The following is a 44,734-nucleotide window of genomic DNA, read 5'->3' as shown; positions in this document are numbered from 1 at the left end:
GTGTTTACCCGGTTTTGTTCGTGGATGCCATCAACGTCAAGATCAGGGACGGGCAGGTCGCGAACCGTCCGGTCTATGTCGTGATGGCGGTGACGGTGGACGGGACCCGCGACATCCTCGGCATCTGGGCCGGCGACGGCGGAGAGGGCGCCAAGTACTGGCTGCACGTGTTCACCGAGCTGAAGAACCGCGGCCTGGACGACGTGCTGATGCTGGTCTGCGACGGGCTGAAGGGTTTTCCCGAGGCGGTGGAGACCGTCTGGCCTCGCACGATCGTCCAGACGTGTGTGGTTCACCTGCTGCGGAACTCGTTCCGATATGCGGCCCGCCAGGACTGGGACAAGGTCGCCAAGGCTCTCAAGCCCGTCTACACCGCGCCCAGCGAGGACGCGGCGACGGAGCGGTTCCTCGAGTTCCAGGAGACGTGGGGCCGAAAGTATCCGGCGATCGTGAAGCTGTGGTCGGACGCCTGGGCCGAGTTCGTGCCCTTCCTCTCCTTCGACGTCGAGATCCGCAAGGTCATCTGCAGCACGAACGCGATCGAGAGCGTCAACGCCCGCATCCGCAGGGCCGTCCGGGCCCGCGGGCACTTCCCCAACGAGGCCGCCGCCCTCAAGTGCATCTACATGGCGCTGATGAGCCTGGACCCGACCGGCAAGGGCCGCAAGAGGTGGACCATGCGCTGGAAAGCACCCCTGAACGCGTTCCAGATCGCCTTCGATGGCCGCCTCACCCCGAGCAACAACTGACCATCAACAACCAAGATCAGCCGTTAAATTGACACACCCCAACATGGACCGGGTGATGGGCGGACGCGCCGTGCCGGAAGACATCATGGTCGTCCGAGGCACTGGCTACGACCACCTCCTCGAAAGGGTGGACATGTTGTCCGACCTTGAGGGCACGATCGTCAAGGACGATGGGTTCACCTCCACGTCGCTCGGTAAGACCGCAGCTTTCGACTACCAGCCGATGATCATGCACCTACGGGTGCCGCAGGGCACACCCGCGCTCTGGATCGACCACATCTCCGTGAACAAGGGAGAGCGGGAACTGTTGCTTGCTCGCGGTTCGGACGTCAAGGTGACGCGCGTCTTCCAGGACACGGCCGGCAAGTGGCACCTCTACGGAGAGGTTTTGCCGAGGCTGCCGTAGCAGACGGCCCTTGGCAGGCGCGGGAGAGGGCCGTCATCGCACATCAGGCGGACATAGAGAAACATGGACTTCATGAGCAACGAACAACCATTGCCCTCGCGTTTCGAGGAAGACTGGCAATTCAAGCACGTGGCGGGCCCAGCGAAGTACAACCGTCATACCGATGGGCCGGTCACGTACCTCAGTGTCGCCGACCGCACCGGCACCGTCATCGGGTACGTGTGGGCCAACGACAGGGACGGTGCGGCCGGCTTTGTGGTGCCGCCGGGACTTCCGCCCAACGCTGTCAACGCCGGTGCCAGGTGGGGGCGGGCTCTGCGCGACGGCAAGGCCCGGGAGCTTACTCCCACGGCCCTGCTCGCCGAGCTGGCACGAGGCATGAACGACAGTGAGCAGAGCCACGTCGTTCCGGGCTCCCTCGCCGAGGCCCCGACGCTTGCCGCACTCAGAGAGAGGGCCTCGGGTGGCTGACCCCCGGTCGGCCAATCCGCGCTTCGCAGAAGATTTGCAGTTCAGGGAGAAGCCGGGTGGTCCGGCGCGCTACCAGGACTGGACCGAGAACCCGGTGCAGTACTTCACCGTCGTCGACAAGGAGAACGGCTCGATCCTCGGGCATCTCTGGGCCGGTGACGAAGACGCCGCCGCATATGAACCACGGGAGTCGGGTGGCCCTCGCGCGGTGAACGAGGGCGGCTTCTGGATCCGGCGGCTGCGCGATGCCAAGAAGCGGTGCCTTCTGCCGTCCCAGGCCTTGGCCGAGTTGTACGGCACCCCAGAGACTGCTGGCAAGGGTCGCCCCCTCCCAGGCTCCCTCGCCGACGCCCCGAACGCCGCCGCGGTCGAGGCCCTCGCCAAGGGTGCCTAGCGAACAGTCGGCCGACCCGTGTCCGAACGAGGAACTACGGCTTGTGGAGGTAGTGGCCGACCGGGCCTGAGCAGCATGATCAACCCCGTGCGCTACATCACCGTCACCGCTCCCGACGGAGAAGTGATCGGCTACGCCTGGTGCGATGCCGATGACGTCGAGTGGATGTACCGGAAGGCGAGCAGCAGCAGCGCCAACGAGGCCGGGATGGAGTGGTACGGCAGGATCCGTGAGGCTCGGGAGCGTGGCCTCACTCCCCTCGGCGTCCTCAATCTGCTCAGCCGGGAGCCCGGCGGCGGGCCGGTCAGCGACGCTCCCGACAAAGCCGCCGTCGAAGCGCTCGCCTTCACCGTCACCCCGGCCGACCGTCGGCGCCTGCTCGCCCAACTCGACCGTGACGACACGGAAGCGTGGCAGGAACTCGCCGACGCTTTCGACGCGCTCACGGACGAGGACCGGGACGTGAAGTGGGGTGGCGGGAACAGGCTGCCGAGCGGTGCCACCCATGTGGCGTTCCCGCTCTACAGCGAGCGGATGCGGCGGGCTGTTGCCGCACTGGACGGTATCGGCGTCGTCACCCCCGAGTACCGGTGGATGGGCAACCCGATGCCCGAACTGCCGGAGGACGGCCGACTGCATCCCGCCGACGCCATGCGTGCCGCCGCGGCGATCGTGCGCGGGGAGCGGGTCTGCGACGGGATGATCGCCGAGGCCGCGGAGAGTGGGTTCCTCGACGCCATAGCCACCTCCCTCCGCGCCTGGTACGCCGACCCTTCCACCGACCGGCCCGCACCCGACGACGATCCGGCCGTCGAGCAACCCGCCACCGCCCCACAGCCGAAATCCCCCGACCCCGCCCCCTCCGTGTGCAAGTTCTGTGGAGGTTCCCCCGCCGCAGACGTCACGTTCCGAGCCCACCGAGGCCTGATCGTCTTCATGGGGTTCAAGAAGATGGCCGGCCCCATGTGCATGACCTGCGGGCTGGCGGTGTACCGGGCCCTGACCACTCACACGCTCTGCGTGGGCTGGTGGAGCCCGTTCTCCCTCCTCCTCTTCGCGCCGTTGACGCTGGTCCGCAACCTCGTCGCCGTGCGCAAGGTGAAGAAGCTCCCGGCACCCGGGCCTGGCCCCGACGGCCCGCGCTACGACCCCGGTGTCCCCATCCGCCGTCGGCCGCGCGCGTACGTGGCGCTCGTCCCGGTGCTGGGGGTGCTGGTCATGATCGTGACGGGGCTGGCAGGAGGGCCGTGACGATGGCCGGGAGGTGTCCGTACCCCGGCTGTACGCATGGCGCGTCCCTGTCTTATGTTGCGGAAACTGCGTTGCGGACACGAAACAGGGGGTATCGCATGCCGCAAGACCTGGGTCCGGCCGAGGTCGAGGCCGTCGCCCGTGCCGCGCACGCCGGGCAGACGGACAAGGCCGGACGGCCTTACGCCGAGCATCTGGCGGCCGTCGCCGAGGGGGTGCGAGCCAGGGGCGGGGGAGACGAGCTCATCGCCGCCGCGTGGCTGCACGACGCCGTGGAGGACGGGGTGCTGAGCGAGGAGTGGCTGGAAACGGCCGCACTGCCGCAGCGCACGAAGGACGTCGTGCGGGCCGTGACCAAGCGCGCGGGCGAGGAGCAGGAGGCGTACGCGCGCCGGATCCTGGCCACCCCGGGCGCCCGGCTGGTCAAGGCGGCCGACCTCGCGCACAACGCCGACCCCGGCCGTCTCGCCGTACTCGACGAGCACACCGCCCGGCGGCTCACGCACAAGTACGCCGCCATGCGGCAGCATCTCGGCCTCGCCCCGGGCGACTGACCCCTACGCACAAGCAGGACGACGACTGGACGACTGAATGGCACGGGACTACGACAGCCAACTGCTGGAGTCGGTGGCGGTGCGCCGGCGCCGGATGCGTGACGCGCTGCTGTTCGGCGCGCAGCGCGGGCGGCGGACGGCGGACGAGCGGTTCGGCAAGATGTTCGCGGGCATCGCGATCGCGGCCGTACTGTGCGCCGGATGCGTCGGCTGGTCCTTCCTCCAGTCCACCTTGGACGAGCAGAGGGCCGAGGAGAAGCAGCAGCAACAGCAACAGCAGCAGCTGTACGTCCCGACTCCCAGCGCCTCACCTAGCGGTGCCGGCGGCAAGGGCGCGGAGAAGCAGTGAGTACGGCATCCATGGCCGACGTGACCACGTCAGCGCACGCCGATGGCCGAAACGACGCGATGATAGGTTCCGGTGAGTGGTGAGCACAGCAACGGCGTTCCGGACCCAGCTCAGCAGGGTCACTCTGATCGGTGAGCGGCGACGCGCCGACCTCGTGCTGCCGTCGGACACTCCGATCGGCCAACTGCTCCCCGAGATCCTGCAGTTGCTCGACGACCGGGCCGCGTCCCGGCCGGCCACCCGGCAACTGCTCACCTCCGACGGCTCGGCGCTGCCGCACGACGCCACGCTGTCGTCGGCGGAGGTCCCCGACGGCGCCGTGCTGCGTCTCGTCCGGGCCCACGCCGCACCGCCGGCGCCGGTCGTGCACGACGTCACCGACCAGGTCGCCGACGACCTCGACCTGCGTGGCTGGCGTTGGCGTCCCGCCGTACGCCGTCCCGCCGCCGGTGTCGCCACCGTGGTGTTCGCCGTGATCGCGGCGCTGCTGGCCCGGCGCGAGTTCGCGCTGGAGTCCGTCGCCGCCGGGCTCGCGGTCGTCACCGCGGTGTTCCTGGTCGCCGGTGCGGCGGTCGCGAGGATCGGGCAGGGCAACCGGGGGCTGGCCACCGCCCTGCTGCTCGCGTCCGGCGCGCTCGGCGTGCTGACCGCGTGGACCGCCGCCGACGCCTACGACTGGTCCTGGACCGCCCGGCTGGCCGGTGTCGCCGCCGCACTCGCGCTCCCGCTCATGCTGCTCGCCTACTGTTCGCCGCTCGGCCGCGGCGGGCTGATCGGGGCCGGGGCGATCGTCGGCGTGACCGCGCTGTGGGAGGCCGTCGCCCTTGTGCAGGACCGGGGCGACAGGATCGGCGCCGTGATGGCCGTGGTCTCCCTCATCCTGCTCGGGCTGCTGCCGAGGCTGGCGTTGATGGCCTCGGGCCTCACCGGGCTCGACGACAAGCGCTCCTCGGGTACGTCGGTGAGCCGGCACGAGGTCGCCAACGCCCTCGCCGCCACCCATCGCGGGCTCGCCCTCGCCACCGTGGTCACCGCCGCGTCGGCGGCCGCGGGCGGCTGGCTGCTGACCACCGGGGAGGAGCCGACCGTCTGGACGGTGTCCCTCGCCTCCGTCACCGCCGTCGTGCTGCTGTCCCGGGCGCGGGCCTTCCCGCTGCTCGCGGAGGTCGTGGCGCTGCTCGGGGCGGCGGCGCTGCTCGTCGTACGTCTCGCGGTGCTGTGGCTGGACCAGGCGGAGGGTGCCGGCGCGCTGGTCCTCCTCGCCGCGGCTGCACTGCTGCCGCTGCTGGCCCTCGCGGTGGAGCCGCCGGAGCATATGCGGGTACGGCTGCGGCGGTTCGCCGACCTGATCGAGTCCCTCGGCGTGATCGGGCTGTTCCCGCTCGCCATCGGGGTGTTCGGCATCTACGGGCAACTGCTCAACAAGTTCTGAGGCTTCGAAGATCCAGGCGCCGCCGCACCGTCGTTCCGGGCGGACGACAAGGCGGCGGCGTAGCGGGAGAGAAGGGCGACATGCCGAGTGGGGACAACTGGCAGAACGACGTGCTGCGCGACCTGAGGGGCGGCACGGCCCGGCAGCGTGCCCCACAACCTGGCGCAGAGCCCCAACCGACGCCTCAGCAACCGGGCGCAGAGCCCCAACACCCCCAACACCCCCAACAGCCCCAACACCCCCAACAGCAGCCACCTCAACAACCCGGCCCCCAGCCCCAACAGCCTCCCCAGCAGCGGGAACAGCAGCCGGGCCCGCCCCCGCAGAACGTTCCGCCGCAGGGCCAGGCGCCTGCCTACGGCCACCAGCAGCAGGCCGCCCCCGCGCAGCCGCCGCAGCCGCCGCAGCCGCAGCCGCCGTACGGCCACCCACAGCAGGGATACGGTCGGCAGCAGCCGTACGGCGACCAGGCCGCCGCCCACCAGCAGCAGCCCTACGGCCACGGCCACCTTCAACAGCAGCCGTATCCCCAGCAACAGCCCGCACCCGCCCAGCCCCAGCAAGTCCCGCAAGCCCAAGCCCAAGCCCAAGCCCAGGCCCAGTCGCAGCAAGTCCCGCAGCCCCAACCCCAATCTCACCCCCACCCTCAATCCCACCCCCACCCCCACCCCCAAGCCCAACCCCACCCCCAAGCCCAACCCCAAGCCCCCGCCCCCCGCGCCCGCTCCCCCCGCCCCACCCCCGACTCCCGCCCGGTCGTGGACGAGAAGCTCGCCTCCGCCGGTCGGGGCCCGCGGCACGGGGAGCCGTTCAGCACCCGTGCCCTGCGTGCCGTACGCCGTGCCGTTTCCTCCTCGGCCGCGCGCGAGGTCGCCGAGATCACCGCGACCGCCGAGGTGCTGCAGCAACCGGTCACCACCGGCCGGCAGATCGCCGTCACCTCCATCCGCGGCGGCTCGGGCAAGACGACCGTCGCCGCCCTGCTCGGCACCACGTACGCCCACTACCGCCAGGATCCGACTCTCGTCGTCGAGGCCGATCCGGCGCTCGGCTCGCTGCCGTTGCGGCTCGGCGCGGAGAGGCTGCGCTGGACCACCGGCGACCTCGCCGACGTCGTACAGCCCCAGATGTCGCTCCTCGACGTGACCGGCTACCTGGTCCAACTTCCCGACAACGCGTGGCTGTTGCCCGGCAGCCAGGGGCAGGTCGGGGCGATGCTCGACACCAAGGCCTACGAGCGGGTGATGGTGTCGATGCGCCGCTACTTCGGGGTGACGGTCGTGGACTGCGAGACGATGCCCGCAGAGGTCGCCCGCACCGCGCTGTCCGCCGCGCAGGCCCGCGTTCTCACCGTGCCCGCCACGCTGGAGGGCATCGCCAGCACGCGGGCGGTCCTGCAGTGGATGCACGGGCTGCCCCGGGACATCACCAGCACGACCGTGGTCGTGCTCACCGAGACCGTGCCGCACACCGGTGTCGACGTCGACAAGGCCGCCGAGCAGTTGAAGGCGACCGGGGCGAGCGTGCGGACCCTGCCGTACGACCGGCATCTGGCGGCCGGGGGCGTCATCCGTACCGACCTGCTCGCGCGGGACACCAGCCAGGCGGCCACCCGGCTGGCCGCGGAGGTCTTCCAGCTCTCCCAGAAGAGCCGCTGAACCAGCCCCTGCACGAAGGGAACCTGAGGACAACCGAGGGCGAGGACGATGAGCACCCGACTGATACACCGGCCGGCCCGCACCACCCGGCCCCCGGCCTCCCCGGAGTCGCGCACCATCGAGGCGCCGCCCAACCTGCCCGACGGCAAGACGGGTTCCGTCGCGACCTCACTGCTGCCCGTCGCCGGTGTGATGTCGTCCGTCGTGATGATGACGGTCGTGCGTAACAGCCAGTTCGCCGCGCTGGGCGCGATCATCCTCGTCGTCACCATCGTCGGCTCGATGGTCCTGCTCTTCTCCCAGCGCGGGAAGGCCCAGCGCACCCGCCGTAACCAGCGCGAGGCCTATCTCTCCTACCTGGAGGACACCCGGGAGGAGCTGTCCAGGGAGGAGCGGCAGCGGCGCGAGAGCACGGAGGTGCTCAACCCGCCGCCGGACGCGCTCTACGACATCGTGCGCGACCCCGCGCGGCTGTGGGAGCGGCGCCGGACGGACGCCGACTTCCTGCGGGTCCGGGTCGGCACCGGCGAGATGCCGGTGCGTGACCTGAAGGTGGGCCAGCCGAGCTCCTCCGTGCTCACCCCGCCGGACGAGTTCATGCTGAACGAGGCGTCCGCGCTGGTGTCCCGCTTCCGCGTCGGCACCGAACTCCCGCTCACCGTCCCGCTCGACCGGGTCGGCAACATCAGCGTCATCGGCAGCCGCGAGGACACCCTCCGGGTCGCTCGCGCGCTGCTCGTGCAGACCGCCGCCACTCACGCGCCCGACGACGTGGCGATGGCGCTGGCCGCGCCCGGCGACCGGATCGCCGACTGGGAGTGGGCCAAGTGGCTGCCGCACCTGCTCGACACCGAGCAGTTCGACGGCCCCGTCGCCGCCCGCCGCATCGCGCCCTCGCTGCCCCAACTGGCCCGCCGGATCGGGCCCGAGCTGCGCCGCCGCGCCTCCTATGCGGCCGAGGTGCGCCGCGGTCTGTCCGGCAAGGACGCCCTCGCCATGACCTCCCGGCTGCTGGTCGTGGCGGACGGGCACGGCGGTGACGCGATCGACCTGCCCCGCCCCGATGACGCGGTCGGCCTGCGCGACATGAGCGTCACCGTGCTGCACCTGCTGGACCAGCGGATCCAGGAGCCCGGCAGCGTGGGCGTGCGGATCACCGTCGACGGCGAGCGGATCGTCATCGAGGACCTGCGCATGCCGGAGCCGATCAGCGCCCACGGCACCGTCGACGAGATCGGCATCCCGTTCGCCGAGGGCCTCGCCCGGATGCTCGCCCCGCTGCGGCTGTCCGCCGAGTCGATGGCCGACGCGCCGCTCTCCGGCCCCGTCGACTTCGCCGAACTGATGGGCGTGGACGACGTGGCCGACCTCGACCTGGACCGGATGTGGGCGCCGCGCGGCGAACGGGCCTTCCTGCGCGTGCCCATCGGCATCAGCGACTCCCATGAGCCCGTGCTGCTCGACCTGAAGGAGTCCTCCGAACTCGGCATGGGACCGCACGGCCTGTGCGTCGGCGCCACCGGCTCCGGCAAGTCGGAGCTGCTGCGCACCCTCGTCCTCGCCCTGGTCGCCACCCACCCGCCGGAGGACCTCTCCCTCGTCCTGGTCGACTACAAGGGCGGCGCCACCTTCGCCCCCTTCGCGGACCTCCCGCACGTCGCCGGTGTCATCACCAACCTGGAGAACCAGGCCGGCCTGGTCGAACGCGTCCACGCCTCGCTCGCCGGCGAGGTCAAGCGCCGCCAGCAGGTCCTCAAGAACGCGGGCAACGTCGCCGACATCGGCCACTACGCCGCCCTGCGTGCCGAGAAGCGCCCCGACCTGGAGCCGTTGCCGCACCTGTTCGTCGTCATCGACGAGTTCGGCGAACTGATCACCGCCAAGCCGGACTTCATCGACCTGTTCCTGTCCATCGGGCGCATCGGCCGCTCCATCGGCGTCCACCTGCTGCTGTCGTCGCAGCGCATCGAGGGCGGCAAGCTCAAGGGCCTGGACACCTACCTGTCGTACCGGCTCGGTCTGCGCACCTTCTCCGCCGACGAGTCCCGTACGGTCCTGGACACCACGGACGCCTTCCACCTGCCCCCGCTGCCCGGCTTCGGCTACCTCAAGGTCGACACCAGCCATTACGAGCGGTTCAAGGCCAGCTACGTCTCGGGCGCCTACAGCGGCCCCGTGCAGCTGCAGCGCGACGCCGAGGACACCGGGCCGCTGGCCCTGGAGTACGAGGCGTACAACACCCTCGGCGACGACGGGAACGCCGTGCCCGACGAGCCGCAGATGCGGCGCCGGGAGACCGGGCCCACCCAACTGGGCGTGCTCATCGGCCAGTTGGAGGGCGCCGGTGCCCGCCCGGTACGCCAGATCTGGCTGCCCCCGCTGCCCACCGCCATCTCCCTCGACAAGGTGGCCGGCCCCGTGGAGGTGGGCGCGCGCGGCATGCAGCTCTCCCGCCCGTCGCCCGACCACCGCCCCCCATCGAGCGCTGCGCGCGCCCCTGTCGATGGGGGCCCGCTCCAGGTGCCGCTGGGCATCCTCGACGACCCGGCCAAGCAGTGGCAGGGCCAGTGGTACCTGGACCTCACGCTGTCCGGCGGCCACGCGGCGGTCATCGGCGGCCCGCAGTCCGGCAAGACCACCCTGCTGCGCACCCTGGCCCTCTCGCTGGCCCTGACGCACACCCCGCAGGAGGCCGGCATCTACGGCCTCGACCTGGTCGGCGGCGGACTGCAGGCCCTGTCCGGGCTGCCGCACGTCGGCGGGGTCGCCGGACGCGCCGACCGCGAGCGCGTCGCCCGCACCATCGACTCCGTGCGCGCCATGCTCGACCAGCGCGAGGAACTCTTCCGCATCCACACCATCGACTCGCTGGAGCAGCTGCGCACCCTGCGCGCCGCCGGCCGGGTGCCCGAGCTGGCGTCCACCGAGATCGTGCTGCTCATCGACGGCTTCGGCGCCCTGCGCGACGACTTCGAGGAACTCGACGACGCGGTCACCGACATCCTCAAGCGCGGCGGCGGCTACGGCATCCACGTCGTCGCCGGCATGCTCCGCTGGAACGACGTACGCATCGCCACCCAGTCACAGTTCGGCACCCGCGTGGAGCTGCGTCTGAACGACCCGAGCGAGTCCAGCATCGACCGCAAGCTGGGCGAGACCCTCGCGCCGGAGGAGAAGGGCCGCGTCCTCACCGACGGCAAACTGTTCGCCCAGGTCGCCCTGGCCCGCACCGACGGTCTCGCCGACACCGCCGACCTCGGCGCGGTCCTGGAGCGCACCGCCCGCCGGCTCCGCGCCACCTGGACCGGCGAGGTCGCCCAGCCGGTGCGGGTGCTGCCGCACGTCCTGGAGCCGGAGCTGCTGCCCGGCCCGGCCGGCGAGCCGCGCCGCGTCCCGATCGGCCTCGACCAGACCAGGCTGGCGCCGGTCCTGCTCGACCTGTTCGAGCACGACCAGCACCTGATGATCATGGGCGACAGCGAATGCGGCAAGACCAACCTGCTCAAGGTGATCGCCCAGGGCCTGATCGAGCGCTACGGCGAGGAGGAACTCGTCTTCGGCGTCTTCGACCCGCGGCGCGGCCTGCGCGGCGCCATCCCGGAGGAGTTCCGGGGCGGCTACGCCTACAACTCCAAGCTGGCCGCCGGCCTCGCCGTGGGCATCGCCGGCGAGCTGGAGAAGCGGCTGCCCGACGAGAGCGCGGACACCGAGGCGCTGGAGCCGGGCAGCTTCTCCGGCCCGCGGATCGTGATCCTCGTCGACGACTACGACGTCCTGACCACCGCGGGACAGCAGCCGCTCGCGCCCTTTGTGCCGTACATTCCCTCGGCCGTCGACATCGGTCTGCACTTCGTCCTCACCCGCCGGGTCGCGGGTGCCGCCCGCGGCCTGTACGAGCCGTTGCTGCAGGGCCTGCGCGAATCCGGCTCCTCGGCGCTGGTGATGTCGGGGGACCGCAGCGAGGGCCGGCTCTTCCCCGGCGTGTACGCCAGTGCGCAGCCGCCCGGCCGCGGGGTGCTGGTGCGCAGGGGCGAACCGAACCGGCTGATCCAGACCATCTACGCGGGGACCAGGTGAATCCATGACGAAGGACGTCGTCACCCTCACGAAGAAGATGCCCGACCCCCTGAGCGTGCTCGCGGGGCTGCTCGCCGGAGGTCCGGACCGGCTCGTCGGTGCCGAGGGGGAAGGCGCGGTGGTCCAGCTCTGCGACGAGCGGGGCCGCCCCCTGGTCTCCGTCGAGGCACCCCTGCTCGTGCAGGTCGGGGGCGAGGCCGAGCGGCTGCTCGGAGCGAGTGCTCCGGAGGTGCCGTACTGGTGGACCGAGGCCCGCGCCACGACCGGCGTCAAGGAGGCCGAGCAGCTCGCCGGTACCTTCGCCGCCCGGCTCGCCACGCTGGTCGGCGGCACCGTCTGGCCGCCCGAGGCCGCCTGGTCGCTGGCCGTGGTCGACACGGACGGGATGAGCGTGGCGCCGGTGCCGGCCGCCGCCCAGCCGGCCGTGGACGTCCTCACCGACAAGGTCGCGGTCATCATCCAGGACCGCCCGGTCGTCGCGATGACCGCCTGGCTCGCCGACGCCTTCCGCGCGGCGGCGGACGCCGGGCTCGGCCTCCAGATCGTCACCCCCGCCGGCTCCCGGCTCTCCCCGGCCGTCCGCAACAGCCTGCCGGGCTGGCCTTCGCGCTGGGTGGTGCAGGACGAGCGGGACGGCTACTACGACGGCCTGTCCGGGGCCGTCCTGGAGTGGAACAACGGCCTCTTCGTCACGGTCGTGCCCCCGGACGCGTCCAGCGAGGACCCGCGCACGCCGGTGGCCGCCACCTTCAAGGAAGGCCTCGCCGCACAGGGCGACAACGGCGAACGCCAGCTGGCGATCTCCTTCCGCACCGTCCATCCGGCCGACGACCGCCTCGTCCTCGGCGGCGCCGTGGAAGCCGTATGGCGGGAGATCACCGGTGAACCGCCGGCCGGCTGGGGCACCGAGGAGCCCGCCAACCTCCCCTGGTCCCCGCGGCAGTTGACCGACGTGGCGTACGAGCGCTCGCCCGCGCCGACCTGGGGGGTGGTCGTCGGCACCCCGGAGCGCCCGGGTATCGCGACCGTGCGCATCAGCCGTACCGAGGGCGGTGTGGAGGAGGACGTGACCATGGCATTCGGCTACGGCCCCGGCGAGCAGCCCGCCGACGGACGCCGTACCGGCCGCCGCCGAGGCCCTCGCCACCCGGCACGACCTGCAGTCCATGCTCGTCCAGGTCCGCCGCGCCCGCCGCGACCTGTCCGTCCCGCCGCACTTCGAGGGCCCCGGCGTGCCGTACGCCTTCGTCCTGGGCGCCGAAGAGGTCCGCCAGATGCCCGGCGACCGGGCCCGCCGCACCCCCCTCGCCGAGCCCCCGCGCGAACTGGGCCCGAAGACCCGTCCCGCGCTGTACTACCCGCTGCCCGGCGACCCGTCGGACCTCTCGGCCTGGCAGGACTTCGAGCGCCTGATGCGTCACCTGAAGGGCAACTGACCCCAGAGGCGCGGGACGGAGCCGACACGCGGCTCCGCCGGGTGGGCGCGAACAACCGCGGACGGGTGGCCCGTACTCGCCGATGAGCTGTTCGTGGCACCCCGGCAGGCGTCGTCAGCCGACGGCCGCGGCTTTGTCGCGGTGGCGTTCGACCCTAGGGGCGCGGGAGGGAGCCGACACGCGGCTCCGCCGGGTGGGCGCGAACAACCGCGGACGGATGGCCCGTACCCGCCGACGGGCCGTCCGTCGTACCCCGGCAGGCGTCGTCAGCCCACGGCCGCAGCCTTCTCACGGTGGCGTTCCCGGGCCAGCTCGGCCGCGTCCCGCTTGAACGCCCACTCCATCTTCGGCTCCATGGCGAACCGGAAGACCCGTCGCACCGGTGCAGTGCAGAGCAGGGTCACGGCGGCCGCCGCGAGGACGGACACGAAGATCTCGCCGAGCGGCCGGTGCAGCCAGGCGTGGTCGAACCAGCCCTGGTAGTCACCGGCCTTGACCAGGAATCCGTGCAGCAGATAGCCGTACAGCGTGCCCGCGCCGAGCGCCGTGAACCACATGTGGCGGCGCGGCACCCAGGCGAAGAAGCAGGCGGTCAGCAGCATCGAGCAGCCGAACATCGTGAGCACCATCACCGGCCCGGCCCACCAGGGCGCACCCAGGTTCTGCGCGGCGTCACGGTGGTAGAACCACGCGGTGTTCATCCGCGGCACCGCCCACCAGCCGACCACCAGCGCCGCCGCGAACACCGGAACGGACGCGATCCGCACCGAACGCCGGCGCACCAGCTGGAAGTGCTCGGCCTTCATGCACAGCCCCAGCACGAAGTACGGCAGGAACTGCAACACCCGCTGCAGATCGAGGTCGTTGCCGATCTCCGGGCTCACCGACGCCAGCATGGCGATGCCGAGCGCGACCGGCAGCGGCCGGCGCACCAGCTTCCAGATCGGGGTGGTCAGCCGCCAGACGAACAGCGCGCACAGGAACCAGGTCAGATACCAGGGGTCGAGAAGACTGACCTCCTGGCCGGGATCGCCGGCGACGACACGCTTGAACAGCGGATAGGCCGCCTCGAAGAGAATGTACGGCACCGCCACACCGGTGATCAGCCGCTTCAGCCGGTCCGGGCGCATGTCGAAACTGCGGGAGAAAAAGCCGGAGATGACGATGAAGGCCGGCATGTGGAACGCGTACACGACCGAGTAAGCGGCTTCCAGGATCCGGCTGTCGCCCTTGAGCGGTTCCCAGGAGTGGCCGATCGCCACGAGCACGATCGCCAGATACTTGGCGTTGTCGAAGAAAGCGTCGCGCTGCTGTTTCTGCTGTCTCCGCGGTCCTCCCGCACTCGGCGCTCCCGGTGCCGGGGACTGATTCGGCGGGAGCGGCGCTCGGTTGTGACCGCTGGTGGAGGACGTGGCAGCGTGGAACATCTGAGGCACCCTAGCGTTTCCTGTGGGCCCTCGTAAAACCCGGACGTCATTCCCGCTTTCCCGGCGCGACCAGCCGTGTTACCCGGAAGTCGGCCTGGCGGACAGGGTGACGGTGAACACAGTGATCCGCTTCTCCGGGGCGCCGCAATGTCCGCTTCCGCTGCCTTTGCGTGCAGGAAATCGAATTCCCTGCGAACGCGTTGTGTGGACAACGAAACGAACCGGCCGAATTCCTTGCGGAGTTGACCGGTGAATTGTGTCGCAACCTGTGACAGAGGTGTGAGTTCGTACGGACGGATCCGGACTTGTCGGATAGGGGTGTGGCGGACGATACGTCACGGACCGCATACCGGGGCGCTGTTGGTGGCACGATGGTTCTGGCGGGGGTGCCGGGGCTGCACCCCAGGCCGGGAGAGTGCAACCGACCGAGGGTGTGATCAGCTGTGGCCATTTCACTGTCAGTGGTGCTGCTTTTGGGGATCGTTCTGGTGGTGATGATCCGGTCGGGGAGTATCAAGACGGGTCCCGCGCTCGTCGCGCTCCTCTTCGGCTTCTTCCTGGCCTCGACCGCCAGCGCCGACGACATTCAGAACTTCCTGGACGACGTAGCCGCGACCATCAGCGACATCCAGTTCTGACCGGCTGACCTCGGCACGGATCGCCGGGCAGGACCCGGCTTTCGGCGACATGGCTGGCCGACGCGGACGAACTCCGTCGGCCACGCCCTGTACGTCGCGTCCGGCGTCCGCTCCTTCTCCGACGCCGACGTACGCGACCCGAGACATGCAAAAAGGCCCGATTCCGCGGAACCGGGCCCTTACAGAGCGGGCGACGGGAATCGACCCCGGGCATGCGGGAGTACGCGTCGCTCTCTGCCCCGCTTCCTCCATGGTGGTGGCCGTCTTGCTCGCGCCAGGATGTGCGCGTTGGAGGATCGAGCCGAGGGCAGCACATGCTGGGGTCTTGGAGCGCTGCTGCAGGGGTGCGCGATCGTGAGCGTCTTCGGGTGTCCGTGGCTTCTGTGGGGCGTGCGCAAAGATCGTGAGTTTTGGCGAACGCGACGCCGCACCACTGCCGTTGTGGAAGAGCGGGTTTTCAAACCGGGCGTGTCCAAGCCGTCATCGGCCGTCGTCAAGTACACCACCGAAGTCGGCCGGACGCTCACCGGCAACGTGCTTCTCGACACCAGGGCTCCCTTGATCGAGACCGGTGACCGGTTGGACGTGTATTACTCGGCAACGAGCCCTTGGTGGATCACGAGCGGTTCGTCCCAGGCCGGGCGGGACAGCCCCGGTGGTACTCGGAGCTCTTGGTGTTGGCCGCGCCGGTGGCTTTCACCGTCTTGACCGTTGTCCTGGACTAGGTGTTTCGGGTCGCCGCGCCGGCCCAGGGGCGCGCGGGGGGTGCGGCGGACCGATCGGAGCCCCTGAAGCGATCAGGGCCAGGCGGAGGAATCATCCTCCGACCTGGCCCTGAGTCGTTCAGAGCGGGCGACGGGAATCGAACCCGCGTAGCTAGTTTGGAAGACTAGGGCTCTACCATTGAGCTACGCCCGCACGCAGGTGCCGCAGGTCGGATGGCCGCGGCACTGCAGGCATCGTAGCGGGTCCGGGGCCCTTGCCGCACACCCCGTAATTGCGGGAGCCGCACTGCCTGCGGGCATGTACCCTACGTGTCGCACCAGACGGGGTGTGGCGCAGCTTGGTAGCGCGTCCGCTTTGGGAGCGGAAGGCCGTGGGTTCAAATCCCGCCACCCCGACCACGTACTTCGATCGGCACCGATCACGTCGCATGATCGCCTTTTGGGGGGCTCGGCGGCTGCGGTTACTATGCAAGCTGCGCGCCCGTGTGCCTCAGCAGTGAAGAACACTGGAACCTCGGTGAAGAACACTGAAGCCCTCCGGGCGGCGAATCCGCCGGACCAGTCTGGCTCCGGCAGAAACCAAGAAGTCAGCCACAAGGAGACCGAACCGTGAAGAGCGCCGTGGAGACCCTGAACCCGACCCGGGTTCGGCTCACTGTCGAGGTGCCCTTCGAGGAGCTCAAGGACAGCCTCGACGCGGCGTACAAGAAGATCAACCAGCAGGTCACGGTGAAGGGCTTCCGCAAGGGCAAGATCCCGGCCCGCATCATCGACCAGCGGTTCGGCCGCGGTGCGGTTCTGGAGGAGGCCGTCAACGACGCGCTGCCGAAGTTCTACACCGACGCGGTCAACGAGGCCGAGATCGACGTCCTGGGCCAGCCCGAGGTCGACATCACGGAGCTGAAGGACGGCGAGACGCTGAACTTCACCGCCGAGGTCGACGTCCGCCCGGCCCTGGAGATCCCGGACTTCTCCGGCATCGAGGTCGAGGTCGACGCCGTCGAGGTGACGGACGACGACATCGAGCAGTCCGTCGAGCAGCTCCGTGAGCGCTTCGCCTCCACCTCCCCGGTCGAGCGGGCCGCCGAGGACGGCGACGTGGTCACCATCGACCTGGAGGCCAAGGTCGAGGGCGAGGTCCTTGAGGACGGCGTGGCGAGCGGTGTCTCCTACACCATCGGCTCCGGCGAGCTGCTCGACGGCATCGACGACGCCGTGAAGGGCCTTCAGGCCGGTGGCGAGGCCACCTTCACCTCCGAGCTCAAGGGCGGCTCCGCGGCCGGCAAGGAGGCCGAGGTCACCGTCAAGGTCTCCCAGGTCGCCGCGCGCGAACTCCCGGAGCTGGACGACGACTTCGCGCAGCTCGCCTCCGAGTTCGACACCCTCGACGAGCTCAAGGCCGACAGCCGCAAGCGCCTTGAGAACATGAAGCAGTACGACCAGGCCACGCAGGCCCAGGAGCGTGTCCTGGAGAAGCTGCTGGAGCTGGTCGAGGTGCCCGTCCCCGAGAAGCTGCTTGAGGACGAGATCAACACCCGTAAGCACAACCTGGAGCACCACCAGCTCGGCCAGATGGGCCTCGACCTCGCGAAGTACCTGGAGATCCAGGGCAAGACCGAGGAAGAGTTCGAGACCGAGACCCGCGAAGCAGCGATCAAGGGCATCAAGACCCAGTTCGTGCTCGACGCGCTCGTCAAGCAGGAGAAGCTCAACGTCAACCAGGAGGAGCTCACCGAGCACCTCATGCGCCGCGCCGCCTCCTCGGGCATGTCCCCCGACCAGTTCGCCCAGGCCGTCGTCGAGGGAGGCCAGGTTCCGCTCCTGGTCGGCGAGGTCGCCCGCGGCAAGGCCCTGGCCGTCGTGGTCGAGAAGGCCACGGTCAAGGACACCAACGGCGAGATCATCGACCTGGAGGACGAGGACGAGGACGAGGACGAGGCTGAGGCTGAGGCTGAGGCTGGGGCCGAGCAGGCCACGGAGACGGCCGAGGCTCCGGCCGAGGAGAAGACCGAGGGCTGAGCCGCACGGCACGCCTGACGGACGTAGGACGGGCCCCGAGACGCGCTGGCGCGCTGACTTCTCGGGGCCCGTCGCGCTTGCAGCCAAGGGGCGCGGGGCTGTGGCATATGCGGCTCCGCCGCGACGGGGGTCCTCCATGCTCGTCGACGCGCCCGAAGCCCCCACAGCGCTACGCCCCCGGCGAACAGCCCTCACTCCGGGATTCCCCGGAGGGACCAGCGCGTTAGGGTCCATGAATACGAGGGGAGTGGAGTTCCCGACCCGGCTCCAGCCCCGCAGGGATACGTGAAGACGGCCCGGCGCCGTCGTAAGACGAGCAGGTGGATACGTGACGAATCTGATGCCTACCGCCGCCGGCGAGCCTTCCATCGGTGGCCTCGGCGACCAGGTCTACAACCGGCTGCTCAACGAGCGGATCATCTTCCTCGGCCAGCCGGTGGACGACGATATCGCCAACAAGATCACCGCGCAGCTGCTGCTCCTTGCCGCGGATCCGGACAAGGACATCAATCTGTACATCAACAGCCCCGGCGGCTCGATCACGGCCGGCATGGCGATCTACGACACCATGCAGTTCATCAAGAACGACGTGGTGACGATCGCGATGGGCCTCGCCGCCTCCATGGGTCAGTTCCTCCTCAGCGCGGGTACACCGGGCAAGCGCTTCGCGCTGCCGAACGCGGAGATCCTGATCCACCAGCCGTCCGCGGGACTCGCGGGCTCGGCCTCCGACATCAAGATCCACGCCGAGCGGCTGCTGCACACCAAGAAGCGCATGGCCGAGCTGACGGCCTTCCACACCGGCCAGAGCATCGAGCAGATCACCCGTGACTCCGACCGGGACCGCTGGTTCGACGCCGACGAGGCCAAGGAGTACGGCCTCATCGACGATGTCATCACCCACGCCGCGAGCTTGCCGGGCGGCGGCGGCACCGGGGCCTGATGCCCCCGAGGGGTAAAGCCCCCGAGGGGCCCGTACAGCCCTTATGGGGCCCGTAGCGGCCCCGCACAGCAGCCCCAAGCCGACCGCCTCAGCCCTTCTAGGAGACAGACAGTGAACGACTTCCCCGGCAGCGGCCTGTACGACCGCGCACGCGCCGAGAGCACGGTGCCCGTCGCCGAGTCCCGGTACGTCATCCCCCGCTTCGTCGAGCGCACCTCGCAGGGCATCCGCGAGTACGACCCGTACGCGAAGCTCTTCGAGGAGCGCGTGATCTTCCTCGGCGTGCAGATCGACGACGCCTCCGCCAACGACGTCATGGCGCAGCTGCTGTGCCTGGAGTCGATGGACCCCGACCGGGACATCTCGGTCTACATCAACAGCCCCGGTGGTTCCTTCACGGCGCTGACGGCGATCTACGACACGATGCAGTTCGTGAAGCCGGACATCCAGACGGTCTGCATGGGCCAGGCGGCCTCCGCCGCGGCCGTTCTGCTGGCCGCCGGCACACCCGGCAAGCGCATGGCCCTGCCGAACGCGCGCGTGCTGATCCACCAGCCCTACAGCGAGACGGGCCGCGGTCAGGTCTCCGACCTGGAGATCGCCGCGAACGAAATCCTCCGGATGCGCTCGCAGCTGGAGGAGATGCTGGCCAAGCACTCCACCACGCCGATCGAGAAGATCCGCGAGGACATCGAGCGCGACAAGATCCTCACGGCCGAGGACGCGCTGTCGTACGGCCTGATCGATCAGATCATCTCGACCCGGAAGATGAACAACGAAGCCGTCCGCTGACGCGGAAGGCTGTATCGTCTGCCGCTCCCTGGCACGGTTCGGCACTGTGCACGACAAAGTGCGCGTCGAAGTGAACCGTGCCAAGGGGGGCCCGAACGAGGGCCCCGGCAAGGTACCGTCGGACATAAGGCAGCACCAGGAGCCGCTGGATCCGAAAGGGTCCAGGCGTCTCCCAGGCGAAGGGGAAGCACACCGTGGCACGCATCGGTGACGGCGGCGATCTGCTCAAGTGCTCGTTCTGCGGCAAGAGCCAGAAGCAGGTCAAGAAGCTCATCGCAGGCCCCGGTGTGTACATCTGCGACGAGTGCATCGATCTCTGCAACGAGATCATCGAGGAAGAACTCGCGGAGACCAGCGAGGTCCGCTGGGAGGAACTCCCCAAGCCGCGCGAGATCTACGAGTTCCTCGAAGGCTATGTGGTCGGCCAGGAAGCCGCCAAGAAGGCGCTCTCAGTCGCGGTGTACAACCACTACAAGCGCGTCCAGGCCGGTGAGAACGGCGGCGCCCAAGGCCGCGACGACGCCATCGAGTTGGCGAAGTCCAACATCCTGCTGCTCGGCCCCACGGGCTCCGGCAAGACCCTGCTGGCCCAGACCCTCGCTCGCATGCTCAACGTCCCCTTCGCCATCGCCGACGCGACAGCGCTGACGGAGGCGGGATACGTCGGCGAGGACGTCGAGAACATCCTGCTGAAGCTCATCCAGGCGGCCGACTACGACGTCAAGAAGGCCGAGACCGGGATCATCTACATCGACGAGATCGACAAGGTGGCCCGAAAGAGCGAAAACCCGTCGATCACCCGCGATGTGAGCGGCGAGGGCGTCCAGCAGGCGCTGCTGAAGATCCTCGAAGGCACGACGGCCTCGGTGCCGCCCCAGGGCGGCCGTAAACACCCCCACCAGGAGTTCATCCAGATCGACACGACGAACGTCCTGTTCATCGTGGGCGGCGCCTTCGCCGGTCTGGAGAAGATCATCGAGTCCCGGGCGGGCGCGAAGGGCATCGGCTTCGGCGCGACGATCCGCTCGAAGCGGGAGCTGGAGGCCAAGGACCAGTTCGAGGACGTCATGCCGGAGGACCTGGTCAAGTTCGGCATGATCCCCGAGTTCATCGGCCGCCTCCCCGTCATCACGAGCGTCCACAACCTGGACCGCGAGGCCCTGCTCCAGATCCTCGTCGAGCCGCGCAACGCCCTGGTGAAGCAGTACCAGCGCCTCTTCGAACTCGACGGCGTGGAACTCGACTTCGAACGCGAGGCCCTCGAAGCCATCGCCGACCAGGCCATCCTCCGCCAGACCGGCGCCCGTGGCCTGCGCGCCATCATGGAGGAAGTCCTCCAGGGCGTGATGTACGAGATCCCCTCGCGCAAGGACGTCGCCCGCGTCGTCATCACCGCCGAGGTCGTCCACTCGAACGTGAACCCGACGCTGATCCCGCGGGACGCGCGGGGGCGGGGTTCGGGCGAGCAGAAGTCGGCGTAGCCGCCGCGCACGCACAAGGCAAGGGGCCCCGGTCAGCCGACCGGGGCCCCTTGGCGCTCGTCGACGGGCGCTCGCGGCGTCAGGCCTTCACGCGGATCTCGTCGCGGAGCTTGGCGGTGATGTCGGCGGCGACGTCCTTCGCCATGTCCTTGGTGGTGTCACCGGGGGAGACCATGGCCATGGTGCTGTAGTCCGCCCAGGCGCAGAACCAGTCGGTCTTCTGCTTCTGCGTGGCCGGGTCGGTGCCCTTGGCCGCCTGGCACTTCATCACCGCACCGTCGATGTCGACCTCTTCGGGCTCGCCGACCATCTCGGTCTCCGGGGCGGCGGTGCTGTCCGAGGACGAGGAGCCCTCCTGGGCCTCCTCCTTGATCAGTGCGAAGAACTCGTCCAGGGACGCCTCGGGATCGGCGATCTCACCGTAGGCGCCGATGTAGGTGATGCCCTTGGCCGTCGCGAGCTCACTGGGGTCGGGCGCGGTGGAGGGGTCGCTGGGGTCGTAGTCGCTCAGGTCCGCCGTCGAGTAGATCCCGGACACCGCGGTGCCGTTCTCGACGCCGCTCTTCGCCAGGTCCTCCGCCGTGTCCGTGCCGGAGCCCTCGGAGTCCTGGGTGAACAGCTTGTACTCGCTGAGCACCGTCTCCGGCGCCGTCAGCTTGTGCGCGCCGTCGTCCTCGATGCCGCCCGCGCCTCTGCTCCCGCCGATCGCGAAGTACGCGGCGACACCGATCGCCGCCACGACGGCCACGGAGCCGATGACGATGCCGATCCGCTTGCCGCCGCCACTGTTCGGAGCGGGCGGCTGGGGCATGCCGTAGGGGGCTTGGCCGTACGGAGCCTGGCCGTACGGAGCCTGGCCGTACGGGGGCTGTTGGCCGTAGGGAGGCTGTCCGCCGTAGGGCGGCTGCTGGCCGTAGGGAGGGGGCTGAGGGGTCTGGGGCGGGACTCCCTGAGGAGGCTGCTGGGGGTAGCCATAGCCGGGCTGGGGGGCCTGCGGCTGCTGGCCGTACGGACCTGGCTGGCCGTACGGTCCGGGCTGCTGGGGCTGCCCGTCGTACGGGCCCGGCTGGTTGTAGCTCATCTCTGGGTTCCCCTCCAGAATGCTTATGTGTTCCTGACATCCTGGCCGAGGCACAGGGAACTCATGGCGTCGGGGTGCGCAGTGTTACAGAACAAACGCGTTTCGGGACACGCCCGCGACACCCCTAAACTGAGCGGGTGACCGAGAACGCTCAGCAGCAGCCACCAGCGCCCGACACCGAACTGCCGACCCAGTACGCGCCGGCCGATGTAGAGGGGCCGCTGTACGAGCGCTGGGTAGATCGGGGTTACTTCGAGGCGGACGAGAAGAGCGACAAGCCGCCGTACACGATCGTCATCCCACCGCCGAACGTCACGGGCTCGCTGCACCTCGGGCATGCCTTCGAGCACACCCTCATCGACGCTCTCACCCGTCGCAAGCGCATGCAGGGTTACGAGACCCTGTGGCAGCCCGGTATGGACCACGCGGGCATCGCGACGCAGAACGTCGTCGAGCGCGAGCTGGGCAAGGAGGGCAAGTCCCGGCACGACCTCGGCCGTGAGGCTTTCGTCGAGCGGGTCTGGCAGTGGAAGGCCGAGTCCGGCGGGCAGATCAGCGGACAGATGCGGCGGCTCGGTGACGGTGTCGCCTGGTCGCGTGAGCGCTTCACCATGGACGAGGGCCTGTCCCAGGCCGTTCAGACCATCTTCAAGCGGCTCTACGACGACGAGTTGATCTACCGGGCCGAGCGCATCATCAACTGGTGCCCCCGGTGCCTGACCGCCATCTCCGACATCGAGGTCGAATACCAGGACGACGACGGCGAGTTGGTCTCCATGAAGTACGGGGAGGGGGACGACACGATCGTCGTCGCCACCACCCGCGCCGAGACCATGCTCGGCGACACGGCCGTCGCCGTTCACCCCGAGGACGAGCGGTACAAGCACCTGGTCGGCAAGCTCATCAAGCTACCGCTGACCGACCGTTCCATCCCGGTCGTCGCCGACGAGCATGTCGACCCCGAGTTCGGCACGGGCGCCGTCAAGGTCACCCCGGCCCACGACCCGAACGACTTCGAGATCGGCCAGCGGCACGACCTGCCCGCGGTCACGATCATGGACGAGCACGCCGTCATCACCGCCCACGGCCCCTTCCAGGGCTTGGACCGCCTGGAGGCACGCTCCGCCATCGTCGCCGCGCTGCGCGCCGAGGGCCGGATCGTCGCCGAGAAGCGGCCGTACGTCCACTCCGTCGGCCACTGCTCGCGCTGCAAGACCACGATCGAGCCGCGCCTGTCCATGCAGTGGTGGGTCAAGGTCGGCCCGCTCGCCAAGGCCGCCGGTGACGCGGTCCGCGACGGCCGCGTCAAGATCCACCCGCAGGAGATGGAGAAGCGGTACTTCGACTGGGTCGACAACCTCCACGACTGGTGTATTTCACGGCAGTTGTGGTGGGGCCACCGGATCCCGGTCTGGTACGGACCGAACGGTGAAGTCGTCTGCGTCGGCCCGGACGACGAGACCCCGACCGGCGAGGGCTGGCACCAGGACAGCGACGTCCTCGACACCTGGTTCTCCTCCGGCCTGTGGCCCTTCTCCACCCTCGGCTGGCCCGAACAGACCGAGTCGCTCGCGAAGTTCTACCCGAACTCCGTCCTCGTCACCGGTTACGACATCCTCTTCTTCTGGGTCGCCCGGATGATGATGTTCGGCCTGTACGCGATGGACGGCACCCCGCCGTTCCACACCATCGCCCTGCACGGAATGGTCCGCGACCAGTTCGGCAAGAAGATGTCGAAGTCCTTCGGCAACGCGGTCAACCCGCTGGACTGGATGGACGAGTACGGCAGCGACGCCCTCCGCTTCACGCTCGTCCGCGGTGCCAACCCCGGGATCGACGTCCCGATCGGCGAGGACTGGGTCCAGGCCTCCCGCAACTTCGCCAACAAGATCTGGAACGCGACGCGCTTCGCGCTGATGAACGGCGCGACGGTCGAGGGCCCGCTGCCGGACCCGTCGCAGATGTCGGCGCCGGACCGCTGGATCCTCTCCCGGCTGGGCGAGACCGTCGCGGAGGTCGACGGGTACTACGAGGACTTCCAGTTCGCCAAGTTGTCGGACGCCCTTTTCCACTTCGCGTGGGACGAGGTCTTCGACTGGTACGTGGAGCTGTCCAAGACGACGTTCGCGGCGGGCGGCGTGGCCGCGGAGGTCTCGAAGCGCGTCCTGGGTGAGGTCCTGGACGTCACACTGAGGCTGCTGCACCCGGTCGTTCCGTTCGTGACGGAGGCGCTGTGGACGAGGCTGACCGGCGGTGAGTCGGTGGTCGTCGCCGACTGGCCGGGCGACAGCGGCTTCAGGGACCCGGCGGCCGAGCGGGAGATCAGGGCGCTTCAGGAGGTCGTGGTCGAGGTCCGCCGCTTCCGTCACGAGCAGGGCGTCCAGACCGGCCAGCGGGTGCCGGCCCGTCTGAACCTGGCCGGCACCCCGCTCGGCCCGCACGAGCCGGCCATCCGCCAGCTGCTGCGCTTCCAGCCCGAGGGCGAGGGCTTCTCGGCGACGGCGACGCTGCCGGTCGCGGGGGCGGAGGTCGCGCTCGATCTCTCCGGCGCGATCGATGTGGCGGCGGAGCGGAAGCGGCTCGCGAAGGATCTGGCGGCGGCCGAGAAGGAGAAGGCCCAGGCGAACGCCAAGCTCGTCAATGAGGCGTTCCTGGTGAAGGCGCCGGATCATGTCGTGGAGAAGATCCGGGTGAGGCTTGCCAAGGCGGACGAGGACATCGCGCGGATCAAGACGCAGCTGGATCGTCTGCCGCCCGCGTAAGGGCTTCTACGTCGCTGTAGGCCTCCGGTGCTGTTGGGGACCGGGGGCCTACAGCACCTCAGGGGCGCGGGGAACTGCGCGACCAGCCACAAACAGCCCGCACCCGCCCGATGACACAAGGCACCCCACTCCGTAGGCATGCTGTCAGTCCCCGTCCGTAGACTGACCCCGTGAGTGACAGCGACCCCCTCGACTCCTTCGACGAGATCATCGCCACCGAGACCGACCGCGACCCCGACCTCGCGGTGATCGAGGCAGGCAGCCGCACCCTGCGCACCCAGGGCGGACAGCCGCAGGCCGGCGTGCCCACGCGCCCCCAGGACCCCGAGGTCGACAAGGCCCTCCGGGAGGTCGAGGCGGAGCTGGCGACCCGTTGGGGCGAGACCAAGCTGGAGCCCTCGGTCACCAGGATCGCCGCACTCATGGACGTCCTGGGCGAGCCGCAGCGCTCGTACCCCTCGATCCACATCACCGGCACCAACGGCAAGACCTCCACCGCCCGCATGGTCGAGGCCCTGCTCGGCGCCTTCGAGCTGCGCACCGGCCGGTACACGAGCCCGCATGTGCAGTCGATCACCGAGCGGATCAGCCTGGACGGTGCGCCGGTCGCCGCCGAGCGGTTCATCGAGACGTACCGGGACATCAAGCCGTACGTCGAGATGGTCGACGCCCAGCAGGAGTTCCGGCTGTCGTTCTTCGAGGTGCTGACGGGCATGGCGTACGCCGCCTTCGCGGACGCGCCCGTGGATGTGGCCGTGGTGGAGGTGGGGATGGGGGGCTCCTGGGACGCCACCAACGTGATCGACGGGGACGTCGCCGTCGTCACCCCCATCGACCTCGATCACACCGACCGGCTCGGTGAGACGCCCGCCGCGATCGCCGGTGAGAAGTCCGGGATCATCAAGCAGGACGCGACGGTCATCCTGGCGCAGCAGCCCGTCGAGGCGGCCCAGGTGATGCTGAAGAAGGCCGTCGAGGTCGACGCCACGGTGGCCCGCGAGGGGCTTGAGTTCGGGGTGGTCTCGCGGCAGGTCGCCGTCGGCGGGCAGCTGGTCACCCTGCGCGGGCTGGGCGGTGAGTACCCCGAGGTGTATCTGCCGCTGCACGGCCCCTACCAGGCGCACAACGCGGCCGTGGCGCTCGCCGCCGTCGAGGCGTTCTTCGGCGTGGGTGCCCGGCGTCCCGACCCGCTCGACATCGACCACGTCCGCAAGGCGTTCGCCTCCGTCGCCTCTCCGGGGCGGGTCGAGGTGGTACGCCGTTCCCCGACCGTCGTCCTGGACGCCGCCCACAACCCGGCGGGCGCCCGCGCCACCGCGGAGGCGATCGGGGAGGCATTCGACTTCAGCAGGCTGATCGGCGTGGTCGGGGCCAGCGGGGACAAGAACGTACGGGGGCTGCTTGAGGCCTTCGAGCCGATCTTCGCCGAGGTCGTCGTCACGCAGAACTCCAGCCATCGCGCCATGGACGCCGACGAACTGGCCGCGATCGCCGTCGAGGTCTTCGGGGAGGAGCGCGTGCAGGTCGAGCCGCGGCTGCCGGACGCTTTGGAGGCCGCGATCACGCTGGCCGAGGAGGAGGGCGAGTTCGCGGGCGGCGGTGTGCTCGTCACCGGTTCCGTCATCACCGTCGGCGAGGCCCGGCTGCTGCTGGGGAAGGGCTGAATCCAGGCATGCGTACGCTCTGTTCCTCGACGTTGATCGGCGAGCTGTTCATCATCGGCTTCGCCGGTCTGGTCGCGATGAAGGACGACGACCTGTCCATGTCCACGGTGTGGACGGTCAGCGGCATCGCGATGTTCCTGTGCCTGGTGCTGTGCGGCCTGGTGACCCGGCCCGGCGGCGTCGCCCTCGGCTGGGCCCTGCAGATCGCCCTCGTCGCCTCCGGTCTCATCGTGCCGTCCATGTTCTTCCTGGGTGCGATCTTCGCGGCCCTGTGGTGGGCGTCGGTGCACTACGGACAGAAGATCGACGAGGCGAAGGCCAGATTCGCGGCCGGCCAGGCGGATCAGCCTGACGCTGCGTAACCAGCACCCAGTCAGGCCCTGTAGCCTCATCACCACCCCGCACCACCTTTGATTCAAAGGAGCTCGCTCGTGACCCAGCGCACCCTCGTCCTCCTCAAGCCCGACGCCGTACGTCGTGGCCTGACCGGCGAGATCATCAGCCGTATCGAGCGCAAGGCGGGCTGGCGGATCACCGCGCTGGAGCTGCGCACCCTGGACGAGGAGACCCTGGAGCAGCACTACGGCGAGCACAAGGGCAAGCCCTTCTACGAGCCGCTGGTGGAGTTCATGGCCTCCGGCCCGGTCGTGGCCTTGATCGTCGAGGGTGAGCGGGTCATCGAGGGGCTGCGTGCCCTGGCCGGTCCCACCGACCCGATCGCCGCCGCGCCCGGTTCGATCCGCGGTGACTACGGCGTGATCGTCCGGGAGAACCTGATCCACGCCTCCGACTCCGAGGAGTCCGCCGAGCGTGAGGTGAAGATCTTCTTTCCGGGCCGCGCCTGACCGTAGGCCCGCGCGTCACCGAGCCTTCATTTGATGGGCCGTCAGGTCCCTCGTGTCACCCTGTTTGACCTGGGACGGCCGGTTATTTTCGGCCGTCCTCCGGCATATGCGTGCCGATCGGGGGAACGAGAGCCCCCGATGGACCGTCTGAGGCAGCGAGGCGGCTCATCATCTGCTGACAATGGCGAAGACCCTCGCGCAGTGTTCGGGAAGGCACGTCTACGATGGAAGCCTTCACGTCACAGCACCCACTTCGCCAACCTGAAAAGCCCTCAAAAGCTCTGTGGGAAGGCCAGACGAATCCTGATGGGGAACTCAATGTCGTTCATCGGCCGTGACATGGCTGTCGACCTCGGGACCGCCAACACGCTGGTGTACGTCAGGGGTCGCGGGATCGTACTCAACGAGCCGTCCGTGGTCGCGATCAACACCAATACCGGTGGCATTCTCGCGGTCGGTGCCGAAGCGAAGAAGATGATCGGGCGCACGCCCGGCAACATCGTTGCCGTACGTCCGCTGAAGGACGGCGTGATCGCCGACTTCGAGATCACCGAGCGGATGCTCCGCTACTTCATCCTGAAGATCCACAAGCGGCGGTATCTGGCTCGTCCGCGGGTCGTCGTCTGCGTGCCCTCCGGCATCACGGGCGTCGAGCGCCGTGCCGTCATCGAGGCGTCGTCCCAGGCCGGCGCCCGCCAGGTGCACATCATCGAGGAGCCCATGGCCGCGGCGATCGGCTCCGGCCTGCCGGTCCACGAGGCCACGGGCAACATGGTGGTGGACATCGGCGGCGGCACCACGGAGGTCGCGGTCATCTCCCTCGGCGGCATCGTCACCGCCCAGTCCATCCGCGTCGCCGGTGACGAACTGGACAACGCGATCATCCAGCACATCAAGAAGGAGTACTCGCTTCTGCTGGGTGAGCGGACGGCCGAGCAGATCAAGATCACGATCGGTTCCGCGTACGACCTCGACGCCGACGAACACACGGAAATCCGCGGCCGGGACCTCGTCTCCGGGCTGCCCAAGACCGTCGTCATCTCGGCCGCCGAAGTGCGCAAGGCGATCGAGGAGCCGGTCAACGCCATCGTCGACGCCGTGAAGACGACCCTCGACAAATGCCCGCCGGAGCTGTCCGGCGACATCATGGACCGCGGAATCGTTCTGACCGGCGGGGGTGCGCTGCTGCGCGGCCTCGACGAGCGGCTGCGCCGGGAGACCGGGATGCCGATCCATATCGCCGAGGATCCGCTGGACAGCGTGGCGCTCGGTTCCGGCAAGTGTGTCGAGGAGTTCGAGGCGTTGCAGCAGGTGCTCGACGCCCAGCCCCGCCGATGACGTAACTCTTCGATTCCGCCGTACGAGACGATCTCTTCTTGTACGGCGGATCGTTGATATAGAGACATAAGCTCACCCATAAACGCTGCTGTTCAACACCTGCACATTCCTAGAGGGAAGGCACGGCCGCCGCACGTGAGGGACACGAAAGAGAGCCGGCTGCTCCTGGTGCTGCTGATCGCCATCGCGTTCGCACTGATCACGGTGGACATCCGCGGCGGGGAGGATTCACCGGTCGACGGCGCCCGCCAGGCGGCGGCTACCGTGTTCGGCCCGATCGAGGACGGCGTGGCGGGCGCGGTCGATCCGGTCGGCAACGCGATCTCCGCGGTCCGTGACTCCGGCGACCGGCACGACCGGCTCGCCGAGCTGGAGAGGGAGAACGCGGCCCTCAAGGCGGAACTCGGCAGCGACGACCGCAACCGCAGCCGACTGGCCCAGCTCAACCAGCTGCTGAACGTCGCGGGCGAGGGCCAGTACGGCATCAAGGGCGCCGAGGTCATCGCCATAGGAGCGGCCCAGGGCTTCTCCTGGACCATCACCATCAACGCCGGCGCCAGCGACGGCATCAAGCGCGACATGACCGTCCTCAACGGCGACGGCCTGGTCGGGCGGGTGACGACCGTCGGCCCCAACACCGCGACCGTCCTGCTCGCCAACGACCCCGACTTCACCGTCGGCACCCGGATGGAGGCCAGCGACGAGCTGGGCTTCGCCTCCGGGCAGGGCGACCGTCCGCTGCGCGTCGAACTGCTCAACGGCAAGGCCGAGGTGAAGGAGGGCGACCGGCTGGTCACCTTCGGCTCGCAGGCCGACAGGCCGTTCGTGCCCGGCGTGCCGGTCGGCGTGGTCTCCCGCGTCGACCCCTCCGGCGGCGACCTGACCCGCACGCTGTCCGTCACGCCGTATGTCAGCTTCACCAAGCTCGACATCGTCGGCGTCGTCGTCGAGGCCCCGAAGCAGGATCCGCGCGACACGGTGCTGCCGGACAAGCCGGAGCCCACCCCCACGCCTACCGTGACGGTGACGGTCACGCCGTCCGCCGAAGCGCCCCTCGACGGCCAGTCAGAGCAAGAGCAGTAGGAGCTGAGTCCCTTATGCGCGTCAACCGGATCCTGCTCTCCTCCTCGCTGGTCGTCGTCGCCCTGGTGCTCCAGGTGAGCGTCCTGGCCCGCCTCCAACTCCCGGGCGCCGTCCCCGACCTGCTGCTGCTCACCGTCCTGGGCCTGGCCCTGGTGTACGGCCATGTCGGCGGCGCCCTCGTCGGCTTCGGCGCCGGTCTCCTCGCCGACCTCGCCCCGCCCGCCGACCACGCCGCCGGCCGCTACGCCCTGGTGCTGTGTGTCATCGGCTATCTCGCCGGGCTCGTCAAACCGGAGAACGGCCGGCTGAAGTCGGCCACCGGACCCATGGTCGTGGTCGTCGCCGCCGCGATCGGCTCCACCCTGCTGTACGCCGGAGTCGGCGCCCTCGTCGGCGACACCGCCGCCCGCCATGTCGGCCTCGGTAACCTGCTGTTCACGGCCGCCCTGTACGACCTGCTGCTCGCCCCGTTCGTCGTCCCCGGGATCATGGCGCTGGCCCGGCGCGCGGAGAACGACCCGCTCGCCGAGACCAACTCGGCCGCCAAGTCCGCCGACATCTCCGGCGGCTGGCTCTCCTCCGGCACCGGTCTGCGGATCGGCGGCCAGCGAGGCGGCCTCAAGGTGCGGGCGGCCCGGGCGCGGACCGCCCGTGCCGGACGCATCAAGGGGGTCAAGCGGCTGTGATCCGACGCGAGTTGGCGCCGACGCACACAGGTCCGTCGTATATGAACACCTCGTACACGCACTGAGAGGGGGAGGCAGCAGCAGTGACCAATATCCCGGAGACCGGACGGACGCCACGTGTGCAGATCCGGCTCGTCGTCATCCAGATCCTCGTCCTCTCCCTGCTCGGCACCCTCGGCGGACGCCTGTGGTACCTGCAGATCCGCGAGGGCGACGCCTACGCCAGGGAGGCGTCCGGCAACCATGTCCAGCAGGTCGTCGAGCCCGCCGTACGCGGCTCGATCCTGGACGCGCGCGGCGTCCCGATCGCGGACAACGAGACCCGGCTCGTGGTGTCCGCCTCGCGCACCGAGCTGCTGAAGATGGCGGACGACGGCGAGGCCGTCCTCACCAAGCTCGCGGGCGTGCTGGGCATGAAGCCCAAGGAGGTCATGGACAAGGTCCGGCTGTGCGACGCCCAGACGCCGCAGCCCTGCTGGAACGGCTCGCCGTACCAGCCGATCCCCGTCACCGACGAGGCCACGCCCCGCCAGGCGCTGCAGATCCGCGAGCGTGCCGAGGACTTCCCCGGCATCACCGCCGAGCCGCAGGCCGTACGCCGGTACACCAGCCCCGGCGGCGCCAACACCGCGCAGGTCCTCGGCTATCTCTCCCCGGTCACCGACGAGGAGATCACCAAGGCGCAGGACACCGACTCGCCCTATCTCCGCTCCGACCAGGTCGGCCGCTCGGGCCTGGAGCGCGAGTACGACAAGCAGCTGCGCGGCAAGGCCGGCGTCACCCGCTACGAGGTCGACAACCTCGGCCGGGTCATCGGCGAGGCCGAGGCCGACCCGGCCCAGCCCGGCGACAACCTCGTGACCAGCATAGACGCCCGCGTGCAGCGGGTCGCCGAGTACGAGCTGAACGAGGCGATGAAGGCCGCCCGCAAGCAGTACGACGACAACACCGGCGAGAACTACAAGGCGGACTCCGGTTCCGTCGTCGTGATGGAGGCCAAGACCGGCCGCGTCGTCGCCATGGCGTCCAACCCGACGTACGACCCGAACGCCTGGGTCGGCGGTATCTCCGCCGGCGACTACGCCCAGCTCACCGGCAAGGACTCCAACTACCCGCTGCTGAACAGGGCGATACAGGGTCAGTCCGCGCCCGGCTCGATCTTCAAGGTGGTCTCCACGGCCGCCGCGGTCGAGGCGGGTTACCCGTTCAACGGCAACTACGACTGCTCCAGTTCCTACTCGGTCGGCGGCCAGGTCTTCCAGAACTTCGAGTCGCAGAGCTACGGCCCGATCGACCTGGGCCGGGCCCTGGAGGTCTCCTGCGACACCGTCTTCTACCGGCTCGCGCACAGCGAGTGGCAGAAGGACGGCGGCATCAACCCCGAGAAGGGCGAGCCGAACGACTACTTCTACCAGGCCGCCCACGACTTCGGCCTCGGCGCCGAGACCGGCATCGACCTGCCCAACGAGGTCACCGGCCGGGTCCCCGACCGCGAGTGGAAGCAGTCGTACTGGGAGGCCAACAAGGACGCCTGGTGCAAGACGGGGAAGAAGGACGGCAGTTACGTCGAGAAGATCGCGTACGAGAACTGCCTGGAGGGCAACAAGATGCGCGCCGGTGACGAGATCAACTACTCCATCGGCCAGGGCGACACCCTCGTGACCCCCATCCAGATGGCCACCGTCTACGGGGCCATCGCCAACGGCGGCACCCTGTACGACCCGACCGTCGGCAAGGCGATCGTCAGCGCCGACGGCAAGAACGTCTCCGAGATCGAGCCCACCTCGCACGGCAAGCTGCCGGTCAGCAAGAAGACCCTCGCCGAGATGGACGAGGCCCTGGCCGGCGTCGCCACCCGCGGTACCGCCGCCTGGCGGTTCGCACAGGACGGCTGGCCGCAGGAGGAGATCCCGATGCACGCCAAGACCGGTACCGCCGAGGTCTACGGCAAGCAGACGACCTCGTGGTTCGCGACGTACACCGAGGACTACACGGTCGTCATGAACATCTCGCAGGGTGGTACGGGTTCCGGCGCCTCGGGCCCGGCCGTGCGCAACATCTACGACGCGCTGTACGGCGTCTCCGACGACGGCGAGATCAACCCGGAGAACGCCCTGCTGCCCACGCCGCAGAAGAGCCTGCCGAAGATCAAGACGGACGGCTCCATCACCGCGCCCAAGGTCAAGGGGGACCCGGCCAAGGAGCAGCGGGCCAGCCAGCAGGGGGAGGCCGAGTCGGAGCCGACCCAGCAGCCGGCGGCGGTGCAGACGCCGGCGGCGGTGCAGACGCCGGCGACGGGCAACCGTGACACCCGCAGGGCCCGCAGGGGGAGCAGCCGTCGCAGGAGGCGTACATGACCGGCAACAGCTTCTCCGTCTCCGGGTACGGGCCCCAGCGGGCGGGCTGGACCCGGCTGTTCGCCCGTGACTCCCTCGCGCGGCGGCTCGACTGGCCGATACTGCTGTCCGCCATCGCGCTGTCCCTGATCGGCTCGGCCCTCGTCTACTCGGCGACCCGCAACCGCACCGAGCTCAACGAGGGCGACCCGTACTACTTCCTGATCCGGCATCTGCTCAACACCGGCATCGGCTTCGGCCTGATGATCGGCACGGTCTGGCTCGGCCACCGCACCCTGCGCACGGCCGTGCCGATCCTGTACGGCCTCTCGGTGTTCCTGGTGCTGCTGGTGCTCACCCCGCTCGGCGCGACCATCAACGGCGCGCATGCCTGGATCATCATCGGCGGCGGCTTCTCACTCCAGCCCTCGGAGTTCGTGAAGGTCACGATCATCCTGGGCATGGCGATGCTGCTGGCGGCACGGGTGGACGCGGGCGACAAGCAGTACCCGGACCATCGCACGGTCCTGCAGGCGCTCGGCCTGGCCACGGTGCCGATACTGGTCGTGCTGCTCATGCCCGACCTCGGCTCGGTCATGGTCATGGTGATCATCGTGCTGGGCGTGCTGCTCGCCTCCGGCGCCTCCAACCGCTGGATCTTCGGGCTGATCGGTGTCGGCGTCGCGGGCGCGATCGCGGTCTGGCAGCTGGGCGTACTCGACGAGTACCAGATCAACCGCTTCGCCGCCTTCGCCAACCCGGAGCTGGACCCGGCGGGTGTCGGCTACAACACCAACCAGGCCCGTATCGCGATCGGTTCGGGCGGACTGACGGGCTCGGGCCTGTTCCACGGCTCGCAGACCACCGGCCAGTTCGTGCCGGAGCAGCAGACCGACTTCGTGTTCACGGTGGCGGGGGAGGAGCTGGGCTTCGTCGGCGGCGGCCTGATCATCCTGCTGCTGGGCGTGGTGCTGTGGCGGGCCTGCCGGATCGCCCGTGAGACGACCGAGCTGTACGGCACGGTCGTCGCCGCCGGGATCATCGCCTGGTTCGCCTTCCAGTCCTTCGAGAACATCGGGATGACGCTCGGGATCATGCCGGTGGCGGGGCTGCCGCTGCCGTTTGTGTCGTACGGCGGTTCGTCCATGTTCGCGGTGTGGGTGGCGGTGGGACTGTTGCAGTCGATTCGGGTGCAACGGCCCATGTCCGCGTGAGTCGTCAACCTTCCGGAATCCTGACGTTCATTCGTGATTCACCTCCTGTGGGCCCTGTCCTGTCATCTCGACTGGCACTAGATTCATTGCATGGCGGACACGAAGCGCGAGATCGAGCGTAAGTACGAGTCCGACGAGAGCGGTCTGCCCGACCTCACCGGCGTCGCCGGCGTCGCCGCCGTCATCGACAAGGGCCTCGCCGAACTCGATGCCACCTACTACGACACGGCCGACACGCGCCTCGCGGCGGCCTCGATCACCCTGCGCCGCAGGACCGGCGGCTCGGACGCCGGCTGGCATCTGAAGTTCCCGGTCGGCCCCGGCGTCCGTGACGAGATCCAGGCCCCCCTCTCCGGCACCCTGCCGCGCGCCTTGGCCGGGCTCGTCCGCTCCCGCGTCCGGGAGACCGAGCTGATCCCCGTCGTCCGGCTGTGCTCCGCGCGGGACGTACGCCACCTCGTGGACGCCGACGGCAGGCTGCTCGCCGAGGTCAGCGTCGACGCCGTGCGCGCCGAGCGGCTCACCGAGGGCGGCGGCAGCGCCCAGTGGACCGAGATCGAGGTGGAACTCGCCGACGGCGGCGACCCGGCGTTCCTCGACAAGGTGGAGAAACGACTCCGCAAGGCGGGCGTACGGCCCTCCGCGTCGGCCTCCAAGCTGGCGCGGGCCATGCGGGAGACGGCGCCCAGGAAGAAGCGGCGCGAGGAGAAGCGGCGCGAGGAGAAGCGGGCCTCCACCCCCGAGACCGCCGGCGACCATGTGCTGGCCTATCTGCGGGCCCAGCGGGACGCGATCGTCGAGCTGGACCCGGCCGTCCGGCGGGACGTGTACGACTCCGTGCACCGCATGCGCGTCGCCACCCGCCGGATGCGCGGCGCCTTCAGGACGTACGGCAGGGTCCTCGACCGCACCGTCACCGACCCGGTCGGCGACGAGCTGAAGTGGCTCGCGGGCGAGCTGGGCGTCGACCGCGACCAGGAGGTGCTGACCGAGCGCCTGACCGCCGCGCTGGACGAACTGCCGAGGACGCTCACGTCCGGGCCCGTCCGCACCCGCCTGCGCACGTGGTCGCACGCCCGGCGCGGCGGCTCCCGGCGGCGGCTGATCGCCGTACTGGACGGGAAGCGGTATCTCGCGCTGCTGGACACCCTGGATGCGCTGATCGCCGACCCGCCCCTGCTGGAAGCCGCCGGGGGCAAGCCGGAGAAGGTGATCGGGAAGGCCGTACGCAAGGACTTCTCGAAGGTGTCCGCACTGGTCGAGGAGGCCCTCGGTCTGCCGTCGGGCCATGACCGCGACGTCCCGCTGCACGAGGCGCGGAAGAAGGCGAAGCGGACCCGCTACTCGGCCGAGTCCGCGGTCTTGGCCCTCGGCGATCCGGCGTCCGCCCTGCTGAAGTCGATGAAGTCCCTGCAGAACCTGCTCGGCGACCACCAGGACAGCGTGATGACCCGGGAGGCGCTGCGGGAACTGGCGCGGCAGGCGCACGCGGCGGGGGAGAGCGCCTTCACCTACGGCCTGCTGTACGGACGCGAGGAGCAGCGGGCCGCGGCGGACGAGGCGGAGCTGCCGGGGCTGTGGGAGGCAGTAACCGAACGCGCGGCGGGTCGTTTGATCTGATGCACGGTTTCCCCGCCGACGCGGGGGTGATCCCGGCCTGAAGGCGGCGACCGGTTTCGAAGAGGTAGGTTGCTCCCCGCCGACGCGGGGGTTGAGAACACCGTGCGAGGGGTGGCCCGAAGCGCGTTACTCTTGTGGGTCACCCCTGTCAGCTCATGAAGGTAATCCCGCGATGTCTGTCGAGTCGGTCTTCCCGCAGCTCGAAGCCTTGCTCCCGCATGTGCAGAAGCCGATCCAGTACGTGGGCGGCGAGCTCAATTCCACGGTCAAAGCCTGGGACAGCTGTGACGTCCGTTGGGCGCTCATGTACCCGGACGCCTATGAGGTCGGACTGCCCAACCAGGGCGTCATGATCCTCTACGAGGTACTGAACGAACAGGACGCCGTCCTCGCCGAGCGCACCTACAGCGTGTGGCCGGACCTGGAGGCGCTGATGCGGGAGCACGGCGTGCCGCAGTTCACGGTGGACAGCCACCGCCCTGTGCGCGCTTTCGACGTGTTCGGCCTGAGCTTCTCCACCGAGCTCGGCTACACCAACATGCTCACGGCGCTGGACCTCGCGGGCATCCCGCTGGAGTCCAAGGGCCGGACGATCGACGACCCGATTGTGCTGGCCGGCGGCCACGCGGCGTTCAACCCGGAGCCGATCGCCGACTTCATCGACGCGGCCGTGATCGGCGACGGCGAGCAGGCCGTCCTCGACATGACGAAGATCATCCGCGAGTGGAAGGCGGAGGGCCGCCCCGGCGGCCGCGAGGAGGTCCTCTTCCGCCTCGCGAAGACCGGCGCGGTCTACATCCCGGCCTTCTACGACGTCGAGTATCTTCCCGACGGCCGTATCGCGCGCGTGGTGCCCAACAAGTCGGGTGTCCCGTGGCGCGTGTCGAAGCACACCGTCATGGACCTCGACGAGTGGCCGTACCCCAAGCAGCCGCTGGTCCCGCTCGCGGAGACCGTCCACGAGCGCATGTCCGTCGAGATCTTCCGCGGCTGCACCCGCGGCTGCCGCTTCTGCCAGGCCGGCATGATCACCCGCCCGGTGCGCGAACGCTCGATCACCGGCATCGGCGAGATGGTGGACCGCGGGCTCAAAGCCACGGGCTTCGAGGAGGTAGGCCTTTTGTCCCTCTCCTCGGCGGACCACAGCGAGATCGGCGACATCGCCAAGGGCCTCGCCGACCGCTACGAGGAAGACAAGATCGGCCTCTCCCTCCCCTCCACCCGCGTGGACGCCTTCAACGTCGACCTGGCGAACGAGCTCACGCGCAACGGCCGCAGGTCCGGTCTGACCTTCGCGCCCGAAGGCGGCTCGGAGCGCATGCGCAAGGTCATCAACAAGATGGTCTCGGAAGAGGACCTGATCCGGACGGTCGCCACCGCCTACGGCAACGGCTGGCGCCAGGTGAAGCTGTACTTCATGTGCGGCCTGCCGACGGAGACGGACGACGACGTCCTGCAGATCGCCGACATGGCGATGAACGTGATCGCCAAGGGCCGCGAGGTGTCGAAGTCGAACGACATCCGCTGCACGGTCTCGATCGGCGGCTTCGTCCCCAAGCCCCACACCCCCTTCCAGTGGGCGCCGCAGCTGAGCGCCGAGGAGACGGACGCCCGTCTCGAAAAGCTCCGCGACAAGATCCGCGGCGACAAGAAGTACGGCCGCTCCATCGGCTTCCGCTACCACGACGGCAAGCCGGGCATCGTGGAGGGCCTGCTGTCCCGGGGCGACCGTCGCCTGGGTGCCGTCATCCGCGCGGTCTACGAAGACGGCGGCCGCTTCGACGGCTGGCGCGAACACTTCTCCTACGACCGCTGGATGCAGTCCGCCGCCAAGGCGCTGGCCCCCTTCGGCGTCGACGTCGACTGGTACACGACGCGCGAGCGCACCTACGAGGAGGTCCTGCCCTGGGACCACCTGGATTCGGGGTTGGACAAGGACTGGCTCTGGGAGGACTGGCAGGACGCCCTCGACGAGACGGAGGTCGAGGACTGCCGGTGGACGCCCTGCTTTGACTGTGGGGTGTGCCCGCAAATGGACACTTCCATCCAAATCGGTCCTACGGGTAAGAAGTTGCTGCCGCTGGCGGTCAAGAACGCCGGGGTCGGTGGGCACGCTCACTGAGGTTCAGGGGGCAGGAGGGGGCCGAGGGGGCCCAGGTCCAGGTTGAGGTCCTCCATGGTGAGGTCGTAGCGGCGGCAGAGTTCGGTCATGCGGTCGTGGAGGATCATCAGGGTCAGGCCCAGCCGCTCCTCCTGTGCTTCGGTGAGGCCGCCCTGGTCGACACGGTGCAGGGCCTGGCGTTCCATCAGCTGGCGCAGCAGCTCGACGATGGTCAGGACGAGCTTGACGAGGTCGCGCTCCACCGTTTCCGGGTCCGTGCGGAGGCGGTGCGCGACGGTGTCGCGGTCTTCGTGGTCCTGGGCGCCGAGCGGCGGGGGCAGTTCGTCCGGGCGGGCCGGGAGGAGGGCGAAGGCCCGGGTGGCCGCGTCGGCCACTTCCCTCATGCGGTCCGCCTCCGGGCGGTCAGCCGGGCTGGTCATGCCGATCGGTGCCTTCGACGAGCGCCGCCGCGGGCAGGGCCGCCCACTGCTGTTCCTGTACGGAGACGATCACGGCGCGCAGCGAGATCCTTACCAGGTCGATGTCCGCGATCGACAGCACGATGTCGCCGGTGATCACGACGCCGCCGGTGAGCAGCCGGTCGAGCAGGTCGATCAGTGCGATCTGGCGCTCGGCGAGCGGCGGGTCCTGGTACGCGGTCACCGCTGCCGCACCTCCTCCGGTGCCGGGGCCTCGGATTCCGGTCTCGCCGTGAACGAGTACGGGACCCACGGGCCGGTGACCTCCACCCGTACGCCCGGGAGTCCGTCGGCGGCGTGGAGGGCGCGTTCGCGGAATGCGTCGGCGTGACGGCTGGGGACGAGGTAGGCGTCGTTGGCGATGTTCTCCCCGGTTCCGCCGGCCAGGCGGCCCTGTTGGGGGCGGTGCCGGGCACGTTCCACGGCGAGGTCCCGGGTCTGTTCCTCGATACGCCGGACGGCCTCGACGGCGGACGACCGGGCGTCCTCGCGCGCGTGGCGCTGCTGCCCGCGTTGCCGCAGGTAGGCGCGGCCGGGGGCGAGTTCGTCCGTCGTGGTGGGTGAGCTGGCGGGCGACGGGGACGACTCGGCGTACACCTTCACTCCCCACTCCACATGGCCGGCGAGCCGGTCCAGCAGTGTGGTGAAGTTCTGCTCTCCCTCGCGGAGCATGTCGCGCACGCGGTCGTCGTCGAGGTAGACCGTCGCCAGGCGCAGCGGGAGCACCGTGGTGTGCGTGCCGAGGGTCTCAACGACGAGGTGGTGGGCCCGGGCGACGGTCTCCAGCCAGTCCAGGTCCTCCAGATGAGCTTTGAGGGCGGCCTCGGAGAAGTCCGTACGGGGGACCGAGCTGACCGCCGCGGCGACGGAACCGTGGTGCACCAGCCGGACGGCCGCGTCCGCGACGCCGTGAACGCCGGTGAGCGCGTCAGCCGCCGCCGCGGCGACGGAGGCGTCCGCCGGCGGTGAAGCGACGGGCCGCAGCACGGCGTAGGCGTAGCTGAGCCGGGCGTCCACGGCTTCCGCTGCGGGGGGCATGGACATCAGCTCCGTCGGTCGTCGTCCTTCTCGGCCTTCCGGCTTCTGCGCCGTGGCTGCGAGCTGCTCTCCCGCTCCCGCTCCGGCTCGCGGGAGCGGCGGCTGTCGCTCGACCGTCCGGCGGGCAGCTCCGCCTCCGACTTCTCCGCCTGCTTGCGCAGTTGCTCGATCTCGGCGCGCAGGCGCGCGTTCTGCTCCTCCAGGTCGCGCGTGCCGTCGGCGCGGGACGACAGGGCCGGGTCGCGCTCCCACCAGTCGATGCCGATCTCCTTGGCCTTGTCCACGGAGGCGACGAGCAGACGGAGCCTGATGGTGAGCAACTCGATGTCGAGCAGGTCGATCTTGATGTCGCCGACGATGACGATGCCCTTGTCGAGCACGCGCTCAAGTATGTCCGCGAGGTTCGCGCCCGATCCCTGGTTGTACGGCTGGAGCGTCCGTGCCGGCGAGGTACCGGCTGACTGGGGCTCGGTCACGGCGTACTCGACCTCGTCTCCTGAGAGAGGTCCTCGCCTTCGTCTTCGTCTGTGTTTTCGTCCTCCTCCTCCTCCTCGTCCTCGTCCTCTTCGTCCTCTTCGTCCTCGTACTCCTCGTCGGGCCGCTCTTCTTCGTCTTCCTCATCCGGGCCCCGGACCACCTCGCCCTCGCGGATCTCGCCGCGCCAGTCGCCCGTGGCCTCGCCGCGCAGCATGACGAACTTGCGGTAGAGCTTCAGATCGAGGCGGGTACGCCGACCCTGGGCCCGCACCAGGCTGCCGGCCTTCTCGATGACTCCCTTGGGGTAGTAGTCGAGGACGAGCAGCACCTTGGTGAGGTTGTCGGCCAGCGGGTGGAAGGTGACCACGCCCTTGGTGGTCCCCTTGGCGCCTTCGGAGGTCCAGGCGATGCGCTCGTCGGGCACCTGCTCCGTGATCGTCCCCTTCCACGCGCGGTTCGCCTTGGCGATCTTGACCTGCCACTGGGTGGTGGTGTCGTCCTCCTGTTCGACGTCGACCACGCCCTTGGTGAAGCGGCTGAACTCCGTGAACTGGGTCCACTGGTCGTACGCCTCGCGCACCGGAACGCCGACGTCGATGTCCTCGATGATGGAGATGCTCTTGGGTCCGCCGTCGGGTGACGGCGCCCCGTGCTTCTTCCCGGCGACGTCCTTCACCTTGTCCACGAGTGTGTCCTTGGCGTGCGTGGCGGTCTCCTTGGCGGTGTCCTTGGCGTGGGACACGGCCTCCCGGCCGAGGTGGCCGCCGAGACTCCGGCCGCCCTTGCCGACGGCGCGCGCGAGGTCACGGGGACCTGCGTGGGCGGAGCCGAGCCGGGCCGCCGCGTCGCCCATCTTGTGGCCCGCGCCGGTCAGCATGCGTTCGATGCGCGCCTCGGCGTAGGTCCCCAGCTCCTCCACCAGCCTGTTCGCGCCCGGGTTCGTCAGGCCACCGGCCGTCGTGCCGCGTCCGGCCGCCTTGGTGTCAGCCATCGTCCGACCTCCTCGTGCGGCGGCCCGGCCCGGAGGTCTTCCGGCGGGTTTCCCCGGTGGGCTCGGCCCTGGACGCGGAACGGCGTGATGGCTTCCTGGCGTCCTCGCGGGCCTCTTCCTCGTGGCCGGCTTCGTCGTCGCCGCCTTCGTCAACGTCGTATGCGTCTTCTTCTTCGTCCTTGTCGTGGGCCGCCTCGTCGCGGTCGTCGCGGCCCTCGTCCTCGGGTGGTTCCTCCTTGCCCGTCTTCTCCTGTAGATCGAGGGTGCGTTGGTGCAGGGCGTCGGCCAGATGGTCCGCCTGGGCGCTCAGTACGGAGCCCGCTGCCGCCTTGCCCGCTCCGGCCAGCTCGGTGCGGACCCGCCGGTTGAGGTTGCCGAACACGGGCGAGAAGGATCCGGCGAGGTCACTGGCCTTGGCCCGCCTGGCGGCCATCGCCAGGGCGAGTCCCAGGGCGACCTTGGCCTTCTTCTTGCGGCCCAGCACATAGCCGCCGATGAGGGCGGTTCCGATCGTGGGGCTGTTCATGATGTCGTTCTCCTCGCGCTGTGACCGCCTTCAGCCGTGACGGTCATGGCCCACCCGTCCCGAATCGCTGGAGCTGGTACGCCCTGATCTCCTCCAGCCGCTGCCACAGTTCCTGCTCGCGCCGTGCGAAGTCGTCCTCGTCGATACGGCCTTGTTCGCGCGCCCGCTCCAGTTCGGTCAACTCCGCCTGGACGGGGGTGGGGTCGTAGGCCTCCTGCTCGGCGGCCTGGACCACCTTGTCGAGCACCCAGCCCACGCCCCGCACGGGGGCGAGAGGGAGGGCCAGGATCTCTACGACCAGTCCCATGGGGGCCTCCTTGTGTCGTCGGGGCCTGTGCTCGCAGGCCGCCGTCAGGCGAAGCTGTACGGGGGCAGCGGACCGCGAAGCCGGACTTCCGCAGCGTCGGCAAGCTCTTCGTCCAACTCCCTGGCGGCCTCGGCGAACTCCTTGGCGCGCTCGCCGTCCACGAGGAACGAGACGTTCAGGAAGTACTGCTGTGAGGGCGCCGACAGGTTCTCCGCGTACGTGAGCGGCCGGAGCGCGGTGACGACCTGCTCGGCGAGTGCCTCCTCGCGTCGCTGGACCTCCTGCGCCACGAGCTGGCCGAGTTCCAGCTGCTCCTCGTAGGTTCCGCGGCCCTCGCGGGTCGCCTCGTTCAACTCCCGTATCCGCGCGGACCCCTCGATGATGTCCCGCAGGACCGCGTCCTCGTCCTGTACGCCCTTGACGTTGAACTCCACGCGGTCGGTGAGTTCCGTCAGCCGCTGGGCGTACTGCTCGGCGCCCTGCACCAGGACGGCGCGCACGGCGTCCTCGTCCGCAGCGACGAACCCGAAGCTCAGGGGCAGTGAGACACCCTGGGCCCACAGCCGCTCCTGCACTGTGTGGTGCGCTTCGACGTCCCGGCGGGTGACCGAGATCTCCTCCGGCGCCTCACCGACGACGGCGCGCAGCGAGTCGCCGTGCACCACCCGCAGTTCCGAGGGCGGCTCGCCGATGCCCTTGAGGTCGTCGAGCCGAAGGGGGTGCGAATCCTCGGTGATGGCGTACACGTACAGCGACATCGCTCACTCCTCGCGTTGCCGGGAGGAACGCCGTCGTGAGCCGCGTTCCGGCTCCTTCTCGCGCTGTTCCTCCTTACCGCGCCGGGATCGCTCACCACTTTCGATCTCGTCGCGGTCGCCGCCCTTTTGCAGGGACTCGGTGAAGGCTTCGACGGCGCCGCTCAGAGCCCCTTTGCTCTTGCCCTTGGCCCCGCCCTCGGTGACGCGCTCCATGACGTCCGGCAGCTGGGCCGGAGCCTTGCGGCCCGATTCGAGGTCCAGCCGGTTGCATGCCTCGGCGAAGCGCAGATAGGTGTCCACGCTGGCCACGACGACACGGGCGTCGACCTTGGCCAGTTCGATGCCCACGAGGGACACACGGACGAACGCGTCGATCACCAGACCGCGGTCCAGCACCAATTCCAGTACGTCGTAGAGGTTTCCGGAGCCCTGCGTGGCGGCGGCGTCCGGGCCACCGCCCTGCGTCACAGTCACGATGTCGTCCCTTCAAGAGAGAAATGGCCTTGTCAGCGGTTCTCCCGGTCGACCTGGGAGCGGGTGTAGCGCCGCCCGCGTTCGTATGCCAGCAGGTGCCCCCCGGGGTCCAGGACGACCTCGTAGCTGGCCATCACGCTCGTGGTCTCGGGAATGCGTTCGACCTCCACGACCTCGACCTCGGCCTCCCAGCCCTCATCCGTCGGCTTCAGCGAGGACACGGACTCGGGGACCCGGCCCAGCAGCTCGGTGAGCTGCTCGGTCGCCTGCCGCATCGCCTCGGCGGCCGACACCCGCGCGGGGCGGTCATTGCCGTTCGTGATCATTCACCTTCTTGGGCATATCATCACAAGCCTCACATCTCGCCCGTATTCCCAGAAATGCTGTATTTATCTATGCGGCCGACATGTTTTCGAGGTCGATCCGGAGGCCAGGTGGGCATGGGGTGCGGGACGCGAGGCCGTACGACGGGAACCCGCGGGCGCCGCGGCACGTACTCTTGGTAGCAGTACGACCGCTCTCACGAAGGACTGAACGACACTGGGCAAGCGACAGCCCGAAGGCCCGCCGCCCGCACCCGCGGTGCAGCGCATCCGACTGCGCTACACCAAGCGCGGCCGCCTCCGGTTCACCAGCCACCGTGACTTCCAGCGCGCCTTCGAGCGTGCGCTGCGCCGTGCCGAGGTGCCGATGGCGTACTCGGCGGGGTTCACGCCACACCCGAAGGTGTCGTACGCCAATGCCGCACCCACCGGCACGGGCAGTGAGGCGGAGTATCTGGAGATCGCGCTCACCGACGCGCGCGACCCGGAGAAGCTGAGGGTTCTGCTCGACGAGTCGATGCCCGCCGGGCTCGACATCATCGAGGCGGTCGAGTCCCGGACCTCGGGGCTCGCCGACCGGCTCACGGCGTCCGTGTGGGAGCTGCGGCTCGACGGAGTGGACCCGGCCGACGCCGAGCGCGCGGCCTCGGCCTTCACCGCCGCCGAGTCCGTCGAGGTCCAGCGGATGACCAAGAACGGCGTACGGACCTTCGACGCCCGCCCCGCGGTCGTCAGCCTTGAAACGCACAGTTCGGCGGCTGATAGGCCGACCGACCAGCCCTGTGCGATACTGCGGCTGGTTGTTCGGCACGTGACGCCTGCCGTACGACCCGACGACGTCCTGTCCGGTCTCCGCGCCGTGGCCGACCTGGCGCCGCCGGTCCCCGCAGCGGTGACCAGGCTGGCGCAGGGGCTGTTCGATGAAGAGACCGGCACGGTGACCGACCCGCTCGCGCCCGACCGCGAGGCAGACACGGCCCCCCAATCGGCCGAACCATCGTCTGCCGCCGCGAAGGCGCCGGCGTAAGGAAGGTTCCGCGTAGGACGGACGTCGTAGCGCCGCCCTCGTACTCGGGAGCCACCTGGGTCGGGCAGCGCACCGACCAGAAGACTTTCGCCAGGCCGTACGCAAATCGGCGTACGGAACCGGCGAGACAGGACACAGAGAGCTCCCGAGCGGCGCCCGCGCCCCGGACGGCGGCACCGCGCATCGCGCGAGCCGCGGACGTCACCGGCATCCACGCCGGACCAGGTGCGGCGCCCGGGAGCCTGACGGGAGAAACGCCCGCATGCTTGAGCCGACCGAATCGAATGAGTCCGTCATGGACTCCGAACCGAACACCCCCAGCGACACCCTGCCGCCGCGTCGTCGGCGCCGTGCCGCTTCCCGCCCGGCGGGACCGCCCTCCGGTACGTCCGAGGTCGCGGCGGAGACCGTCGCGCCGGCCATACCGGCCGTCGCTGACTCCGCCGACCTTGCCGAGGAGGCAGTCGGGGCCGCTGTGACCGAGGACATCGAAACGGCTGCGGCGGCCGGAGATGCCGTTACAGCTGAGGAGGCTGCTGAGGCCGCTGAGGTCGAGACGGCTGAAGAGGCTGAGAAGCCGGTTGAGGCTGTGGAGACGGCCGCGCCCGCTGCGCGCACCCGCCGCCGTGCCGTCCGCCGTGCGTCGGCCCCTGCCGGGGCTCCGGCGGTGGCTGAGGCCGCCGAGACCGTCGTACCGGCCACCGAAGTGGTCGTGCCTGCCGCTGAGGCGGTCGAGCCTGCTGCCGAGGTCGCTGAAGCCGTGGAGGAGGCTGCTCCGCCTCGTGCGCGTCGGCGTGCCACT

The 44,734-nt window shown here is 69.5% G+C and carries 40 protein-coding genes, 2 tRNA genes and 2 pseudogenes; 30 read left to right on the top strand and 14 right to left on the bottom strand.

The genetic code is table 11. The features are described from left to right. From GFH49_RS25640 to eccD, 8 genes are all read left to right on the top strand, one after another. On the top strand, positions 1-749 hold a 749-nt coding region (locus tag GFH49_RS25640; protein ID WP_155053941.1), incomplete at its 5' end, for an IS256 family transposase. A gap of 43 nt (positions 750-792) precedes the next feature. Beyond that, positions 793-1,155 carry an ADP-ribosyltransferase gene (locus GFH49_RS25635; protein WP_230396485.1) on the top strand — a complete coding sequence of 121 codons (363 nt, stop codon included), beginning with the start codon at positions 793-795 and terminating at the stop codon, positions 1,153-1,155. 63 nt (positions 1,156-1,218) lie between these two features. Beyond that, positions 1,219-1,626 (top strand): hypothetical protein, encoded by a 408-nt coding sequence (locus GFH49_RS25630; RefSeq protein ID WP_155058452.1) that lies wholly within the window; start codon positions 1,219-1,221, stop codon positions 1,624-1,626. After that, positions 1,619-2,020, top strand: coding sequence for a hypothetical protein (locus GFH49_RS25625; protein WP_155058451.1), 402 nt, complete (start codon positions 1,619-1,621; stop codon positions 2,018-2,020). Before GFH49_RS25630 ends, GFH49_RS25625 begins: the two co-directional genes overlap by 8 nt. A 75-nt stretch (positions 2,021-2,095) precedes the next feature. Continuing rightward, complete coding sequence (locus GFH49_RS25620; protein ID WP_155058450.1) at positions 2,096-3,271, top strand: DUF6508 domain-containing protein; 1,176 nt, start codon at positions 2,096-2,098, stop codon at positions 3,269-3,271. Between the two features lie 98 nt (positions 3,272-3,369). Continuing rightward, positions 3,370-3,825, top strand: coding sequence for an HD domain-containing protein (locus GFH49_RS25615; protein ID WP_155058449.1), 456 nt, complete (start codon positions 3,370-3,372; stop codon positions 3,823-3,825). 37 nt (positions 3,826-3,862) lie between these two features. Then, positions 3,863-4,174: a hypothetical protein gene (locus GFH49_RS25610; RefSeq protein WP_155058448.1), complete on the top strand. Its 312-nt coding sequence runs from the start codon at positions 3,863-3,865 to the stop codon at positions 4,172-4,174. 76 nt (positions 4,175-4,250) lie between these two features. After that, entirely contained in the window at positions 4,251-5,606 is a 1,356-nt protein-coding gene (eccD, locus tag GFH49_RS25605) for a type VII secretion integral membrane protein EccD (protein WP_155058447.1), read from the top strand. Here eccD and GFH49_RS25600 read toward each other — a convergent pair. Next, on the bottom strand, positions 5,579-6,178 hold the full coding sequence (locus GFH49_RS25600; RefSeq protein WP_155058446.1) for a hypothetical protein: 600 nt from the start codon (positions 6,176-6,178) through the stop codon (positions 5,579-5,581). The two genes, eccD and GFH49_RS25600, sit on opposite strands and share 28 nt — an antisense overlap. A 186-nt stretch (positions 6,179-6,364) precedes the next feature. On the opposite strand from GFH49_RS25600, the gene GFH49_RS25595 reads away from it, so the two are divergent. The 3 genes and pseudogenes from GFH49_RS25595 to GFH49_RS25585 all read left to right on the top strand — a co-directional run bounded on the left by GFH49_RS25595 (position 6,365) and on the right by GFH49_RS25585 (position 12,777). Then, positions 6,365-7,264: a nucleotide-binding protein gene (locus GFH49_RS25595; RefSeq protein WP_155058445.1), complete on the top strand. Its 900-nt coding sequence runs from the start codon at positions 6,365-6,367 to the stop codon at positions 7,262-7,264. A gap of 48 nt (positions 7,265-7,312) precedes the next feature. Further along, positions 7,313-11,341 carry a type VII secretion protein EccCa gene (eccCa, locus tag GFH49_RS25590; protein ID WP_155058444.1) on the top strand — a complete coding sequence of 1,343 codons (4,029 nt, stop codon included), beginning with the start codon at positions 7,313-7,315 and terminating at the stop codon, positions 11,339-11,341. 4 nt (positions 11,342-11,345) lie between these two features. Next, positions 11,346-12,777: pseudogene (locus GFH49_RS25585) on the top strand (DUF6177 family protein). Positions 12,778-13,043: 266 nt separating this feature from the next. On the opposite strand, the gene GFH49_RS25580 reads toward GFH49_RS25585, so the two are convergent. Then, a complete protein-coding gene (locus GFH49_RS25580) occupies positions 13,044-14,204 on the bottom strand; it encodes an acyltransferase family protein (RefSeq protein WP_155058443.1) in 1,161 nt (386 codons plus the stop codon). Positions 14,205-14,647: 443 nt separating this feature from the next. Between GFH49_RS25580 and GFH49_RS25575 the strand changes: the two genes are divergently transcribed. Next, the gene (locus GFH49_RS25575) at positions 14,648-14,842 is read left to right on the top strand and encodes a hypothetical protein (RefSeq protein ID WP_155058442.1); all 195 of its coding nucleotides are present in this window, start codon (positions 14,648-14,650) and stop codon (positions 14,840-14,842) included. An 847-nt stretch (positions 14,843-15,689) separates the two neighbouring features. Here GFH49_RS25575 and GFH49_RS25570 read toward each other — a convergent pair. Further along, positions 15,690-15,760: transfer RNA gene (locus GFH49_RS25570), tRNA-Gly, on the bottom strand. A gap of 129 nt (positions 15,761-15,889) precedes the next feature. Between GFH49_RS25570 and GFH49_RS25565 the strand changes: the two genes are divergently transcribed. The 5 genes from GFH49_RS25565 (at position 15,890) to clpX (ending at position 20,802) form a co-directional block, all read left to right on the top strand. Next, positions 15,890-15,966: transfer RNA gene (locus GFH49_RS25565), tRNA-Pro, on the top strand. Between the two features lie 210 nt (positions 15,967-16,176). Beyond that, positions 16,177-17,586: a trigger factor gene (gene tig, locus GFH49_RS25560; protein WP_155058441.1), complete on the top strand. Its 1,410-nt coding sequence runs from the start codon at positions 16,177-16,179 to the stop codon at positions 17,584-17,586. Between the two features lie 328 nt (positions 17,587-17,914). Next, on the top strand, positions 17,915-18,529 hold the full coding sequence (locus GFH49_RS25555) for an ATP-dependent Clp protease proteolytic subunit (RefSeq protein WP_328288290.1): 615 nt from the start codon (positions 17,915-17,917) through the stop codon (positions 18,527-18,529). A 111-nt stretch (positions 18,530-18,640) separates the two neighbouring features. Further along, positions 18,641-19,321: an ATP-dependent Clp protease proteolytic subunit gene (locus tag GFH49_RS25550; protein WP_155058440.1), complete on the top strand. Its 681-nt coding sequence runs from the start codon at positions 18,641-18,643 to the stop codon at positions 19,319-19,321. Between the two features lie 194 nt (positions 19,322-19,515). Further along, entirely contained in the window at positions 19,516-20,802 is a 1,287-nt protein-coding gene (gene clpX / locus GFH49_RS25545) for an ATP-dependent Clp protease ATP-binding subunit ClpX (protein WP_155058439.1), read from the top strand. Between the two features lie 79 nt (positions 20,803-20,881). Here clpX and GFH49_RS25540 read toward each other — a convergent pair whose 3' ends face one another. After that, positions 20,882-21,883, bottom strand: a complete 1,002-nt coding sequence (locus tag GFH49_RS25540; RefSeq protein ID WP_155058438.1) for a hypothetical protein — start codon at positions 21,881-21,883, stop codon at positions 20,882-20,884. A 137-nt stretch (positions 21,884-22,020) separates the two neighbouring features. Between GFH49_RS25540 and GFH49_RS25535 the strand changes: the two genes are divergently transcribed. The 11 genes from GFH49_RS25535 to GFH49_RS25485 all read left to right on the top strand — a co-directional run bounded on the left by GFH49_RS25535 (position 22,021) and on the right by GFH49_RS25485 (position 37,553). Further along, positions 22,021-24,645, top strand: coding sequence for a valine--tRNA ligase (locus GFH49_RS25535; RefSeq protein ID WP_155058437.1), 2,625 nt, complete (start codon positions 22,021-22,023; stop codon positions 24,643-24,645). Positions 24,646-24,815: 170 nt separating this feature from the next. Next, on the top strand, positions 24,816-26,309 hold the full coding sequence (gene folC, locus GFH49_RS25530; protein ID WP_155058436.1) for a bifunctional tetrahydrofolate synthase/dihydrofolate synthase: 1,494 nt from the start codon (positions 24,816-24,818) through the stop codon (positions 26,307-26,309). Positions 26,310-26,317: 8 nt separating this feature from the next. Further along, positions 26,318-26,671: a DUF4233 domain-containing protein gene (locus GFH49_RS25525; RefSeq protein WP_155058435.1), complete on the top strand. Its 354-nt coding sequence runs from the start codon at positions 26,318-26,320 to the stop codon at positions 26,669-26,671. Positions 26,672-26,740: 69 nt separating this feature from the next. Then, positions 26,741-27,154, top strand: coding sequence for a nucleoside-diphosphate kinase (ndk, locus tag GFH49_RS25520; protein ID WP_155058434.1), 414 nt, complete (start codon positions 26,741-26,743; stop codon positions 27,152-27,154). 318 nt (positions 27,155-27,472) lie between these two features. After that, on the top strand, positions 27,473-28,492 hold the full coding sequence (locus GFH49_RS25515) for a rod shape-determining protein (RefSeq protein ID WP_004931372.1): 1,020 nt from the start codon (positions 27,473-27,475) through the stop codon (positions 28,490-28,492). A gap of 135 nt (positions 28,493-28,627) precedes the next feature. Next, on the top strand, positions 28,628-29,575 hold the full coding sequence (gene mreC / locus GFH49_RS25510) for a rod shape-determining protein MreC (protein ID WP_155058433.1): 948 nt from the start codon (positions 28,628-28,630) through the stop codon (positions 29,573-29,575). Positions 29,576-29,589: 14 nt separating this feature from the next. Next, the gene (gene mreD, locus GFH49_RS25505; RefSeq protein WP_155058432.1) at positions 29,590-30,261 is read left to right on the top strand and encodes a rod shape-determining protein MreD; all 672 of its coding nucleotides are present in this window, start codon (positions 29,590-29,592) and stop codon (positions 30,259-30,261) included. Positions 30,262-30,344: 83 nt separating this feature from the next. Continuing rightward, positions 30,345-32,618 (top strand): penicillin-binding protein 2, encoded by a 2,274-nt coding sequence (gene mrdA / locus GFH49_RS25500; protein WP_155058431.1) that lies wholly within the window; start codon positions 30,345-30,347, stop codon positions 32,616-32,618. After that, the gene (gene rodA, locus GFH49_RS25495; protein ID WP_155058430.1) at positions 32,615-33,811 is read left to right on the top strand and encodes a rod shape-determining protein RodA; all 1,197 of its coding nucleotides are present in this window, start codon (positions 32,615-32,617) and stop codon (positions 33,809-33,811) included. The genes mrdA and rodA overlap by 4 nt, the downstream gene beginning before the upstream one ends. A gap of 90 nt (positions 33,812-33,901) precedes the next feature. Continuing rightward, a complete protein-coding gene (locus GFH49_RS25490; RefSeq protein ID WP_155058429.1) occupies positions 33,902-35,431 on the top strand; it encodes a CYTH and CHAD domain-containing protein in 1,530 nt (509 codons plus the stop codon). 172 nt (positions 35,432-35,603) lie between these two features. Next, complete coding sequence (locus GFH49_RS25485; protein WP_155058428.1) at positions 35,604-37,553, top strand: TIGR03960 family B12-binding radical SAM protein; 1,950 nt, start codon at positions 35,604-35,606, stop codon at positions 37,551-37,553. Here GFH49_RS25485 and GFH49_RS25480 read toward each other — a convergent pair. From GFH49_RS25480 to GFH49_RS25435, 10 genes are read right to left on the bottom strand one after another with little or no spacing between them, the layout of a single operon-like run. Beyond that, the gene (locus GFH49_RS25480) at positions 37,547-37,972 is read right to left on the bottom strand and encodes a gas vesicle protein K (protein WP_155058427.1); all 426 of its coding nucleotides are present in this window, start codon (positions 37,970-37,972) and stop codon (positions 37,547-37,549) included. The two genes, GFH49_RS25485 and GFH49_RS25480, sit on opposite strands and share 7 nt — an antisense overlap. Continuing rightward, complete coding sequence (locus tag GFH49_RS25475) at positions 37,956-38,195, bottom strand: gas vesicle protein (protein WP_155058426.1); 240 nt, start codon at positions 38,193-38,195, stop codon at positions 37,956-37,958. The genes GFH49_RS25480 and GFH49_RS25475 overlap by 17 nt, the downstream gene beginning before the upstream one ends. Further along, on the bottom strand, positions 38,192-39,049 hold the full coding sequence (locus GFH49_RS25470; protein WP_155058425.1) for a GvpL/GvpF family gas vesicle protein: 858 nt from the start codon (positions 39,047-39,049) through the stop codon (positions 38,192-38,194). Before GFH49_RS25470 ends, GFH49_RS25475 begins: the two co-directional genes overlap by 4 nt. 5 nt (positions 39,050-39,054) lie before the next feature. Continuing rightward, complete coding sequence (locus GFH49_RS25465) at positions 39,055-39,525, bottom strand: gas vesicle protein (RefSeq protein ID WP_155058424.1); 471 nt, start codon at positions 39,523-39,525, stop codon at positions 39,055-39,057. Beyond that, positions 39,522-40,517, bottom strand: a complete 996-nt coding sequence (locus GFH49_RS25460) for an SRPBCC family protein (protein ID WP_155058423.1) — start codon at positions 40,515-40,517, stop codon at positions 39,522-39,524. Before GFH49_RS25460 ends, GFH49_RS25465 begins: the two co-directional genes overlap by 4 nt. Further along, on the bottom strand, positions 40,510-41,043 hold the full coding sequence (locus tag GFH49_RS25455) for a mucin-associated surface protein (protein ID WP_155058422.1): 534 nt from the start codon (positions 41,041-41,043) through the stop codon (positions 40,510-40,512). Before GFH49_RS25455 ends, GFH49_RS25460 begins: the two co-directional genes overlap by 8 nt. Positions 41,044-41,086: 43 nt before the next feature. Continuing rightward, positions 41,087-41,350, bottom strand: a complete 264-nt coding sequence (locus tag GFH49_RS25450; RefSeq protein WP_155058421.1) for a gas vesicle protein GvpG — start codon at positions 41,348-41,350, stop codon at positions 41,087-41,089. Positions 41,351-41,394: 44 nt separating this feature from the next. Further along, positions 41,395-42,108: a GvpL/GvpF family gas vesicle protein gene (locus tag GFH49_RS25445; protein ID WP_155058420.1), complete on the bottom strand. Its 714-nt coding sequence runs from the start codon at positions 42,106-42,108 to the stop codon at positions 41,395-41,397. 3 nt (positions 42,109-42,111) lie between these two features. After that, positions 42,112-42,585, bottom strand: a complete 474-nt coding sequence (locus GFH49_RS25440) for a gas vesicle structural protein GvpA (RefSeq protein ID WP_408055953.1) — start codon at positions 42,583-42,585, stop codon at positions 42,112-42,114. A gap of 29 nt (positions 42,586-42,614) precedes the next feature. Next, the gene (locus GFH49_RS25435) at positions 42,615-42,908 is read right to left on the bottom strand and encodes a gas vesicle protein GvpO (protein ID WP_155058418.1); all 294 of its coding nucleotides are present in this window, start codon (positions 42,906-42,908) and stop codon (positions 42,615-42,617) included. 256 nt (positions 42,909-43,164) lie between these two features. Between GFH49_RS25435 and GFH49_RS25430 the strand changes: the two genes are divergently transcribed. Both GFH49_RS25430 and GFH49_RS25425 read left to right on the top strand, forming a co-directional pair. Next, positions 43,165-43,932, top strand: coding sequence for a TIGR03936 family radical SAM-associated protein (locus GFH49_RS25430; protein ID WP_155058417.1), 768 nt, complete (start codon positions 43,165-43,167; stop codon positions 43,930-43,932). Between the two features lie 295 nt (positions 43,933-44,227). After that, positions 44,228-44,734: pseudogene (locus GFH49_RS25425) on the top strand (Rne/Rng family ribonuclease); the annotation flags it as partial.

This window comes from Streptomyces blattellae (genome assembly GCF_009709555.1).
GTDB classification, from domain to species: Bacteria; Actinomycetota; Actinomycetes; order Streptomycetales; family Streptomycetaceae; genus Streptomyces; species Streptomyces blattellae.
The sequence above is the reverse complement of the archived record's forward strand: the minus strand, read 5'-3'. Positions and strand labels throughout refer to the sequence as shown.

Excerpts from the sequence above, each read along its gene's own strand:
- GFH49_RS25635 (WP_230396485.1), top strand. The coding sequence starts at position 793 with ATGGACCGGGTGATGGGCGGACGCGCCGTGCCGGAAGACATCATGGTC.
- GFH49_RS25630 (WP_155058452.1), top strand. The coding sequence starts at position 1,219 with ATGGACTTCATGAGCAACGAACAACCATTGCCCTCGCGTTTCGAGGAA.
- GFH49_RS25620 (WP_155058450.1), top strand. The coding sequence starts at position 2,096 with ATGATCAACCCCGTGCGCTACATCACCGTCACCGCTCCCGACGGAGAA.
- GFH49_RS25615 (WP_155058449.1), top strand. The coding sequence starts at position 3,370 with ATGCCGCAAGACCTGGGTCCGGCCGAGGTCGAGGCCGTCGCCCGTGCC.
- GFH49_RS25610 (WP_155058448.1), top strand. The coding sequence starts at position 3,863 with ATGGCACGGGACTACGACAGCCAACTGCTGGAGTCGGTGGCGGTGCGC.
- eccCa (WP_155058444.1), top strand. The coding sequence starts at position 7,313 with ATGAGCACCCGACTGATACACCGGCCGGCCCGCACCACCCGGCCCCCG.
- GFH49_RS25580 (WP_155058443.1), bottom strand. The coding sequence starts at position 14,204 with ATGTTCCACGCTGCCACGTCCTCCACCAGCGGTCACAACCGAGCGCCG.
- GFH49_RS25540 (WP_155058438.1), bottom strand. The coding sequence starts at position 21,883 with ATGAGCTACAACCAGCCGGGCCCGTACGACGGGCAGCCCCAGCAGCCC.
- GFH49_RS25525 (WP_155058435.1), top strand. The coding sequence starts at position 26,318 with ATGCGTACGCTCTGTTCCTCGACGTTGATCGGCGAGCTGTTCATCATC.
- GFH49_RS25515 (WP_004931372.1), top strand. The coding sequence starts at position 27,473 with ATGTCGTTCATCGGCCGTGACATGGCTGTCGACCTCGGGACCGCCAAC.
- mreD (WP_155058432.1), top strand. The coding sequence starts at position 29,590 with ATGCGCGTCAACCGGATCCTGCTCTCCTCCTCGCTGGTCGTCGTCGCC.
- rodA (WP_155058430.1), top strand. The coding sequence starts at position 32,615 with ATGACCGGCAACAGCTTCTCCGTCTCCGGGTACGGGCCCCAGCGGGCG.
- GFH49_RS25490 (WP_155058429.1), top strand. The coding sequence starts at position 33,902 with ATGGCGGACACGAAGCGCGAGATCGAGCGTAAGTACGAGTCCGACGAG.
- GFH49_RS25485 (WP_155058428.1), top strand. The coding sequence starts at position 35,604 with ATGTCTGTCGAGTCGGTCTTCCCGCAGCTCGAAGCCTTGCTCCCGCAT.
- GFH49_RS25480 (WP_155058427.1), bottom strand. The coding sequence starts at position 37,972 with ATGACCAGCCCGGCTGACCGCCCGGAGGCGGACCGCATGAGGGAAGTG.
- GFH49_RS25470 (WP_155058425.1), bottom strand. The coding sequence starts at position 39,049 with ATGCCCCCCGCAGCGGAAGCCGTGGACGCCCGGCTCAGCTACGCCTAC.
- GFH49_RS25460 (WP_155058423.1), bottom strand. The coding sequence starts at position 40,517 with ATGGCTGACACCAAGGCGGCCGGACGCGGCACGACGGCCGGTGGCCTG.
- GFH49_RS25455 (WP_155058422.1), bottom strand. The coding sequence starts at position 41,043 with ATGAACAGCCCCACGATCGGAACCGCCCTCATCGGCGGCTATGTGCTG.
- GFH49_RS25450 (WP_155058421.1), bottom strand. The coding sequence starts at position 41,350 with ATGGGACTGGTCGTAGAGATCCTGGCCCTCCCTCTCGCCCCCGTGCGG.
- GFH49_RS25445 (WP_155058420.1), bottom strand. The coding sequence starts at position 42,108 with ATGTCGCTGTACGTGTACGCCATCACCGAGGATTCGCACCCCCTTCGG.
- GFH49_RS25435 (WP_155058418.1), bottom strand. The coding sequence starts at position 42,908 with ATGATCACGAACGGCAATGACCGCCCCGCGCGGGTGTCGGCCGCCGAG.